Below are 57,671 nucleotides of genomic sequence, written 5' to 3'. Positions count from 1 at the left end.
ACTTCGACGGCATCCAGCGCGAGTTCCCCAACTTCAAGTGGCACCTCGCGCTGTCCGAGCCAAGCCGGAGGACAACTGGACCGGCTACAAGGGCTTCATCCACCAGGTGCTGCTCGAGAACTACCTCAAGATGCACCCGGCTCCGGAAGACTGCGAGTACTACATCTGCGGCCCGCCGATGATGAACGCCGCCGTCATCAAGATGCTCACCGACCTCGGCGTCGAGCCCGAGAACATCATGATGGACGACTTCGGCGGCTGAGCCTCGCTCGCGCCTCACCCACGCAGGGCCACCCCTCGTGACGGATCCGCAAACTGGTTTGCACGGCCCTCCGGGCCTGAAACAAAAGTACGGGAGCAGGGCACAGGTCCTGCTCCCGCTCTGTCTTTTGACCTTCGTGGCTTTGAGCGCCTGGCGCCTCTGGCCTTCGGGACAGGTCACTCCCCCGCCCGCGGGTGCGCCCGCGGGTGCGCCCGCCGCCGCGCCCGCGAGCGGCCCGGTGCACGTGCTCTCGGGCCCGACGATGGGCACCACCTGGCGCGTCACCGTCGTCCACGAGGGCCGCGACGTGGCGCCGATCCTGCCGATGATCGAGGCCGAGCTCGCGCAGATCGATCGAGAGATGTCGACCTGGCGCGACGACTCGGCGATAAGCGAGTTCAACCGCCGCGCCGACACCTCCGCCTTCCCCGCCCCGGCCGCGCTCGTCGAGGTCGTCGCGCAAGCGAACGAGGTCAGCGAGCGCAGCGGCGGCGCGTTCGACGTCACGGTCTCCCCGCTCGTCGACGCCTGGGGCTTCGGCCGCGACAAGACCGCCAGCCCGCCGACCGACGAGCAGTTCGCCGCCCTGCGCGCGCAGGTCGGCTGGCAGTCGCTGCACGCCGACCGCAGCGCAAACACGCTGCGCAAGGACAAGCCCGGCCTCACGATCACCCTGTCCGCGATCGCCCCGGGCTACGCGGCCGACGTCCTCTCCGATCGCCTCGTCGAGCTCGGCTTTGGCCGCCACCTCGTCGACGTCGGCGGCGAGTTCCGGGCCCGCGGCGACGGCCCCGAGGGCCCGTGGCGCCTCGGCATCGAGCGCCCCGACGGCGCCGTCGACGAGCGCGTCGTGCAGGAGGTCGTCCCCTTGCGCGACGCCGCGCTCGCGACCTCGGGCGACTACCGCAACTACCGCGAGGAGGCGGGTCGACGGATCTCGCACACCATCGACCCGCGGAGCGGCCGTCCGATCGATCACAAGCTGGCCTCGGTCACGGTCATCCACCGCACGGCCGCGCTCGCCGACGCCTACGCCACCGCGCTCAACGTCCTCGGCCCCGAAGACGGCTTCGCCCTCGCCGAGCGCGAGAGCTGCCGGCCCTGTTCCTCGTGCGCGACGGCGCCGGCTTCGCCCCGCGCGCCACGGCGGCCTTCGCGGCCTTGCGCGCGGGGTCTCCGTCCGCCAACCTCAATCCCTGACATGCCCACGATCCTGCTCACCATCGCCGTCCTCGGGGCCGTCATGCTCGGCATGGCCGTCGGCGCCATCTTCGCCGGCAAGGCCCTCAAGGGCTCGTGCGGCGGCCTGGCCAACGGCAACTGCGGCTGCACCGACGCCCAGCGCCGCGACTGCTCGACCAAGCAGGCGGCCTGAGCCGCGCCCGTTCGCGCGAGGTGCTGGCCGGTCTTAGGGGCATGTCCTCTGCGACATGTCCTTCTTCACCTGCCTCATCCGACAGGTCGCAGCGGACATCCAGGCTCTGAACATCGTCTCCTCGGCCTGGCGCGGCCCCAGCGAATGAGCGACGCTGGTGGCGGGTGTCGATGGCGGAGTTCGACGCGGCGTACCTCGACGAGCAGCTCAGGGGCCTGGGGCACTCGCCGGTCCCGGTCTGGGTGCTGGACCCGGACCACATGCGGATCCGCTGGGTCAACGCTCCCGGGCTGGTGATGTGGCGGGCCGACAGCCGCGAGGAGCTGTTCGCCCGCGACTTCAACGTCGGCCTCGACACCATGCGCACCCGCCTCTTCGCCGCCGTCGAGACGGTCCGCGAGGGCCGCACGCTGTGGGACGAGTGGACCCTCTATCCGCGCGGCGTGCCGACGCAGCTCAAGCTCCACTTCGCCCCGATCGCGCTCGGCGACGGCCGGATCGGCGTCCTGCACCACGTCTTCCCGCGCGACGAGGGCCCCGACCCGAACCAGCTGCGCGGGATCCAGGCGCTGACGGTGACCGCGGTGATCGTCGCGCTGGTCGAGTTCGGCGGCCGGATCGTCATGAAGAACCCGGCCGCGATCGCGGCCTTCGGGCGCCTCGCCGACGACTGGCCGGCGTGGTTCGTCGCCCGCGGCGAGGCCGAGGCCATGCTCGCCGCCGCGGCCGCCGGCGAGACCGTGCGCCGCGAGCACCTCGTCGCCACCGCCAGCGGCCAGCGGCTCCACGGCGTGGAGGTGCGACCGCTCCGCGACGCAGTCACCGGCGAGATGATGGCCCTCGTCCACCAGACCGACGAGACAGCGCGTCACGGCGCCGAGGTCGAGGCGGCCCGGCATCAACGCCTCGCCGAGGAGCTCGACCGCACGCTGACCCTCGTCGATCGCCAGCGGCGCGAGATCCTCGGCCTGTCCGCGCCGCTCCTCGACATCGACGCGCACACCCTCGCGGTCCCGCTGATCGGCGCCTTCGACGGCGAGCGCGCCGCCGAGCTCGAGGCGCGGGTCCTCGACGCCATCGGCGAACGCCGCGTCACCGTCGTCTTGCTCGATCTCACCGGCACCGTCGCCGGCGACCGCGACAGCGCCGAGCGGCTCTTGCGGCTGGTGCGGGCGATCCGTCTGCTCGGCGCCCGGGCGATCCTCACCGGCATAGGTCCCGCGCTCGCCACCGCGCTCGCCGGCATCGGCTTCGACGCCCACGACACACCGTTCGCGCGCTCGCTCGCCGCCGGCCTCGAGCTGGCCCGGGCCCGTTGAACCGCGCCGGCCGAGGCCGCCGCCGCTATCCTGGGGAGGAATGCGACGCGAGCTCGCGGCGTGCGGATTGCTCCTCGGCTGCGGCGCGGACGACGTCCAGGACGTCGGCAGCGACGGCCGCACCAGCAGCACGGCTTCGAGCGAGGTCGGCATCACCGTCATTCCGACCGAGGCCATGCGCTTCGACCTCGGCATGCTCGACGTCGGCGACGTCGACTGCGGCCTGCACAACGGCGACCTCGGCCTCTCGTACATCTGGATCGCCAACAGCACTCAGGGCACGGTCTCGAAGATCGACACGGTCTCGCTCAAAGAGCGCGGCCGCTACGTCGTGCGTCCCGACGCCGCGGGCAACCCCTCGCGCACCTCCGTCAACCTGTCGGGCGACGTCGCCGTCGCCAACCGCAACGGCGGCATCACCAAGATCCACGCCTTGCCCGAGCGCTGCGCCGAGAGCAACGGGATGCCCGGGATCCAGACCGCCGACGGCCCCGATTTTCTGCCGTGGGGCGTCGAGGAGTGCATCGCCTGGTACACGCCGATGACCTACGTCAGCCAGCGCCCGGTCGCCTGGACGCAGGGCGTGTTCGACCCGGACACCTGCAGCTTCCGCGAGCAGAAGCTGTGGACCGCCGGCATGAACACCCCGGGCGTGATCGACATCCTCCGCCTCGACGGCGACACCGGCGCCGTCGAAGCCAAGGTCACCATCGACGACGCCTACGTCGACAGCTACGGCATCTACGGCGGGGCCGTCGACGCGCACGGCAACTTTTGGGGCTCGCAGGTCGGCCAGGCCAAGCTGCACTTCGTCGACTACGACACCCTCGAGCACAAGAGCTGGGACCTCGAGGTCGGCGCCTACGGCATCACCGTCGACTCGCAGGGCTACGTGTGGACCTGCTCCGGCAACGCCTCGCGCTTCGATCCCGCGACCGAGACCTGGCAGCGCGTCCTCGCCGGCGAGTACGGCGGCTGCATGGAGGACGGCCACGGCACCCTCTACAAGGCCACCCCGGGCGGCATCGTCGCCATCGACACCACGACCCTGGCGATCGAGCACACCTACGCCCTGCCGCAGCACATCCACGGCATCAGCGTCGACTTCTACGGCTACGTCTGGGGCGTGTCGCAGGGCTCGGAGGCCTACCGCCTCGATCCGGCCGACGGCAGCTTCGAGACGATCGGCGGCCTCGTCGGCGCCTACACCTACAGCGACATGACCGGCTTCGCCCTCAGCTCGGTCGGCGTGCCGTGACATGGCCTTCAAGGCATGTCGATTAGGACATGCCCTAATAACCATGTCCGAGACATCATGCTCTTTAAAACATGTCTCAAAAGACAGACCGCCGCCTCGGCGGCGCTCTCCTCGCCGACCTCGTCGTCGACCCGTCGCTCCTCACGTCTTCGCGCGGCTCGTGCTCGCGCCGCCGCGAACCTTCGCTAGCGCGGCTCGCCCTGCCCGGCCTGCAGCAGCTCGACCAGCTGCCCGCTGAGCATCCGGTACAGCGCCGACGCTGCCCCTTCGAGGGCCGCCTCGTGCCGCGCCAGCGCCCCCAGGTCCCCGCGGGCCGCCGGTCCCGACACTCCGCGGGGAACCCCGAGCGCCAGCAGGTTCTCGAGCGCCGAGCGGAGCAGCTCCCCGATCGCCTCGCTGGCGATCGCCCCGGGCAGCCCCAGCGAGCGCATCGTCTCCGTCGCGCGCTCGCCCAGCACCGCCAGGTGATTGCCCGCCAGCGCGCACGCGGCGTGGTAGCGCGTGCGTTGCTCCGCGTCGAGCCCTTGCAGGTCGAGGTGGCGCTGCGTCCCGAGCCAGCGCAGCGCCACCGCGCGCGCCTCCGGGTCGCCTTCCAGGCCGAACACGCACGACCCCAGGCGGCTCTGCGGCCGCTCCCGCCGCAGGCTGCAGATCGGGTGCAGCGTCCCGACCGGATGGCCCGCCGCCGCCGCCGCCGCCAGCCCCACGCGCGCCACCACGGCCCCGGCAGCGTGCAGCACCGGCACCCGCGGCGCCCCGCGGGCCACCAGCGCCGCCGCCATCGCGCTCAGCCGGCCATCCTGTCCCAGCAGCCAGATCGCGTCGGGTGTCCCTTCGGGCAGCTCACATGTCCCTTCGACCAGCCCGCGCGCCGACCCGATCGCCGTCGACCACCCGCGCTCGCGCAGCCACGGCTCGGCGTGAGCCGACACGTTGCCGCGCCCCAGCAGCCACACGTGGCCGACCCGGCCGGCGCGGAGCCGGCGCAGCACGGCAGCCGGGACCGCCATCGTCAGGGCCTCCTGCGCCGCGGAATCGTCGCCGGCCGCCAGCCACGCGCGCACCGCGGTGCTGCTGATCTCCGGCAGCGCGCAGTCCTCCGCGTCGGCGAACCCGACCCGCGGCACCACGATCGGCGAGAACTCCGCCGCGATCTCGGCCGCCCGGTGCCAGCGCTGCAGCTCTCCGCGCACGACGATGTCCGAGCCGACCACCAGCCGCACCGCGAAGCCGGGTGCTCCTCCGCCACCGCGCGCAGCAGGTCGTAGCTGTAGCTCGGCCCCTCGCCGCCGCGGCGGGCCGCCAGCCTCGCCTCGACGTCGCTCACCTCCACCGTCTCGGCCTGGGCCGCCATCGCCAGCCGCGTCAGCGCCAGGCGATCGGCGAACGGCATCATCTGCTTGGCGAACGGGTGCGACCAGCACGGCGCCACCAGCACGCGATCGGCGAGCCCGCGCGCCAGCAAGTAAGTCGGGATCAGCGCGTGCCCGAGGTGCGGCGGATCGAAGCTGCCGCCGAGGACGGCGAGGACGGGGCGCTCCATGTGCCTGCGATCGTCCCAGCCTTCGCGGGTCGCGGCAAGTCGCCGCCCGCGCCGCGCACCCGCGAGCGCGCCTCGTCGCGGTGTATCACCCCCGCCGCATCACGCGCGTCCTTCCGCATCGGCCATCACGCCGCCTCGGGCCGACGACCTCCGCGCCACGACCTCCGCTGGCGCGGCACACCGCCTCTCGACCACTCTGCCTTGCGCGAGCCCTCACGGCGCGCCGGCTCACTCCGGGTACAGCAGGAACTTGCGGCGTCGGGCCACGAACGCCGCGCGCTCCGGCTCCTGGCTCGCCGTCATCTCGGCCAGCGACGTCTGCGCCTCGATCGCCTCGCGCAGCCACGGCCCGCCGGCCAGCAGATCGATGGCCGGGCGGTCGGCGACGAACTCGTACGGCTCGGTGCGCCAGCGCATCGCTCCCTGTCCCAAGCGCCAGGTCGCGCGCAGCACCGCCCAGCTCGTGCGCAGCGAGCGGACCGCCCCCGGCTCGCGGACGTGCAACTGCACCCGCCGCAGCGGCGCCCCGCGAACTTCTGAAACATCGGCTTGAACCCGACTGGCCGCACCTGCAGCCCCGGCAGCGCCGCGTCGTCGGCCAGCAGCGCCGCCGCGAGCGCCTGTCCTTCGAGCCAGGGCGCGCCGAACAGCTCGAACGGGCGCGTCGTCCCGCGGCCCTCGCTGAGGTTCGTCCCCTCGAGCAGGCACTGCCCCGGGTACACCAGCGCCGCGCCCATCGTCGGCATGTTCGGCGACGGCAGGACCCACGGCAGACCTGTCTCGAAGAACAGCATCGAGCGCTGCCAGCCCGCGCACTGCAGCACCTCGAGCAGCTCGGCTTCGACGCGGCCGCGCTCGAGGATCGCCATGCGGGCCAGCTCGCCCAGCGTCATCCCGTGGCGGACCGCCACGTCGTGCAGCCCGACGAAGCTCTCCTCGTTGGTCGCGATCCCGCCGCCCTCGATCTGGTCCGGCGTCCCGCCGATGGGGTTCGGGCGGTCGAGGATCAGCACCCGCACTCCCGCCTGCAGCGCCACCTCGGCGGCCAGCACCGCCGTCCACACGTACGTGTAGTAGCGGCTGCCGATGTCCTGCAGGTCGATCACCAGCCAGGCCGCCCCGTGGAACATCTCCGGCGTCGGGCTCAGGCTGGCGAACGTCTCGCCGTACAGGCTGTAGGCCGGGATCGTCGCGCGCGGCGCCTCTCCGCCCACCACTTCCATGTCTTGCGCCGCCGCGTCGAGCCCGTGCTCGGGGCCCAGCAGACTGACCACCCGCGCCCCGATCCGGCTCATCACCACCGTCGCGTGCTCGAGCTCGGCCGTCACCGACGCCGGATGACACAGCAGCGCCACCGGCACGTCGCGCAGCCGCGGGCCCTCGCCGGCGGCCAGGCGGTCGAGCCCCGTCTTCACCGCGGGCGCGCCGGCACCTGCTCCTTCAGACACATCATGAGCGAGCACGCCCTCGCTATAACGGTCCGCGGCGCCGCCCCCAATTCTCGGGCGAGCGGCGCGGCCCGAGCGGGCGCGCCCCTCTGCGGGATCTCCCGCCTTGATTCGCCGCTTTTTTGGGCCGCTCGCCGGGGCTTGGCATCCTACCTGTATGCGCGATCCTCTGGCGCCCATCCCTTCGCCCACTGTCAGCCCCAACTTCTGGGACACCGCGCTGCTGCCTCGCGGCACGCGCGTCGGCGGCGACGAGCCGGTCGAGGAGTTCTCGCCGCTGCGGCTGCTGCAGCGCGACCAGGGCGACACCCACGGCCTCGATCGCCGCAGTCGTCGCCGCGGCGGCGGTCAGACCCAGGACGCCCAGGACCACGGCAGCGCGCGCCTGATCTCCTCCGTCCACACCGTCCGGCGGGCCCTGCTCGGCCTCTCGACCGCGCACGGCTGGGCCCTCGTCCACACGCTGAGCGTCGCGCCGACCGGCCTGCTCGTCCACCTCCTCGACCTCTTGAAGCCCGGCCTCAACCCCGAGCTGCGCGATCGGGGACGCAACCTGCTGGCCCGGATCGCCCCGCAGCTCGGCGCCCCGCTGCGGCCGCGCGCCATCCACCGGCCCGGTTCGCCGCTGGCCACCATCGGCGGCTGTCTCCTCGCCCCGCGGGTGGTCGCCGATCTGTCGAGCTGGGCCTCGCAGCCGAGCGCGCGTCGAGGCGCCACGCGGGCGGGTCACGGCGCCTTCGCCGTCACCTTGCTGGCGCCGGCGGTCGACCCGCGAGACGGCGTCATCCGCATCGAGGGCAAGCTGGTGCCGATGACGGACCCGCAACCGCAGGTCCTCGCGGTCGCCCTCTCGCCTCGGGCGCTCACTGAGTTGGGGCGCACCTTGCAGTGGCCCGAGGGCGGGCCCACGCGCGCCGAGGTGCAATGATCGCCGTGTGAACTGCGGCGAGATCCGCTCACGTGTGCCCACGTTTTTGCCCGCGATTGTCGTCAGCGGGCTCGCGCGCGCAGGAAAAGTTCGGTAAAACGCGGTCCCGTGCCCCCAGAGGAGCATTGACGCTGCTTTGCCTTGTCTCTATCCTCGCGGGCAACATCTCTGGCGTATCACTTCGGCACGCCAGCGATATGGCCTCCGGGCCTGCTGCTCTCCACGGCCCTCCGGGCCTGCTGCTCTTCACGGCCCTCCGGGCCAAGCTGCTCTTCACGGCCCTCCGGGCCAAGCTGCTCTTCTGGCCCTTCGGGCCTGGAACTCACGGCCTCCGGGCCTGCACTTTCGGCCCTTTCCGGGCCACGGCCCACCGGCCTGCTTCTGCTCTTCCCGGCCCATCGGGCCTGTAGCGTGACTACCAAGGGGATCCGGCCTTGAACGCACCCAAGAAACCAGGAACCGACCTCAGCGCCCTCAAGGCGCGCCTCGCCAAGAAGACGGACGCGGCCGCACCGCCTCCCGCCGAGCCGGCAGCACCGGCGGCCGTCGCTCCGCCGGCAGCCGCTCCCGCAGCGAAGGCGGCTCCGCCGGCTCGCCCGCCGTTCAAGAAGGCGCCGTCGCCGGCCGATCTGCCGCCGCCGGGGAATCCGCGCCGATCGACATTCCCCCGCCCGGTGAAGTCGCCGCGCCGATCGACATCCCCGCGCCCGGCGAGGTGGCCCTGCCGCCGCAGCCCGCCCCGGTCGCCGCGCAGCCCGTCGCGGCCGCCGTGCCCGCGCCGCGCAAGTCCCTCGAGGACGGCACCCCGTTCGGCAGCACCGCCGGCTCCTTCGATCCCAACGCCGGCATCATCGACTCCGGCGAGGTCCAGGCGAAGGGCAACCGCGGCCTCGTGATCCTCGCCGCCGGCGCCGCGCTCGCCTTCGGCGTCGCGCTCGGCTGGATCGGCCATCAGATCACCTCGAAGGGCGAGGTCAAGGCCGTCGCCCAGAAGAAGGGCGGCGACATGTTCAACGAGGCCACCAAGGTCTCGGACATGCGCAAGGGCATCTCGCTCAAGATCGACGAGCTGCAGAAGTTGGTCTCCACCGATCCGGCGAAGGGCGCCGAGGAGTTGGCCAACCTCATGAAGACCAACTTCGAGAAGAGCCCGAAGATCGACGACCTGTTCGGCTGGCAGCTCGCGGGCATCGGGCCCGAGGGCATCCGCCGCACCTTCGACCTCTACGAGGAGGCCAACGGCCTGCGCCTCGACCTCGGCTACCTCGTCAACTTCGTCGCCGGCAACGCCAAGGCGCTGACCGAGACCGGCGGCCCGCGGCTGTTCGCCGTCAAGTTCAAGAAGGACGGCGCCGTGCTGGTCGAGCGCGGCGAGCCGATGTGCGGCGAGGCTCCCTGTCCCGAGGGCAAGGAGGGCGAGGCCACCGGCTACAAGGTGCGCGAGGCGGTCAACCAGGAGTTCGCCGTCGCCGCCAGGGGCTCCGACGACGGCCAGGTCCTGCCGCTGTCCGCGGACACGCAGATCTACGGCTACATCGTCGGCCTGAACCCGGAGAACAACGCCAAGCTGGTCGCCGGCTCGCTGTTCGCCAAGGTCAAGGCGCGCCTCGAAGAGATGGCCAAGGCCGAGGGTCGCGCCCTCAAGGCGCTCAAGAGCTACTCGGACGATCCGAACATCGACGGCGGCGGGCCCGCCGATCCTGGCGCCGACTGAGTGCAGTCGGGAGCACAGCCGCCTACCCCACCTGCCGGCCCCGTCGCCGGCGACACTGCCCTTCGCGACCCGGATCCGCAGGGGCAGCGCCTCCGGGTCCTCCGCCGCCGCCGGCATCGCCGCGGCGCTCGGGGCCCGCAGGTTCGTCGCCGCTCGTCGTCGGCTCGCGGTTGTGGGTCGTCAATCCGGCCCGCGCCGGCCTGTTCGGCTGGCTCGTGCGCTACTACGTGTTCGCGGCCGCGTGCATCACCGTGGCTTTGGGCTACGTCGGCGTGCGGGTCTATCGCGCCTATGACGCCGCCCTGCCCGACATCGCCGACGTCGAGCAGTACGACGCGCTCGCGCCCGGCGTCACGCGGATCTACGCCGTCGACGGCAGCGTCCTCGCCGAGCTCGCGCGCGAGCACCGGGCCTACGCCCCGATCGACGAGATCCCCGACCGCCTGATCCAGGCCTTCCTCTCGGTCGAGGATCGCCGCTTCTTCACCCACGCCGGCCTCGACTGGCGCGGCCTGGCGCGCGCCACTCTGGCCAACCTGCGCTCGGGCACCGTCATCCAGGGCGGCAGCACGATCACCCAGCAGGTCGCCAAGGGCTTCCTGAGCGACGAGCGCACCCTCGACCGCAAGCTGCGGGAGGCGCTGCTCTCGCTGCGGATCGAGGGTCGCCTCGGCAAGTGGCGGATCCTCGAGATCTACCTCAACAAGATCTTCCTCGGCCACGGCGCCTACGGCGTCGCCGCCGCCGCGAGCCGTTACTTCGGCAAGGAGCTGCACGAGCTGACCCTCGCCGAGGCGGCGCTGATCGCCGGGCTCGCGCGCGCCCCGTCGCGCTACAGCCCGCTCGCCAGCCCCGAGCGCGCGCTCAAGCGGCGCTCGGTCGTGCTGCAGGACATGGTCGAGGCCGGCGCCATCACCCCGGCCGAGCGCGACGCCGCCGACGACGAGCCGCTCAAGCTGGCCGCGCAGCCGCCCGACGTGTTCCGCCTGCGCGCCCCCTACTACGCCGAGCACGTGCGCCGCGAGGCCGGCATTCGCTTCGGCGAGGCCGCGGTGCTGCAGGACGGCCTGCAGATCGAGACCGCCGCCAACATCGAGATGGGCGCCCAGGCCCACGCGGCGATCGACTCGGCCCTGCGCCGCATCGATCGCCGCCAGGGCTGGCGCGGCCCCGTCGCGCACCTGTCCGACGAGACAGCCCGCGTCACCCTGCTCGAGCGCACCGGCGCCGAGTACGGCGACGACGCCATGACCGCCGATCCGCAGCGCTGGCGGCTCGCGCTCGTCACCGAGGTCAACGCCAAGCAGGCCAGGGTCCGCGCCGGCAAGGTCGAGGCCCTGCTGCCGCTGAAGAAGATGGCCTGGGCCTCGCGCTACGACCGCAACACCGGCGTCAACGACGTCAAGCTCACCCGCGTCGACGAGGCGATCGAGGCCGGCGACGTCGTGTGGGTGCGGCCGGCGCAGAAGCGGCGCAGCGTCATCGCCGAGATCGACGACGAGGCGGCCGCCGCCGAGAGCGCCGCGAATGAATCCGGGGACATGTCCGGAGGGACAGTCGCGCTCGAGCCGGCCGACGAGGCCACCGGCCTGCCGCAGGTCGAGCTCGGCCAGCTGCCGCGGGTCGAGGCTTCCATCTACACCATGGCGCACGACACCGGCGAGGTCGAGGCGATGGAGGGCGGCCTCGACTACGACCGCTCGCAGTTCAACCGCACCACCCAGGCCTGCCGCCAGCCGGGCAGCGTCTTTAAAGCCATCTACTACGCGCTCGCGCTCGACGGCGGCCAGTACACCATGGGCTCGGTGCTCGAGGACAAGCCCTACGTGCCCGAGCCGGGCGAGCTGTGGAACCCGCAGAACATCGGCCAGACCCTCGACGGCAAGGTCCTGCTGCGCACCGCCCTGATCAAGTCGCTCAACCTGCCGTCGATCCGCCTGTTCGTCAGCCTCGGCGCCGACAAGGTGGTCGCGTGGGCGCGCCGGCTCGGCTTCACCACCGAGCTCATCGCCGACCGCGCCCTCTCGCTCGGCGCCTCGTGCGTGCACACCGACGAGCTCTCGCGCGCCTTCTCGATCTTCGTCCGCGGCGGCTCGTGGGTCGACCCGATCTACATCCGCCGCGTGATCGACAAGCGCGGCCAGACCCTGCTCGACCAGCGCCACCCGCTCGACGCCGGCCTCGACGTCGCCGGCCGCCTCGATCGCATGGCCGCCCTCGGCGTCCACGGCCCGCGCCAGGTGGTCGACGACCGCACCGCGTTCCTCATCACCCGCCTCATGCGCGAGGTCGTGACCGCCGGCATCGGCGGCCGCGCCTCGCAGATCGGCGTGCCCGCGGGCGGCAAGTCGGGCACCGCGTCGAAGAACGCCTACACCACCGACACCTGGTTCGTCGGCTTCACCTCGCGCCACATGACCGCGGCGTGGATGGGCGACGACACCTACGAGCGCTCGCTCGGCGACGAGGACGCCAGCTACACCACGGCGACGCCGATGTGGACGCAGTTCATGGCCGGGGTGGTCGCCGGCATCCCGCACGAGAACCTGCCGCTCCACCGGCCCCCGGGCATCTCCAGCCGCAACGTCGACGCCCGCAACGGCGAAGAGCCGAGCGCCGGCATGCCCTCGGCGACCCTGTACTTCAAGGACTGACCGCACGGACATGTCCGCCAGGGCATGTCCGGCAGGCCATGTTCTCGCGGGCATGTTGCAAGGGCATGTCCGGAGAGACAGCTCTCACGGCTCGACGGCCGCGGGCCGCCGGCCTCGCCGCGCTCGCCAGGACATGTCCGCGGAGACAGCCGTCAGCGGGCCGCCCGCCCGCGGCCGCCAGGGCCCCGCCGAGACCCTGCTGCGCCGCCTCCTCCGCGACCCCAGGTGAGCCTCGCCCGAGCGGACCGGGCCTCGGGGACATGTCCTCTCGCACAGGCGCCATCGGACATGCTCTTCAAGGCATGTCCGAAGAGCCACGAGAGCGAGCGCGTCCGGCTCGCCGGCGCGCCCTCGCCGTCAGAACCAGGTCGAGATCCCGAGCGTCCCGGCGAGCGTGAACGCCTGGGCGGTGCGGCCCCACACCGGCGCCGGCATCGGCGGCACGCCGGGCCCGCCGACGCGGCCCCCGATGCCGTGGACCCACCGGTAGTCGAACGTCATGCCGAAGTCGATCGAGAAGTACTGGGTCACGAACGCGTGCGCGCCGAAGCCCACGCCGAGCAGCGGCGCCATCGCGCCGCTGCGGGTCCAGTTGGGCCCGTCGTTGGTCGTCAGCGACGCGCCGGTGAAGCCGGTGCGGACGAGGATATACGGCAGCACCGGCCCCTCGGGGATCGGCAGGATCTCGAGGTACGGCGTGAACGTGCCGACGAACGCGGTCTGCGAGTCGTCGTTGGCGCCGTCGTTGGGGTTGTTGTTGCGATTGAACGAGTGGCTCAGGTTCATGCCGAAGCGCGCCCCGAGGATCAGGTGGCGATGGATGCCGTAGCCGACGCCGAGCGCGATCACGGACGCGCCGCCGACCGGGTTGCCGTCGATCGTGACCGGGCGACCGGCGCCGAAGCCGATGACGTTCCAGCGCGGGTTGGCCGGGTCGGGGGCCTCGCCGGGCTCGTAGTACGGGCGGCCGTGCGTCCACGACAGCACCTCGGTGTCGAGGTGGACGCGGACCTTGCCCTTCGGCGCGACCCTGGCTGCCTCTGCGGTGGTTGCGATGGACCCCAGGGCGCAGACGAGCGAGACGGTGAGTGCGAGTCGATGGAGGTTCATGGCTCCGCCAGGGTAGGCCACGCGCGCCGGCGAGCCAAGCGCCGCGGCGCTTGTGAAGATGGCGGCCTCGGGGCTACGCTCGCGGGCGAGAGGCCGCCATGTGGGCCGAGGCCAGAGCACTTCGCCCGCTGGATAGGGCGTTTGATTTGAGATCAAAAGGTCGCGGGTTCGAATCCCGCAATGTTCACCACCGCCGCGGTCGGGCGGCCTCTCGCTGATTTTCTGCCCTCGCGCTCGCTCGCCTGCTCCGCCCGCGGCGAGCGAGCGCGCATGCGAATCGCGGCGGCGCGGCGCGTCGCCTCGCGGGCCTGCGACTCGGAGTGCTCGGAGCACGCCGGTTCACCGCGGACCGCAGATCGCGGACGGATCCGACTTCGCGCCGCTCCGTCGCTCATGCTCGCGACGAGGGAATCACCTCGCGACGCGCGGCCGGTCATCCTCGCTAGACGCGGCGATCCGGACGACTCGCATCACCCCGACACTCTGGCGCTCCACCACCGCCGAGCCCTTCGTGCACGCGACAGCGACCTCGACCGCAACCCCGTCATCGCCGCTCGTCCGGCCCCCGGGACCTCGCTCGCCGCCAGCGGCCTCGAGCACGTACGAGGCCCGCTGCGGCCGCTCGAGCAGCGCGTGCGATTGACCGCCCCCTCCACCTCCCGTACCGTCTCCGGCGGGCTGCACCGCCAGCTGTCGCTCGGCCCGCCTCTCCCTCACCGACGAAGATCCGCATGACCGCCGCCACTCGAGCCGAACCGCGCGCCGCTGCCCCCGAGCGGATCCTCTCCCTCGATCGTCTCGCCGCCCTCTCGAGCGACGCCCTGCGCGGCCTCTACGCCCGCGGCTCGGTCCCCGACGATCTCACCGCGCTCGACGGTCGCCCCAAGGGCCGCATGCTCACCGTCCGCGGCCTCGAGCACGGCCCGGCCGGCCGCTTCCTGCGCGCCCTCGCCCGCCACCCGCGCTTCCCCTGGGACGGCAAGAGCTTCTTCCCCGCCGACGCCGACGAGGGCCGCGGGATCAACCGCGTCGACCTGCTCGTCCGCCGCTTCGAGTGGTTCCCCTTCGCCACGCGCATCGAGCCCTCGGTGGTCGACGGCGAGCCGTGCGTCTACCTCGACTACGAGCAGCCGGGCAACCCGTGGTTCATCGCCCGGATCCGCGACGAGATCCGCGAGGTCGCCCCGGGCCTGTACCTCGGGCCAGCCATGTGGAAGCGCGACGACGGCCGGGCCGCCCACGTGCTGTGGTTCGCCGTCGACTTCAGCACCCCCTCGAACTTCTGAGGTCGCGCGGGAGGTCCCCGCAGCCTGAGCTCGGGGACATGTCCTCGGTGACATGCCCGTTCCAGCAGGAACGCGAGGACATGTCCCGACGGCCTCCTCATCGCTGCCGCGTCCGCCGGCGTCGCCCAGCCCGAGCGCCGGCGCACCCCCCGAGTCCAGCCGAGAGCGCCGCCCGCCGCCGAGACGCGCGCAATCGGACGCCCACGCGTGCGCCTGCCCCGGACCGCGCCCGGACGCGGGCCGCCGGCTCGCCCGCGTGGCATACTCGTGGACCCCCCGTGCTGCGCCGCTTCGCCCTGCTCGGCGACATCCACGCCGAAGATCGCCGCCTCGCCCTCGCGCTCACATGGCTCCAAGGACAGGCCCTCGACGCCGTCCTCGCCGTCGGCGATCTCGCCGACGGCCGCGGCGATCTCGACCGCTGCTGCGCCTTGCTGGCCGCGCACCGGGTCCTCGCGGTGCGCGGCAACCATGACCGCTGGCTGCTCGGCGACGAGCTCCGCGGCCTCACCCACGCCCACCAGGCCGTCGACCTCGCCCCGAGCACGCTCCGTTACCTGTCGGCCTTGCCCGCCACGCGCCGCTTGGCGACGGTGCGCGGCGATCTCCTGCTCGGCCACGGCGTCGGCGACGACGACATGGTGCGCCTGCGCCCGCACCACACCGGCTACGACCTCGAGGCCAACTTCGCCCTCGGCGACCTGCTCGCCGATCCGTCGCTGCCGCTGGCCGCCGGCGGCCACACCCACCAGCGCATGGTCCGCGCCTTCGCCCGCCCGCTCGGTCCCCCGCTCGTGTTCATCAACCCTGGCACGCTGCACCCCGACCACGACAGCGGCTTCGCCGTCGTCGACCTCGAGCGCGGCCAGGTCGCCTACCACGACCTGGTCGAGCAGGCCGGCGGCTCGCTCGCGGTGCAGGCCGCCGAGATCGAGCCGCTGCCCTGAACGTCGAAGGGTGCTTCGGCCAACCCGTCCCCGCCGCCTGGGTCGGCGCGCCTCGCTGCGGACGCGACCGGCCGACCCGGCCTCGGCGACCCGGAGCACGCGGCGACGAGCTCGGCGCCGCCGGCCGTCGAGTTTAGACATGTCTTATGGACCATGTCTGTAACGGTCGGGTAGAGAGGGCCGCGAGGTTCACCGAGTCTTGCCGAGCGCTCTGGTCGCTCGGATAGGTCTCCTCGCGGTCCTCCCCCCACGGATCCGGACGTGCAGATTTCCCGCATCCGGCTCTTCTTGTCAGAGGTTCGCTGAGCGGTACACGGAGTGCACGACGCGTGGCAGTGGGAGTGGGAACCTGGCCAGGATGGTCTTGGAGAAGCGCGCCGCGGAGAGTCTCCGTTGCGAGCGTCGCCTCAGACTCTTCCACCAGGCGAGCTCGACCCAGTATCGCAGCCTGCGAAGAGCACGGAAGTTGCCCGTGATCCCGTAGTACTGGTCGTGTCCGCGGAGCTTCGCCGCGAGTATCTTCGCCTGATAGGCCACGGGTGCGTGGAGATGCTGGCGACACCAGTCGGTGATCGCTCGCACCGCCCGCGTGAAGCGCGACCGCATCGTACTGCGCAGCACGGCCCACCCGCCTCTTAGCGTCTTCGCCCACGTGTGGGTGAAGCCCAAGAAGTCGAACGAGCGCGACTGACCCGGTCCGCTTCTCGGCGCTTCGTCGCCGCGAGGGCGCTCGAATCGCAGCAAGCGAGTCTTCTCCGGATGCAGGCGCAGGTTGTACTGCTCGAATCGCTTCGGCAGCACGGCCTGCACTCTCCTCGCGTCGTCCTCGTGCTCGAAGCAGATGACGAAGTCATCGGCGTAGCGGATGAGGAACGCCTCGCCACGCATGCGCGGCAGCACGTCTTCGACCCACCATCGGTCGAGCACTTCATGCAGGTAGATGTTCGCCAGCAGCGGCGAGATCACGCCCCCTTGCGGCGTGCCCGCCTCGGACCGTCTCACGACGCCGCCCTCGAGCACACCCGCGTTCAGCCACTTGCCGACGAGGCGTACGATCACCCCGTCGCTCACCCTCTTGCTCAGCAAGTCCCGGCAGACCTGATGATCGAGCGTGTCGAAGAAGCTCTGGACGTCGACGTCCAGCACCCAACCGATCCGCTTGTTCATCAGGCCCCGCCACAACGCCTCCAACGCTTGATGCGCGGAGCGCCCGGACGGAAGCCGTACGAGAAGTCGTAGAACTCCGTCTCGTAGAGCGGCTCCAGCACCATCGCCACCGCGCGCTGCAGGACCTTGTCCTCGTGCGTCGGGATCCCGAGCGGCCGCGTCTTGCCGTCGCCCTTCGGGATCTCCACGCGCCGCACCGGCGGGGCCCTGTACAGCCCCGTCTTCGCGGACCCGAGCAGGCGCTCGAGGTTTCCCTCGAGGTCGCGCTCGTACGCCTCCGCGGTCACGCCGTCGACCCCGGGTGCCGCATCCTTGCGCGTCATCCGATGGGCCTCCGTCAGCCACTCGATGTCGATGTGGTGCGCCAGCGTCCTCAGCGCCGTCCCGGGCATCTGCTGCGCAAGCTTCGCTATCCGATCTTGTTTCGTTGAGATGTTGGTGGGTTTCGGTGTTCCCGACATCTTTCCCTCCTCGGTTCTCTGACAAGGCGCCCCCTTCCCTCCGCCGGGTCCTCGCGGGTCGAGTTCCCCGGCCTCCTCGGTACTACGAGGCGCTCCGACTCCCTGCTGCCCTTCCACGCGCGCTTCGGTTCGCCCTCGCGTCGCATGTACCACCTGTCCGTGGAGACAGCAGGGCCTCCCAAGTTCCTGGGTGACCCCCTTGCACACGTGCCGTGTTCCACGACCCCGGAGGAGTCCTCGGGAACGACCGAGCCTTCAGCCCGAGGATGTTGCCTTCCGCCGCATGTAGAGCGTCGGCCTCCTCGACTTTCAGAACCTTTCGAGGCTGATTCCACGGCCCACGTGCTCCCTGTGTACGCTTCGCGTTTCCGTCTCCGGATCCCGCGCAACACTCGGTTCCGGCCGGGACTCGGCCTTGCCGGACGAGGGCAGGTCCCCTCGCACAGGGTCACTCTCAAGGTTTCTGCTTCCTTGCTTCCTCCTTCGCCAGGCTTCCTTGGCGCACACATGCCCATTCGAACATTTCACCGAGGACATGTCCTTCACGACATGTACTTTCGAACGCTCTCGCTCGCCGGCCCGCTGCGACGCGGCGTGTGCTGGGGCGCACCTCCCCTCGACCCTGCTCTCTCGAACCACCTCGATGCACGCGGCGATCGCCCATCTCCCCGCTCGCTCGAGCGCGCCGTCTGCGGGCCCGCCCTCGAGGGGCAGTCCTGCGCTCGGGGAGCGCCCGCGTTGACGGCCTGCGCGCGGCCATGCAACCTGCGCGCGCACATGCCTTATCTGCAGCGGACTCCTCTCGCCCTCACTGCGCTCTTGCACCTGGCCGCCTGCGGCGGTGATCCGCCCGCGACGAGCGGCACCGACGCGACCTCGACCGCGGACACCTCCGAAGCGACGAGCGGCGACCTCACCACCACGGACGCACCGGCGACCGCCAGCGAGACGGGCGTCGGCCCCACCGGCGATCCCACCACCGACGCGCCGACCACCGCCGGCACGGACGCCGACGCGGTCTGCGGCGACGACTCCGTCGGCGACGGCGAGGACTGCGACGACGGCAACACCGACGACGGCGACGGCTGCAGCGCCGCGTGCGTGCGCGAGCCGGGCTGGCAGTGCGACGGCTCCCCGAGCGTGTGCAGCGACATCGACGAGTGCGCCGACGCGCTCGACGACTGCGGCGACGACGCGACCTGCACCAACACCCCGGGCGGCTGGGAGTGCGCGTGCGACCCCGGCTTCGAGGGCGACGGCAAGCGCTGCCAGCCCGCGGGCGCGACCCAGGTCGTCACCGGCGACAGCCACACCTGCGCCCTCCTCGACGGCCGGGTCAAGTGCTGGGGCAGCAGCTTCTACGGCCAGCTCGGCCTCGGCGACGACGAGAACCGCGGCGACGCGCCCGGCGAGATGGGCGACGCCCTGCCCTACGTCGACCTCGGCGCCGACGCGGTCGTCGTCGCGCTGGCGGCCCAGGGGTACCACACCTGCGCCGCGCTCGAGTCCGGCGCCGTCAAGTGCTGGGGTCGCAACATCGGCGGCGAGCTCGGACTCGGCGACAGCGAGGACCGCGGCGACGACCCCGACGAGACGGGCGACGCCCTGCCCGTGGTCGACCTCGGTGCCGGTGCCCACGCCGTCGCGGTCACCGCCGGCTCCCTTCACAGCTGCGCGCTCCTGCAAGACGGCCGCGTCAAGTGCTGGGGCCAGGCCGTGTTCGGCCAGCTCGGCCAGGGCAACATCAACCCGCTCGGCGACGGGCCGAACGAGCTCGGCGACCTCCTGCCGTTCGTCGATCTCGGCGGACCGGTCGCGGCGCTCTCCGCCGGCCATTGGCATACCTGCGCCCGCCTCGAGACCGGCGCCCTCAAGTGCTGGGGCCAGGGTTCGGAGGGCCAGGCCGGCTACGGCACCAGCCAGAACTACGGCTCCGCGCCGAACCAGATGGGCGCCATGCTGCCCGCGGTCGACCTCGGCGACTTCGAGCTGGTCGCCGTCGTCGGCGGAGGAATCGCCACCTGCGCCACGCTCGCAGGCGGCGCCCTCAAGTGCTGGGGCGCCAACGAGGACGGCCAGCTCGGCCTCGGCGACACCGTGGCCCGCGGCGACGGACCCGGCGAGATGGGCGACGCCCTCCCCGTCGTCGAGCTCGGGGCCGAGGTCGTGAGCGTGGCGGCCAACGAGCGCCACGCCTGCGCCGTGCTCGCGGGCGGCGCGGTCAAGTGCTGGGGCGCCAACGACCGCGGCCAGCTCGGCCTCGGTGACACCCAGGCCCGGGGCGACATGCCCGGCGAGATGGGCGACGCGTTGCCCGCGGTCGACCTCGGCGACCCGGCCGTCTCCGTGTCGGTCGGTGCGGAGCACGCCTGCGCCGTGCTGCAGAGCGGCGCCGTCAAGTGCTGGGGCCGCAACCAATCCGGCCAGCTCGGCCTCGGCGACGACGAGAGCCGCGGCGACGACCCCGGCGAGCTCGGCGCGGCGCTCTCGGCCGTCGAGCTGTGAGGCTCATGTCCGAAGGGGCATGTCCGTCACGACCTTCCCCTTCGGACATGTCTGTAGGGGCATGTCCTTCACGACATGTCCCTTCGCGCCGCCGGTCCCCCGCCCGCGCTCGGCGCCCGCCCGGCGTGGCCTTCGCTCGCGCCGCACCTCGACGCCGCCGCTCACAGGCACTCGTTGCGCGGGTCGCCCGGCTCGTGGCACTTGAGGCACACGCGGTGGTTGCGGGCCGCCAGCGCCGAGCAGCGCATCGACGCCGCGAACCCGGGCCCGTGCGGGCTGACGTTGAGCCCGGGCATCGCCGCGCTCGTGGTCGCGTGGCAGGCCAGGCAGCTGTCCTCGGTGTGGCAGCTGGCGCAGGTGGCGATGTTGCGCTGGGCCGCGAACGCGTGGCTCTGCGGCGAGTCGGGCGGGCCCTCCCAGCCGATCGGGTGGAACCGCAGCGACGAGCCCACGCCAAACTTCGCGTCCGGCCCGTCGCCCATGCCGAGCCGCTGGTGGCAGGCCAGGCAGTCGGTCTGCATGCGGTGGCACGACTGGCAGTCCTGCGTGTTCGCGCGGGCGTCGAGCGCGTGCGTCGTCATGTAGTCGGCCGCGTGGATCCGCATCGGCCGGACCGCGCCGGCGTGGCAGTCGGTGCAGAACGTCTCGTTGTGGCACTGCGCGCACAGGCTCGGGTTGGCCTTGGCGATCCCGCGGTGGTCCTCGACGAACGCGAGGTCGTGCGCCGCGCCCCACGAGCTCTTGCCGCGAGGCACCAGCGCCGGCATCACGCGGTCGCTGAAGCTGCGCGTCGCCAGCTTGCCGTTGGTGTCGGCAGGGTGGCAGGTCGCGCAGCGGCTGCTCGCCTTGCGCCCGTCGTGGCAGGTCAGGCACGACGCCTCGCTCGGCAGCTGCAGCACCGTCGCCATGCGCACCTTCGACATGTCGCCGTGGCACGACTGACAGTTGGCCCCGGCCGCCAGGTGGTTCTTGTGCGAGAACTGCAGGTTGGCCTTGGGCGCGCGCAGGGTCGCGGTCACCCGGCCCTCGGACAGGCGCGTGTGGCATTGCCCGCAGCGGGCCGGCTCGGTCGCCGGCCGCGGGTGCTGCGGCCCGTGGCAGCTGTCGCACACCGCCCCGGTCGGGAAGTTGAAGTCGGCGACCTTGTCGCTCTCGCCGATCTTGGTGTGGCAGCGCGCGCACGCCAGCCCGAGCCCGAGGTGCTGCCCGTGGTTGAAGCGCAGCGGGATGTCCTGCTCCGGGTACACCGGGCTGCCGCCGCGCATCGGCCCGTGCGTCACCGGGGCGGTCGCCGGGATCTCGCCGACCGTCAGGCCGCCGCCCGCCTGCACGTAAAGACCTGTCCCGAAGGCCAGCCCAAGCATCACCCCCGCGACCGCCGCCGACCGCCCCTGGCCTCGCCCTTCCTGCCGCGTCGTAATCGTGTGCCGCGTCATGCTCACCTCCGCACCCGGAACGACCAGTCGGCCGTCAGCGCGCCGAACAGCCGGAAGGCCTGCGAGTAAAAGGTCGTGAACATCTCCTCGCCGAGCACCGCGAGGTGGATGCCGCGCCACAGCTGGGCGTTGAAGCCGAGCTGCAGCGCCACGCTGTAGCCGCGCCGCGCCTCGGTCACCTCGTCGCGGTAGTACACGCCGTAGATGCGGGCGTCGAGGGCCAGGCGGTCCCACCACACCATCGTCCGCGTGTCGAGGCTGCCGCCGGCGCGCGTCCCGCCCTCGCCGCCGAGGCCGTAGCCGTCGAGCCTGCCGGAGAAGCGGCGCCCGCGGTACGCCGCCGAGGCCCCGCCGCCGGCCCCGAGCTGCAGCGACTTCACCGGCGACGTGCCGAGCGCCGCCGTCGTCTCGCTGCGGAAGAACCGCATCTGCCCGCGCGCCTGCAGCGAGATCCGCGGCATCGGCCGCGCCTCGAACACCAGCCGCGCGTCCTCGAACGGCGTCAGCGCGAACACGTTGAAGATCGAGTCGAGGTCGAAGATCGGCAGCGTGCGGATGTACAGCGCGCGCAGCAGGTGCTGCTGCGTGAACGCCAGCTGCAGGCCCGCGGTCACGTCGTCGAGGCGACCTGTCCCGAGGTTCATGCGCAGCGCGCCGTACGGGCTGACCCGCCCGCCGGCGAAGTTGCCGGCGAAGCTGGCGCTGACCACCTCCTGGTCGACCCCCGACGGCAGGCCGAGGCTGCCGTCGTCGTCGACCAGCTTGCGGTTGACGCTCGCGGGCGAGAACGTGCGCCGGTAGGCCACGCGCGCGTCGATCCACTTGAGCCCCCACAGCGACACCCCGGCGCCGAACATCGGCGAGAACGCGCGGTCGGCCGCGGTCCCCTGGGTGCCGTCGAGCTCGAACGTCGGCAGGCCGAACACCGCCGTGCCGTCGACCTGCAGCCCGCCGAACGCCTCGAGCGCGAGGTGGGCCGGGATCCGCACCCGCGCCCACCCGCCGTCGAACGCGTACCAGTCGAGCCCGCTGAACTCGAACTGGCGCCCGAGCTTGAAGTCGACCCGGTTGCCGAGGTTCTCGCCCTCGAGGTACGCGAACATCACGTCGATCTGGCGCCCGTCGATCGCGTTGACCAGGCGGGCCGCCCGGTCGTCGCCCGGGCGCACGTAGCTGCCGAAGTCGTGGCGCAGCCGCATCGACGTCACGATCCGCAGCTGCCCGTCCTCCCGCGCGCCGCCTCTCGTCGGCCGCGCGCGGCGGCAGCAGCTCGTAGACCCCGAGGTTGACGTACTGGACCAGCCGGCGCCGCGACAGCAGCTGTCCTTCGGGACCTGGCACTTGGACCATGTACCCTTCACCGAGAGTGCGGGCGACCGCGCGCACCTCGGTCGCGGCGGCCTCGTCGGGGGTCGCGGCGATCACCGCGGCCAGCGCGAGCGGCAGAGCCCGGACGCGCCGCCCCGCGCGGCCCGGCGCACCGGCGACCCCGTGCGCGATCGATCCCCCTGCCCGCAGCAATCGCTCGTATGCTAAGCCATTCCCCGGCCCTCGGTCTCGGCCGATCGCCGTCACCACCACTCGCCCCAGGGGCCACCCTTTGCCGCGCTCCCGTCTCGCACGACCCAGGTCCGCCGCGCCTTCCTCTCGCTCCGCCGCTGCGCTGCGACCCGGCGCCGCGCGCACGGACCCCTCCGCCGTCGGACCTGCTGCCGCCGGAGCCTCTGCATCGATCCCGGCGACCATGACCGCGACTTCATCTTCGCGCGACTCCGGCTCCGCCCGCGAGCCCGCGCCCGGGTCCTGGTTCACCGCGACTTCCGCCGCGCGCGCCCCAGCGCCGTCCTCCCCCTGCGCCGCTCCGCTCGCGGCTCCCGGCCGCACCCCCTTCGGGGCCGCGCCGGGCTCCGCCGCTCCGCTCGGACGTCCAGACGCCGCGGCCTCGTCGACACGATCGACCGCGCCCGCGCGACGGCGCCGGGCCCGCCTCGGCGCTCTCGGTCTCGGCCTCGCCTTGCTCGCCTGTCGCCCGCAGTCGACCACCGCGCCGAGCGACACCGGACCGGTCGCGTGGATCGACGTCGACCCGCTCAAGCCGGCCGAGATCCCGGCCGCGGGCGCCTCCTCGCGCGCCGCCGTCGCGCGCCTCGATCGCCTGCTCGACCTCCTCGACGCCGCGCGCTTCACCGGCGACGAGGGCGCGCGCGAGGCCTTGTGGACCGCCCTCGGTGGCGCTGCCATGGGGCGCGGCGCCGAGGCCACCCGCGAGGCCGAGACGCGGCTGCTCACCGAGGCCCTGGCCCTCGATCTCAAGCCCGACCTCGACGACGACGCGCGCGGCTTCCTGGCCGGCGCGATCACCCTGCTGTCCGCCGATCTCGGGCTCGTCGCCGGCAGCGAGGACCTCTCGGTGCGGGTCGCGGCCTACCGCAACATCGCCGAGGACGGCCACCCGCGCGCCGCCGACAACGCCCGCTGGCGGCTCTACGACCACGTGCGCGGCTGTCTGGCCGGCGCCGCCGCGGCCGTGCCCGACCGCCGGCTCGAGGTCGCGGTCCACGGCCTTTATGTCCGCGAGGACAGCCTCGCCGCCTGGCTCGACGATCGGGCCGTGCACGCCCAGGCCCCGTGGCCGCCGCCGTCCGAGCTGTGGGGCCTCCTCGCCGCCGAGCGCGACGCTCTGGCCGCCCTGCCGCGCTGGCGCGGCGCGCTGGCCCGCCGCGACCGCGACGATGCTGTCCTTCAGGACACCTTCCTCGCCGCGCTCCCGGCCGCCCGCGACCCTGCGTGGGACCTCCAGCGCGTGCCCGCCGGGACTGGCCGAAGGACAGCCTCGCCCCCGTCGTCGGCATCGCCGGCGAGGACGTCACGGTCGACCTCGGCCGCCCCGGCGCGCGCCGCAGCACCCGCGGCGCGCCCGAGCTGGTGCGCGCCGTCGAGGCCGCCCTGGCCCGCGACGGCCGCGGCGCGGTGCTCCTGGTCGCCCCGCCGCTCCTGCCCTCGCCCGCCCTCAACTCGATCCTCCGCACCTTGCTCGACGCCCGCGTCGCCCGCATCGAGTCGGCGGTGCGCGAGCCCCGGCTGCCCGAAGGGACAGGTGACATCGTCGCCACCCTCCCGCTCGAGGTCGTGCGCCCGAGCGACCAGGGCCCGGCCGCGCAGGTGCTCTCGCGCGCCCGCGTGCGCGTCCACCTCGGCGGCCGCGGCCCGCGGCTGGCCGTCGACGGCGGCTGGCTCGACCTCTTGCCCGGCCCGTCCGACCTCGAGGCCCAGCTCGCCCGCCTCGACCGCGCCTACCCGCGCGAGCGCATGGTCACCCTCACCCTCGGCGACGACGTGCTCTACCAGCAGCTGCAGGACCTGCTGCGCGCGCTGGTCGGCGGCCCGCAGCGGCGCTTCGACGTCGTCGCCTGGACCCCGGCCGCCGCTCCGCCGCCCGCCGAGCTGCCCGACAAGTCGCTGGCCGAGGCCCGGCGCAGGCTCGAGGTCCGCGCGAACCTGTTCCCGCGGACCGCCAGCGCCGGCCTGGTCCTGCCCGCCCCGCCGCCCGGCGCCCCGGCCGAGCCGCTCCTGCCCGAGGGCGACCAGAAGCGCGCCGAGGCGCTCGCCCTCGGCTTCGTCCGCTGCCTGCCCGAGCTCGAGACCCCCCTGCGCGCCGGCGAGGCCGTCGACGTCGAGCTCCGCTTCGAAGAGGGCCGCCTCGCCGGCGTCGAGCCCAAGCCGCCCCGGACCCGCGTCCCCGCGCCCCGCCTGGCCGCCTTCAAGACCTGCGTCGAGGACGAGGCCCGCGGCTTCCGCCTGCGCGAGCAGCAGGCCAGCGTCCGCTTCACCGTCCGCGTCCGCCCGAGCTGAACGGCATGCCCACCCGCCGCCGACGAGCCTGCCCCGATGACCATGTCCACCAGGACATGCTCTTTGCGACCTGCGCGTTCGCACCTGCCCCTCGCGCCATGTCCCTCACGACCTGCCCCAACGAGCAGGCACCGAAGGCAGTCTCCGCACCGCCCCGCACGCTCAGCCTCCAGCGCCCTCTCGCACCTGCCCCTCGCGCCATGTCCCTCACGACCTGCCCCTCCGAGCATGTCCTCTCGGCCACTCTCGCGCGCCCCCGACCCGCGCCGCCGCGCGTCCGCGAGGCCTCGTGACCCGCGCCGCCCGCTCGCTCGTCCCCGCCCGCGCGGCCGCCCTCCTCGCCGGCGCCCTCGCGGCCGCGGCCGCCCTCGCGCCCGGCTGCGAGCCTGCCTTCGACTGCCAGGCCCCCGTCGACGGCGAGGCCCTCGAGCTCTCGGGCGAGGGCGCGGGCGCCACGATGGACTCGTTCTGCAGCGCCTACACGCTCGGCGTCGAGGTCGACGCGCTGATCGTCCACGGCACGCGGATCCAGCACCTCCAGCTGCCGTGCCTGTGCGGCGTGACGCAGTCGATCGAGATCACCGACAACCCCGATCTCGTCGACCTGAGCGGCCTCGGGCGCGTGCGGGCGATCGGCGGCGGCCTCGTCGTCGCCCGCAACCCCAGGCTCGAGACCCTCACCGGCCTGCCGGTCGACGCCGCGCTCGGCGTCGCGGTCGACGAGTCCAGCATCGTCATCGAGAACAACGACGCGCTGATCGACCTCGCCGGCCTGCCCGACGGCGGCGGCGAGCTCAAGGGCGACCTCCAGATCGTCGGCAACGCGCGCCTCGCCAGCCTGTCCGCCCTGCCGCCCAAGCTCACCCGCGTCCGCGGCCTGCGGGTCGCCGCCAACCCCGCCCTCGACTCGCTCGCGGGCCTGCCCGAGGGCCTGACCGCCATCGGCGACGGCGGCCTCGTCGTCGCCGACAACCACGGCCTGCGCGACCTCGTCGGCCTCCCGCCGGGCCTCGCCCGCATCGACGGCCCGCTCGAGATCCGCGCCAACACGGCCCTCGAGCGGCTCCACGGCCTCCCCGAGGCTCTCCTCATCGTCGGCGGCCGCCTCGAGATCAGCAGCAACCCGGCCCTGCGCGACCTGTCCGGCCTGCCCGCCGGCTTGCAGGTCGCCGGCCTGCTCGAGATTCGCGACGACGATGGCCTCGTCGATCTGTCCGGCCTGCCCGCCGGCCTCCAGCTCGGCATCGACTCCGAGACCGGCGACAGCTTGCGCGTACTCGACAACGACGGCCTCCTCGACCTCGCCGGCCTGCCCGCCGACATCACCGCCCTGGCCGGCAGCGCGCGCATCGTCGGCAACCCCGCCTTGACCGATCTATCCGGGCTCTTCGGCCACCTGCGGAAGATCGGCGGCAGCCTCGAGATCGGCCGGAACCACGGCCTCGTCGACCTCGCCGGCCTGCCCGACGACCTCCAGCTCGGCATCGATCGCCTCGGCCTCAGCCTCGTCGTCGCCGACAACCAGGGCTTAGGGCGCCTCACCGGCTACCCGGCCAGCCTCGCGGCGCTCCCCGGCGGCCTCGCCCTCGTGCAGAACCACGCGCTGCACGACCTGACCGGCCTCGAGCAGCTGCGCCACGTCGTCGGCGACCTCGTCCTCGGTCGCCGGCGAGCCAGCGACCTCGACCTCCCCTGCACCGACCCCGAAGCGCCCGGCGGCAACGACGGCCTCACCTCCCTCACCGGCCTGTCCGCGCTCGAGCGCGTCGACGGCACCCTCGCCGTCGCCTGCAACCAAGCCCTCGTCGCCCTCGACACCTTCGCCGCCCTGCACACCGTCGAGGGCAGCCTGATCTTGCGAGAGAACCCCGCCCTCGCCGACATCACCGGCCTGGGCGGCCCAGACGGCGTCCTGACGCGGGTCGGCGGCGTCTTCGAGATCGACTGCAGCCCCTTGCTCGATCTCGAGGCCGTCGTCGCGGTGCTCGATCACGTCGACGCTCCGGTCCCCGCGCTGCTCGACCTCGCCTGCCCGTGACAGTCGCCACGCCCGACGATAGGCTGCGACGATGAGCGGGCCTGTATACGAAACACTGTACCAATTCAGCCGCACCTTGACCGACGATCACATCGACGAGGATCTGTCGGAGGTCGAGACAGCGAACGACCGCACGGTCCAGTGCCAGGTCGTCCACGCCCGCGGCAAGCTCGACGGCCGACCCGTCGTCGTCTCGTACCACTCGCACTATTTCCTCGGCGCCCGCGGCTACCGCTACATCCCCAACGTCCTCGAAGTGTTCGTCACCGGCAACCACCTCAAGTTCGAGGGTGAGTGCCGCGCCCGCGGCTTCGCCGACAAGCTCGCCCGGTGGTTCGGCGGCGGCGGCCGGCGCGGCCCGGACCCTATCTTCGACGCCTGCCGGATCGACGCCCCGCGCGACGCCGACCTCGCCGACTTCTCGCGCCCCGACTTCACCGCCCGACTCGCCGCCCTCAGCGGCCACGTGCATTGCCTCCAGGTCCAGGTCCAGGCCGGCACCGGCATCAACGCCCTCTTCCACGGCACCCACTACCGCAGCTCGCTGCCCCGCCTCCAGGCCATCGTCCACGACGTCGCCGCCCTCGCCGCCGCCTGATCCGAGAGAAATCCGCGAGCGACATGTCCCCGGAGACATCTCGCTCCCGAAACGCCTCGACCCGCGAGCCCGAGCGCTGGCAGATCCTCGCCGACCGCGACCGACATGTCCCCAGAGACATGTCGCTCCCCACTGCTCGGCCTACGAGCGAACCGCCCTCACAGCCACGCCCACGCGTCGGCCCAGGCGCGCACCTCGATCGTCACTGCCCAAGACGTCTGGTCCGGTCCCCACGCCGTCAGCAGCACCCGTCGCCTGTACCGCGACACGCACACGTGCGGCCCCTCGCGCCGCCCGCTCATCCACGTCAGCGGCGACTCCGCCTCGCCCCACGGCTGCTCGCCCAGTACCGCCAGACGCACCAGCTGACACCACGGCAGCGGCACCACCAGCTGCGCCCCCGACGGCAGCTGCGGCGATTCGATCACCAGCGCCGGGTCCTCGATCCCGCCGCCGCAGTCGATCGTCACCGCTCGCAGCCGCAGCGCCTCGTTCCACCTCGCTCGCTCGTGATGCCACACGTTCCGCCCACCCGGGTCGTGACCCGGACGCGCGATCGGCCGCTCCACCCGGTAGCGCAGCCGGGCCAGCCGGCCCGCGGTCGCTTGCAGCGGCGTCGCATCGACCTCCTGCTCATGCACCACCGACTCGTGCAGCGCATACCAGTGCGGCCCGCTGCAGTCGCGGTGGCCGAGCCCGATCTCGAGGCCGCACGCGCACACCAGGTTGGGCAGGCCCGACCCGCTGCTGGCCAGCCCGCAGCAGCCCGCAGTGCGCCGCGAGTCAGGATGGACCTGCACCCACCACCTCGTCAGCGGCGCGAACAACCACGGATAGCTCGCGGGATGGCCCCCCAGGTACGAATCGCGGAGCCCCGGGTGATCCCAGCGCACGAACCACCGCGCCGGCAGCAGCCACGTCTGACTCTCGAACGGGTTCAGCGCCTCCGCCAGCTCGAGCTCGCGCGACCACGGCGTCAGCACCTCGCCGCAGCGAGGACAGCGGAACCGCGATCGCATCGGCGGCACCCCTCCATCCTACCGCAACGCCCTCCCGCCGCGAGTCCGCGCATCACGCCTGCGAGCAGCACCGCCTCCGACACCCGCGAAGAATCGCCGCCCCCCAGGCTTGCCGCGCTCGCACGGATACGCCGAAAAATCGCCCGTTCGCCGGCCTTCACCGTCAGCGAACGCCGCCGCATCAAGTCGCTACCCGCAGGACCATCGACGCGAGAGCATGCCACACCGTGATGCACCCGAGAGCGCGTTCGGTCGGCGAACTCCGGTTCCAGGTGTTGTTCCCTGCGAGAACACGCCCCGCCCTCGTCGACGCGAGAGCGCACCCGTCCCCGCCAGCGCCCCCTGATGCCGGTGATGCTCGCCGCGAGCAAGCACCGCCGTCGTTCGCCGCGAAGGCGTCTCTCTCCCCGGTGCCGTTGATGCTCGCCGCGAGAGCAACCACCGCCGTCGTTCGCCGCGAGGGCGTCTCTCTCCGCCAGCGCAAGTCCGGTGCCGGTGATGCTCGCCGCGAGCAAGCGCCGCCGTCGTTCGCCGCGAGGGCGTCTCTCTCCGCCAGCGCACGTCCGATGCCGTTGATGCTCGCCGCGAGAGCAAGCACCGCCGTCGTTCGCCGCGAGGGCGTCTCTCCCCCGCCAGCGCACGTCCGGTGCCGGTGATGCTCGCCGCGAGGAGAGGCCACGCCGTTATTGACGCGAGATGGCGTCTGTTCGGCGGCCAGCCCTGGCCGTCGAACAGGCGCCCCGCGACCTGCCCCCAAGGACCCCCCTCATCGAAGCCCGCGACGGCGAGGCGGCTTCTCACGGCTGCAGCCGTGCCAGGGGTTCGGGGACGCGGCGGCCGCGATTAGAGGTGGGATGGGTGCGAGGAACGAGTGCCCATCCCGCCGGTAACTCGCGGCCGCCGCGTCCCCGGACCCCCCGCGAGGCGCAGTCGGCAATATGCGAAGCGCCTCACCGCACGCGTCGAGTTCCCGCTCGTCGAGCACCGACGCACATGTCCCTTTCACCCTAACCAAAAGGACATGCCCCCAAAGACATGCCCCCAAAGACATGCCCGGAAAGACACACCCTCCGACCCGCCGTCCTCGGCGCTCGAGCACAGCCCTTCAGAACGGCTGCAAGAACGTCAAGTTCACCCCGACCCGCGGCAGCTGAGCTCCCCGGATCGACCCCCTGATAGTCCGCCAGATAGTCCGGCAGCACCTCGTCGAGGCAAGTCGTACGGCGGCGGACCAGCGGCACCGCCACGTCGAACCGCACGAACTGCGGCGTCACCCCCAGCAGCTGCAGGAAAGCCGTCACCCCGTAGCCGACCTGCCCGTACCAGCTCTCCTTCCCGAACCACCCGCGCAGCGTGTCGCACGGAGACACCGACGCCACCCCTGTGAACAGCGTCCCCCCGATCCCGCGCAGCCAGAACAGGTGCACCAGGTTCACATTGAAGTTCGACCAGAACATGTGGCGGTACTCGAGCTGGGCCAGCGCCACCCCGCGGCCGAACAGCTCGTTCCCCCCGTATGCGCCCAGCCCGTCGACCCCGCCCGCGCGGACCAGGCTGCGGAACTCCGGGCGGCCGACGATCGGCACCATCATCGTCAGCTCGAGTCGGCTCGCCAGAGTGTGCTGGTGCGCCAGCGGCCAGATGTGCACCCACGACGCCGACGCGGTCAGGCTGTGGCGATGGTCGGGCGCCGGCACCCCCGTGCGCAGCGTCTCCTGCGCGTACAGCCCGAACGCCAGCCGGTGCCCGCGATCCGGCCACAGGCTGAACTTGCGCGTGTCGTCGATGATCGACAGCGACTGGGCGAAGCGCACCCCGCCGACCCCGTCGAGCCCGCGGGCCGTCAGCGAGTGGACCTCGCCGAACAGGCGCACGCGTCCGCGGCGGCGCCGGCGGTTGATCTTCTCGCCGAACCACATCGTCGCCCCGCCGCCGATCGCCGCCGCCGACTCGCGGTCGCGGTGCAGCTGCAGGTGCCCGATCGACCCCAGGTCGCGGCGCCGGCTCATCTCGAACAGCACCCGCCCCGACAGCGCCTGCAGCCGGGCCGCCGGCGTGTTCCCGGCCAGGAACTCCGACGCCGACACCTCGAAGCCGAACCCCGTGTAGACGAAGCGGAAGCTCGGCGGCGAGCGGTTGTTGTACAGCGGGTCGACGTTGCGCTTTTTCCCCTGCGGCTCCTCGAGCAGGCGCGTGCGCGGGTCCACCATCACCGACCGCAGCTTGTGCTGCGTCTCGAGCGTGAACACGTGGTCGACCGTACCTGTCCCCGTGGACACCTCGATGTTCGTCCCCGCCGCCGCCGAGCCGTTCCACACCAGGTAGTGGCGCTGCCCGCCGCGCTCCGTCGCCAGCACCTGCACCGGCTCGACCGCCGCGTGCTCCCCCTCGCGCCGGATCGTGATCGTGTGGCGCCAGCGGCCGTCGCCGAGCGGCTCGCTGTCGACCTTCTGCACCGAGTAGTCGACCCCCGGATAGGCCGCCAGCCACTGATCGAAGAACCACCCGAGCGAGTGCCCGTACGCCGCCTCGGCCGCGGCCACCGGATCGGCAGTGCGCTCGCGGGCCACTTTCTCGTAGAACGCCTCGCGCTGGCTCGGCGTCAGCAGGTCGACCATCTTCTCGTGGATCCGGCGCCCCGTCGGCAGCGGGTGCGAGAAGTACAGCGGGTGCAGGCGCAGCGGCATCACGTCCTCGCTGCCGCGGAAGTAGCTCTGCGCGAACGCGGCCTGGCCGGTGTAGAGGAAGTTGTCCACCATCGGCACGAACGTGATCCGCCGCAGGATGTCGCTGGCGAACTCGTCGCCCTGGGCGCGGCGGGCCCGCCACACGTCGAGCAGCGCCGTCGCCATCGCGTCGTACAGCCACAGATCGGTCGACGGGTCGTGGCGCCCGACGTAGGCCCCGTACATGATCTCGTCGAGCATCGCCCGGGCCGCCGCCGCCTGATGGAAGCCCTGGAACCGCCGGCCCGGCGACACCTGCAGGAACTGGTCGCTGACCAGCACCGCGGATGGGTGCGCCTGGGCGATCTCGGCCCGCAGCGGCCCCTGCACCACCGTGATCCGGCTGTCCGGCGGCGGCTCCAGGCCCGCCAGCGTGGCCACGTCGATCGCCTCGCGGGCGATCCGCAGCACGTGGCCGGGCACGTCGCGGTACAGCTGCAGCTTGCGCTCGGCGGGCACCTGGTCGCCGGGCCGCCAGAACATGTGCAGCACCTCGATCTGCACCCCGCGCCAGGTCTCGCGGGCCCGCTTCCAGCGCGGGCCCCAGAACACCTCCGGGTAGGCCACCTCGGCCGTCCCGACCGCGCCGCTGGCCACCACCAGCTCGTCGCGCCCCAGCAGCTTCGCCTCTCTGTCTGTGGGGACATGTCCCGGAGACCATGTCGGCACCGCGGCGAACCGCGCGTCGACCGTCCAGCGCGCCGGCGTCACCACCCGCGCGTCCGGGTCGAGGCGCGCGCCCCCGCGGGCCTTCGCGCTCGGCAGCGGCGCCACCGCCCCGCTGAGGCTGCAGCGCCGGCGCGAGCAGCCGAACGGCCAGTAGCGGCGCGGCACCTCGACCGTGTACTCGATCTCCAGCGTATCTGTCCCTTCGGACAGGGTCACCTCGACGTCGCGGCGCGAGCCCGTCTGCCGCACCGCCTCCGCCCCGGCGTGCCCGCCGACCACCATTCGCCCGCGGCGGAACGGCCCGTCGAGATAGGTCGCCTTGGCCACCTCGTCGAGTTCGAACGGCTCGCGCCCCAGCGCCTCGGCGAAGTTCAGCAGCACCAGCTGCTCGCCGGCGCGGGCCGGGCGGCTGAGCTTGTACGTCGCGTGGCCGACGGCCGCGCCGCCCGAGTGCGGCACGCGTCTGCCGTTCGGCAGGCGCTCTCCGCCGCGCACCACCTCCAAGCGGACCTCGACCGCCGTCACCCCGAGGTCGTCGCTCGTCGGCGCGGCCGTCGGCGGCGGGTCCGAAGGCGGTCCGGTCGGCGCGTCCGAGGGCGCGTGAGCTTGCGGCGGAGACAGGTCCGACGGATGTGAAGCGTCCCCCTCGGCGCCGGGCGACGATGATAGAGACGGCGCGCGGCGGACCGCCCACGGGTGGCCCTCTGCGGCCGGGGTCGCCGTAGCGACCGCGAGTCCGACCAACCACGGCGCGAGCAGCCCACTGGACAACCGCGCTCTTCTGGGGCCAGCCACCGCCTGCCTGAAGAGTGCCCGACCTCTCCGCACCGCACCAGGGCCAGCCGCTCACCCGGCGTCCGGCGCGGGTTTGCCCCCCGTTTCCCGCCACGAGCTTGCTCCCCGCCCGGGCCGGGCTCTACAGTCGTCATGGCGGGTCCCGCCGGAGCTTACGCCATGACTTCGCTTTCTCGATGGTTCCGCGTCGCGCGCGCGGAAGGTTTGAACGGTTCGTCGGAGGCGCTCGCGTCGGCGGGCGGCACGACACAGGCCCGACCGCTGCCCGTCAGCGAGTGGCTCCGCGGCTTCGCCCTCGGCCTGCTGGTGGCCGTCGGCTGCGGTCGCAGCGATTATCTCGGCCCCTGTGCCAGCGACGCCGACTGCGGCGCCGGCTACATCTGCGGCCAGGACGGCGTGTGCATCGAGGTCGGCGGCGAGTGCGTCGTCGACGAAGACTGCCCCGACGGCGAGAAGTGCCTCAACTACGAGTGCGTCGAGCCCCAGGTGTGCGACGACAACCTCGAGTGCCCCCCGGGCACGATCTGCGTCATCCCCGAGGGCGAGGACACGGGCGTGTGCCAGGGCCCGCCGCCGACCTGCCCGCCCTGCCCGGTCGGCACCGAGTGCGACGGCAACGGCCAGTGCGTCCCGGTCGACCCGCCCGCCTGCCAGAACGACTTCGAGTGCCCCGAGGGCCAGATCTGCATCGACGGCGAGTGCGCCGCCCCCGGCGAGTGCGAGTTCGACTTCGAGTGCCCGTTCGAGCAGCAGTGCGTCGAGGGCCAGTGCGTCCCGGTCGGCTGCGACTTCTGCCAGTGCGAGAACGACTTCGACTGTCCCTTCGGCCAGGTCTGCGTCGACAACTTCTGCCAGCCGGAGTGCTTCAGCAACGACCAGTGCCCGTTCGGCGAGGTCTGCATCGACGGCGCCTGCGTCCAGGGCGAGTGCAGCATCGACGCCGACTGCCCGCCCAACCAGGTGTGCGAGAACGGCTTCTGCCAGGCCCAGTTCTGCTTCGACAGCACCGACTGCGACCCCGGCGAGCAGTGCATCGACTTCCAGTGCGTCCCCGGCGGCATGTGCCAGATCGACGCCGACTGCCCGCCCGGCAACGAGTGCGAGAACGGCCAGTGCGTCCCGATCGCCGGCTGCAACACCGACCTCGACTGCCCGCCCGGCCAGCAGTGCCAGGGCGGCGTGTGCATCCCCGGCCAGCTGTGCATGAGCGACGCCGACTGCCCGCCCGGCGAGCAGTGCGTGGGCGGCGTGTGCTTCTTCCCGCCCGAGTGCATCGAGGACGTCGACTGCCCGCCCGGTCAGCTGTGCGTCGACGGCGACTGCCAGGACCCGCCGCCTCCCATCTGCATGGCCGACGTCGACTGCCCTCCGGGACAGTTCTGCAACCAGCAGACCAAGCTGTGCGAGCTGATCCCGCCGCCCCAGTGCATCGACAACGACGACTGCCCGGTCGGCCAGATCTGCGACGCCAACCAGCAGTGCGTCCCCATCGTCCCGCAGTGCATCGACAACGATGATTGCCCGGTCGGCCAGATCTGCGACGCCAACCAGCAGTGCGTCGACGCTCCGCCCCCGCAGTGCATCGACAACGACGACTGCCCGGTCGGCCAGATCTGCGACGCCAACCAGCAGTGCGTCCCCATCGTCCCCCAGTGCATCGACAACGACGACTGCCCGGTCGGCCAGATCTGCGACGCCAACCAGCAGTGCGTCGACGCTCCGCCCCCGCAGTGCATTGACAACGACGACTGCCCCGTCGGCCAGATCTGCGACGCCAACCAGCAGTGCGTCGACGCTCCGCCCCCGCAGTGCATCGACAACGACGACTGCCCGGTCGGCCAGATCTGCGACGCCAACCAGCAGTGCGTCCCCATCGTCCCCCAGTGCATCGACAACGACGACTGCCCGGTCGGCCAGATCTGCGACGCCAACCAGCAGTGCGTCCCCATCGTCCCCCAGTGCATCGACAACGACGACTGCCCGGTCGGCCAGATCTGCGACGCCAACCAGCAGTGCGTCCCCATCGTCCCGCAGTGCATCGACAACGACGACTGCCCGGTCGGCCAGATCTGCGACGCCAACCAGCAGTGCGTCCCCATCGTCCCGCAGTGCATCGACAACGACGACTGCCCGGTCGGCCAGATCTGCGACGCCAACCAGCAGTGCGTCGATGCTCCGCCGCCGCAGTGCATCAACAATGACGACTGCCCGGTCGGCCAGATCTGCGACGCCAACCAGCAGTGCGTCGACGCTCCGCCGCCCGTGTGCGTCAGCAACGACGAATGCACCCTCGACGAGGTCTGCATCGCCGGCACCTGCACCTTCATCGGTGACTGCCAGACCGATGCCCACTGCGCGACCGGCCAGACCTGCCAGGCGGGCGTGTGCACCGGCTCGCCGCAGTGCACGACCAACGCCGAGTGCGCCGCCAACGAGTTCTGCCTGTTCGGCGAGTGCTTCGCGCCGAAGATGTGCGTCAAGAACAAGGACTGCGACACCGGCCAGATCTGCGTGTTCGGCCTGTGCTCCGCCGGAGTCGAATGCGCCGAGCATGCCGACTGCGACGTCGGTCAGGCCTGCTTCGAGGGTCACTGCAACACCCTGTGAGCGGCGCGCGCCGCTGACTCGCACGAGCCCGCAGCGCCGCCGCTGCGGGCTCGTGACGTCCGGCCAGCCGCATGTCGTGCTGCGACGGGCGTCCCCTCGGCGCGCGGGCAGAGGATAAAGACGCAGCGCTTTGGAACATCGCGCTCACTTCGCCGTCCCACGTCGTCCCTTGCTGACGCGCGCCGAGCTCGAGCGCGACCTCGGAGCGCGGCTCGTCGCGGGCGATCGCGTCGCTCGCCTCGGCGGCGCCCATCACTTCTCGCCGCAGGTCACCGACGCCCAGGATAGGCTGGCGTTCGCCCGGGTCCCGGTGCTCTCGGTCACCGCCGCTTCGAGCCCTATCAGGACGAGGGTCCGATGGCCGTGGCGCTCCAGGTGGCCGGCCAGCCGCGCTTCTTGCTGTATCAGCGCAAGCCCATGCGGTCCTCGTGGGAAGCCGCCCTGCGCCGCGGCCGCGTGATCGAGCGGATCGTCGAGGACGGGGCGCGCCCTCGCGAGTAGCGCCTCGTTCCGCATGCCATGTCTAAAAAGACATGTCCGAATCGCCATGCCTGAAAAGGCATGTCCTCGACGACATGCCCTGCGCGACCTGCCCATTCGACCAGGCCGCGCCAAGGAGTGGACCGCTCTCAAGCGGCCCCGGGTAGCCGTCGCGCGGGCGTCTGCTCAGCGCGCCGCGACCGCGCCGGCCTGCGCCTTCGGGAAGCTGCCGTACGAGAACAGCGCCGCCGGGGCCACCTCGACCACGTCGGCGATCTTCTTCAGCCCCTCGAGGTCGACGCGCTCGCGGTTGCCGACCAGGCCGACGATCGGCGGCACCGCGGCGAAGCCCGCGGCGAAGCCCTGCAGCTGCTCCTGCGTCATCGCCCCGATCGTCTGCCACACCCACGGGCGCGGGTCGGACTTCTCGCCCAGCTCGTCCCAGGCGTGGACCATCCACGCGCTCGCGCGCGGGTCGACGCGGCTGCTGCGGTACTCCTGCTCGATGGCGGCGCGCGTCGAGCCCAGGCGCACCGCGTCGAGCGGGCGGCCGAGCAGCTCGAAGAACACCTTGAGCGCCTCCGAGGTCTTGTCCGACTGCGTGCCGAGCCCGCCGCGCAGCGCCCACGCGTCGGTCGGCCGCGAGCCGGCGAACAGCACGCCCCACGCGTAGTAGACCAGCCCCCGGGCCTCGCGCATCTCCTGGAACAGCAGCGTGTTCATGCCGCCGCCGAGGTACTCGCTGAGCAGCCGCGCCGCGGGCCGCTGCTCGCGGGCCAGCGCGCGACGGCAGCGCGACCGCGATCGTCGACTTGGCGACGTCGCGGTGGGTGAAGTAGAGCGTCGGCTTCGCCACCTTGCGGTACGCCACCGGCGGGCGCAGCGGCAGCTTGCGGTGGTTCTTGCCGAGCGCGACCGCCCTGGCGGCCTCGGGTGCGGCGCGCGGGCCGAAGTAGAGCGTCTTGTGCTGGTGGTCGAGGAAGTCGCGGGCCAGCTTCGCCAGCGCCTCCGGCCTGGCCGCGGCGATCTGCGCGTTGGTCGGCGCCTGCAGGTACTCGCTGTCCTTGCCGTGGATCGCGTAGTCGGCCAGCGCGCCGGCCAGCTCGTCCGGATCCTCCATCGCGTCGCGGCGGGTGCTGATCACGTTGTCGGCGATCCCGCGCAGCACGACCGGATCGATCTTCACCTCGCGCAGCCAGCGATCGACCAGCGCCAGGCTCTGCTCCATGTTGGCGTCGACGCCCTCGACCGTGATCGCGCTCTCGTGCGCGTCGCACGAGAAGTGGACGGCGGTGCCGAGCGCGAACAGCTTCTTCTTCAGCGCCTCGGCCGACAGCTCGCCGGCGCCCGACTGCTCGACCACGTCGAGCGCGTGGCACAGCATGCGCTCGCGCTGGTGCCCGCGCTCGAACCGGTAGGTCAGCGAGAACAGGTCGTTGCGGCCGTTCTTGACCGCGACCAGCGGTCCGCCCGGCAGCTCGGCGCGGGCGTAGTGGGTGCCCTCGACCAGCCACTCCGGATCGAGCTGCTTGGCCGGCCGCTTCAGCGCCGCCTCGGCGAACGCGCTGTGCCGCTCGGGGTGCAGCTCGACCGGCGTCAGGGTCGGCTTGTCGATCTTGGCGACCTCGGGCTTGCCGGAGCGGCGGTGGACCGCGCTGTAGTTCTTGCCGAGGTACGTGTTGGCGACGCGGATGACGTCGTCGCGGGTGACCGCGCGGATCTTGCGGTCGCGGGCGACCATGTGCTTCCACGAGCGGCGCTGGATGAACGCGTCGGTCATCTTGCGCGCGCGGAAGTCGTTGCTCTCGCGGGCCCGCTTGTCGGCGATGTCCTGGTTGAGCACGATCGCCGCGACGTCCTCGGGCGTGAACTCGCCGCGCTTGAGCTTCTCGACCACCCCGAGCAGCAGCGCCTCGACCTGCTCGTGGGTCTGGCCGTCGCGCACTGGGCGCGCACCGTGAACCACCCGGCCGCCTGCAGGAACGTGCCGCCCGCCGAGGCCGACGGGACCTTCTGGCTCAGCTCGAGCTCGACGTTGAGCAGGCCGCTGGTGCTGTTGTCCATCAGCCAGTCCATCACCGTCAGCGCCGGCTCGTCGGCGTGATCGGCCGCGCTCGTCTGCCAGGCCAGCACGACCTCCTGCTCGCCCTCGGCGACCACGTCCGTCTGCACGCGCGCCTCGATCGGCTTCAGCGAGCCCGGGTCGAGCGGCTCCAGCGACTTCGTCTCGAGCTTGCCCAGCGTCTGCTCGAGCTTCGGCAGCGCGGTCTCGGCGTCGATGTCGCCGGCCAGCACCACCGCCATGTTGTTCGGCACGTACCAGCGCTCGAAGTAGTCGACCATGTCCTGATACGCCGGCACCTTCAGGTGCTCGATCTCCCCGATCGTCGTCTGCGTGCCGTACGGGTGGCGCGGGAACAGGTTGCGCGTGGTCGCGTAGTACGTCCGCACCCACGGGTTGTCGAGCGACAGGTTCTTCTCCTCGTAGACCGCCTCCATCTCGGTGAAGAACAGGCGGAACACCGGGTCGGTGAACCGCTCGGCCTCGACGTCGGCCCACACGTCGAAGCGGTTGCTCGGCACGTCGACGATGTAGACGGTCTGGTCGAAGGAGGTGAAGGCGTTGACGCCGAAGATCCCGAGCTCGGCGTAGACGCGGTCGAACTCGTTGGGGATCGCCGTGGCCGCGACCTTCTGATTCTCGGCGTCGAGCTCGGCGAACAGCTGCTTGCGCTTGTCGGCGTCGGTGGTCGCCCGCAGGTCGCGGTAGAGCTGCTCGATGCGGGCCAGGTGCGGCGCCTCGGCGGCGTGGTCGAGGGTGCCGAGCTCGTCGGTGCCCTTGAACAACATGTGCTCGAGGTAGTGCGCGAGTCCGGTCGAGTTCGCCGGGTCGGAGCGGCTACCCGCGCGCACGGCGATCCAGGCGTCGAAGCGCGGCTTCTGCCGATCGGTGCTGATGTACACGGTCAGGCCGTTCGCGAGCCGATGCACCGAGACCGCCAGCGGATCGTCGGGCAACGCGCCGTGGGTCGGCGGCAGATCGGAGGCGGCGAGGATGACCTCGCGGATCGCCTCGGGGCTGGCCTTCGCTACCTCGCCGGGCGGGGTCGTGGTGGAGGTCGTGGCGGTCTTGCAGGCGACGGCGCTGAGGACGAAGGCGCCGAACAGGCGCGAGACGAGCGTGGACATCGAGGCGATCCGAAGATCGGCATCTTACGCCGCCGCGATCGCCCGCACGCCCGCCCGGGACCGCACGAACACGGTAAGGCGGCGCGGCGCGGCGAGACGTCGATCACGCGGGCGCGGCGGGCCGCGGACCCGCGCGCGCACCGACGGGCAGGCCGGTCAGTTCGGCATCTGCCCCGAGGTGCCGCCCACCGGCCCCGAAGGCGGCCGACCGCCGCGGCGCCGCACGACCGGGCCCGCGTGGTGATGCACCATCTTCCACTCGCCGTCCTCGCGCACGAAGATGTTGGTGGCCACCAGCTCGGTGTCGCCGATCGTCTGGGCGCAGATGACGTAGCCCATGTCCTCGCCGGGGAACGCCTCGGCGGCGCCGTACTCGATCCTCGCGGCGCGGAGCCGGCGAGGATCGCCTGCCAGCTCTCCATGATCTCCTCGCGCTCGACCAGCGGGGTCCAGCCAGGATGCACGCACGTCACCGGCACCACTCGCGCCCACACGTCGTCCATCGCGCTCAGGTCGGCGCGAGAGAAGGCCTCGTAGAACCGACGGTTGGCGGCCAGCAGCGCGTCGCTCATCTGCGGCAGATATAGCAGCCGCCGCCGCCGCCGGCTCGGGCGGAACGATGCTCGACCTGGTCCGGATCGAGCGAGCGGTCAGCCGCGCGAGCCGGTGATCTCGGGGCTGCGGGTGAGGCGCGCCCGCGCCTCGAGCACGCGCGCACCCGCGCCCTCCGCGGTGGGGCCGAGGGCCGTCAGGTGGCCCATCTTGCGCCCGACGCGGGCCTCCGACTTGCCGTAGAGGTGCAGCTTGACGTCGGGCAGCGCCAGCGCGGCCGCCCAGTCGGGCGTGCCGCCCTGCCACACGTCGCCGAGCAGGTTGGCCATCGCCGCCGGGCGCAGCAGTTCGGTCGAGCCGAGCGGCAGGCCGCACACGGCCCGCAGCTGCTGCTCGAACTGACAGGTCACGCACGCGTCGATCGTGAGGTGGCCGGAGTTGTGCGGCCGCGGGGCCAGCTCGTTGATGAGCAACTTGCCGCCCGGCAAGCAGAAGAACTCGACGCATAGCACGCCGACGACCTCGAGCGACTCCAGCAGCCGGCGCGCGATCGCCTGCGCCTCGGCGGCGACCTCGGCCGCGACGCGAGCTGGCGCGAGGGACAGGTCGAGGATCCCGCGCACGTGCTGGTTCTCGATCGGCGCGTACACGGCGGTCTCGCCGGCCTGCCCGCGCACCGCCACCACCGACAGCTCACAGGCGTACGGCACCCACGCCTCGACGATCGCCTCGTCGGACTGCAGCGCCGCCCAGGCCGCGGCCGCCTGCTCCGGCGCCTCGATCTTGACCTGGCCCTTGCCGTCGTAGCCCCACCCCGCCGTCTTCAGCAGCGCCGGCCGACCGACCTCGGCCATGGCCGCCGCGACCTCGTCGGCCGAGCGGGCGGCGCGGAACGGGGTGACCGGAAAGCCATGTTCTTGGAGATATGTCTTTTCGCGCAGGCGGTGCTGCGTCGTGTGTAGCACCGAGCCGGCCGGGCGCACCGGCGCGACCGCGGCAGCGGCCTCGACCGTGGCCGCCGGCACGTTCTCGAACTCGAAGGTGACGACGTCGACCGCCGAGGCGAACGCGCGCACCGCCGCCAGGTCGTCGTAGGGCCCGCGCAGCTCGAGGTCGGCGACCTGCCCGGTCGGCGTGTCGACGTCGGGCGAGTAGGTGTGGACGCGGTAACCGAGGCGACGGGCGGCGATCGCGAACATGCGGCCGAGCTGGCCGCTGCCGAGCACGCCGATCGTCGCGCCGGGGAGGATCGGCGACTTGGGATCACGCATCGGGGAGCACCTCGCTGCGCACGTCTTCGGCGCGCTTCCGCTGGAACTCGCGCAGCGCCTCGGCGAGCGCCGGGCGGGTCAGCGCCAGCACCCGGATCGCCTGCAGCGCGGCGTTGTAGGCCCCGGCGGCGCCGATCGCCAGCGTACCGACCGGCACGCCGCGGGGCATCTGGACGATCGACAAGAGCGAGTCGAGCCCGCCGAGCGCGGCCGTCTGGATCGGCACACCGAACACCGGGAGGCGCGTCTCCGCGGCCACCATCCCCGGCAGGTGGGCGGCCCCGCCCGCGCCGGCGACGATCACCGCCAGCCCGCGGGCCTCGGCCGCGCGCGCGTACTCGGCCAGCCACTCGGGCGTGCGGTGGGCCGAGACCACCCGGCACTCGTGCGGCACGCCGAACTGCTTCAGCACCGCCGAAGCCTCGCGCATCGTCTCCCAGTCGGAGCGGCTGCCCATGATCACACCGACCAGCGGGCCGTCGACGGGGCTCGCCTGCTCGCCAATCGTGTCCGGGCCTGCGCTCATGGGCGGATTATCCAGATCTGGTGGAACACGACAACAAAAACTAGTGTTTGTCCCCTCGATGTCACAGATAGCCGCGTTCGTCGCCGCCTGCCTCGTATTCCTGCTGGCCAGCGAGGCCGGCGCGGAGCTCGAACCGAAGCGCAAGGGGCTGCAGGTCGATGTCGCGGGCGGCCTGTCCTTTGCATGCCGGGCGGCGCGGCGCGGTGCAAGCGCGTGGACGGCGTCACCGCCCCGCACGCCGGCGGCGTCGTCACCGTCGGCTACCGCTTCCGGCCGTGGCTGCTGGCCGGCCTGTCCTACGAATTCGGGCTGCTGCGGCCGTCGTACACCGACATCCTCGGCGGCCGCCCGCTCTACGGCCCGGCCCGTCACCAGGGCATCTTCGGCGTCGTGCGCACCGGCGTCGACATCGGCCGCATCGACCTCGGCCTCGAGCTCGGCCTCGGCTATTCGCAGCAGGTCGCCACCTACGTCCACGACGACTTCCGCGGTCAGCGCTACGGCACGCTCGGGTTCGCGGCCCGGGTCACCCCGCTGATCGCGGTCTACGTCACGCGCCGGGTCTACCTCGGCCTGCGCTGTGACGTGACGATGAACTTCCACCGCAGCCCGGCGTGCAGCCCCGGGCGCTGCGAGGCCCGGTGGGCGCGCCCGCGTTCGGCCACCACTCGCTGACGGGCCTGATGCTCGGCGTGACGATCTGAGCGGCGGCCGGGGCGCGATTTCGCCCGGCGCACGCCCACGTTCGGCCGTCGCCTTGCGCTTCCGGCGACTGCCTCACAAACAACCCGCATGACGACCCCTGCCCGCCTCGCGCTCTGCGCTCTCGCCGCGACCTTCACCCTCAGCGTGGCCTCCTCCGCCCGGGCGGCGGACGTGAAGCGCCGCGGCGGTCAGGCCGAGATGATGATGGGCGGGTCGCTGTGCATCCCGAGCCGCACCGGCTGCAAGTCGACCGACGAGATCGTCGGCCGCACCCTGCCCTCGTTCGGCATGGGCTTCACGCTCGGCTTCCGCCCGATCCGCGCCCTCATGATCGGCGCCGCCTACAACGTCGGCTTCTTCAACGCCGACTACCAGACCGCCACCACCGACGCCTACCGGGCCTCGTACCAGAACAGCTTCTTCGCGGTGATCCGCGGCATCCTGCCGATCTGGCGCATCGACCTCGGCCTGGAGATCGGCCCCGGCTTCTCGCGCCAGGTGTTCAACGCCCGCGGCGGCGTGCTCCCCTACGACCGCCAGTTCTCGCAGGGCTTCGCCCTCAAGACCGCGCCGTCGATCGACTTCTTCGTCACCCAGCGGTTCTTCCTCGGCGGCAAGATCGACTTCATCTGGAACTTCCACCGCGAGGTCTGCACCGCCGAGGGCGGCAATCGGGCCTGCTTCAAGCGCGACGACAACGATCAGGCCAGCGTGCACCAGATGATCGTCGGCTTCCACCTCGGCACGACCTTCTGAGCCCACGCGTCGCGTTGGGCTCGCCCGCGCGAGACCGGCCCCGGCCTTGAGTCACTTCGCGGCGGACCGCGGCGGCTCGGGCGCGCTGTTACAGTCCGCTCGTCATGTGGACCCCGCCCGACAAGATCCGCCACGCGATCCCGCCGGCGCGCTGGCCGAGCGCCGAGGAGGCGGCCGCGAGCCGGTGGTTCTCGCCGATCGACGTCGGCCCGTGTCGCCTGCACGCGCGCACCTGGGTGCCGGCGATGGTGCCTTGGCGGGCCTCGGACGACGGCCGCGTCACCCCCGACGTGATCGCCTGGTACGAGCGCTTCGCCGCCGGAGAGCCGGGCGCGCTGGTGGTCGAGGCCACGGGGATCCGCGACGTCCCGAGCGGCCCGCTGCTGCGGATCGGCGACGACCGCTTCGTGCGGGGCCTCGGCGATCTGGTCGCGGCCGTGCGCGCGGCCAGCGGGGGGCGCACCCGCCTGTTCATCCAGCTGATCGACTTCCTCGCGGTCAAGCGCCGCCCGCCGGCCGACAAGTTCTTCGCCCGCTTCTTGCGCGTCGACGCCGGCCACCGGCGCCGCCTCGCCGCCGCCCTCGCCGACGACCGCTGGCATGAAGCGCCCGAGCCCGAGCTGCGCGCGCGTCTGATGTCCGCCGAGACAGGTCTTTTGGAGCAGGTCCTCACGGACAGGGAGCGCCGCGAGCTCGACTACGGCTACCGCGAGCTCGTGACCGACCTCGACCTGCCGCACGTGCGCGACCTGCCCCGGGTCCTGCCCGAGCTGTTCGCCGCGGCGGCTGCGCGGGCCGAGGCCGCCGGCTTCGACGGCGTCGAGCTGCACTACGCGCACGCCTACACGATGGCGAGCTTCCTCTCGCGCACCAACACCCGCGCCGACGGCTACGGCGAAACCATCGCGGGTCGCGCTCGCCTGCCGCTCGAGGTGCTCGCGGCCGTGCGCGCGCGTCGGCGTCGGCCTGGCGGTCGGCTGTCGCATGCTCGGCGACGAGGTCATCGCCGGCGGCAGCGACCTCGCCGACGCCGCGCAGTTCGCTCGCGTTTTCGCGGCCGCCGGCATGGACTTCGTCAGCGTGTCGAAGGGCGGCAAGTTCGACGACGCCCAGCAGCCCAGGGTCGGCGAGGCCGTGTACCCCTACACCGGGCCGAGCGGCTACGAGTGCATGCCGACGATCCACAGCGACGCCCGCGGCCCGTTCGCGCGCAACGTGCCCCTGGCGGCCGCGATCCGGGCCGCCATCCGCGACGACGGCCGCACCACCCCGGTGGTCGCGGCCGGCGGGATCCACGGCTTCGACCAGGCCGAGGCGATCCTCGCCGCCGGCCACGCCGACATCGTCGCCGCCGCCCGCCAGAGCCTCGCCGACCCCGACTGGTTCCTCAAGGTCCGCCTCGGCCGCGGCGCCGAGGTCCGCCGCTGCAAGTTCACCAACTACTGCGAGGCGCTCGACACCCAGCACAAGCAGGTCACCTGCCAGCTGTGGGACCGCGTCGAGCTCGACGAGCCCGACCTGGCCCGCTCGCACGACGGCCGCCGCCGCCTGGTCGCCCCGCGCTGGCGCCGGTGACAGGTCGCTTCGGGCATGTCGTTTCGGACATGTCGCATCGGACATGTCGCTCCGGGCATGTCGAATCGGACATGCCCGAAAGCGCGAGCGTCACTGCCCGCGGCGAGCCAGGCGCATCTCGGTCGAGCCGGGGCCGATGGTGAACAGCTGGAGCGTCAGCTGGCAGCCGTCGGCGCTGACGGCGACCGGGCACGTCACGAAGCCTCCGACCCGCAGCGAGGTGCTGCGCGTGACCGTGTGCCAGCCGGCGTCGAGGCTGTCGCGCTCCGCGAACCACCCCCGGCGCGGCCGTCGTTGGGATCGCCCTGCCCGCCGCCCTCGCTGTCGAACGCGCCGAAGAACAGCCGCAGCCCGTCGGGCGCCAGCGCGGGACAGGCGAGGACGCCGAAGCCCGGGTCGCTCGGCGTCACCTGCATCGGCGTGACGTCGGGGAAGGTCGCGTGGATCTGCGGGTCGCGGGCAGTTGATAAAAGTTGAAGCCGAGCTGGAACTGCCCGAACGGCGGGCCGTCGTCGCGCTGGAACAGCAGCGTCGCCCCGTCGGCCGTCGGGTTCGGGTGGCTCTCGTGGTCGCTGCCGAACGCCTTCGCCCCGCCGGCGACCGTCGGCGCGCCCCACATGTCGCCGTCGCGCGGCAGCACGTAGATGTCGCCGCCCGTGCTGTCGAAGAACAGCTCCTGCGTGCCTTCGACGAACGCCGGGCGGTCGGCCTGGTAGCTCGACGACGGCCACGACGACATCCCGGGCGGGAACGCGGCCAGCGGGTCGTCGCGGGTCGAGCGGATCACGTGCCACTCGTCGCCGAGGAACGCCCGCCAGTGCAGCGTCTTCGCGTCGGGCGAGAGCATCGGCGAGCTGCCGAACGGCTCGAGCGGCACCGTGGCGACGGCCCAGTCGTCGATGCCGAGGTCCCAGCAGCCGACGGGCCCGCCGGTGCTCGTCTCGGTTGTCCCCGAGGACATGTCCGGAAGGACCGCCGTGGTCGAGGCCGTCGTCGACGTCGTCGCCTCCGAGGTGCCGGGGGCCTCGGTCGTCGCGGTCGAGCTCGTCGGCACCACCCTGTGGTCACGGTGGTGGTGCCGGTCGTCGTCGTGGTCGACGTCGACCCGCCGCTGGCCCCGTCGGTCTCGACGGAGTCGTAGGCCGGATTGGGTTTGAGACAGCCGGCGGCCAGCGCCGCCGCCGTTATCACCGTAAACCACGCGCGCCGCACTCTCCTCGGCATAGCGGATCGCCGGTCCCCCGTCGACGCCCGCGCAGGGAGGCCGGCGTAACCTGCGTTCGGCGCCCCCCCGCCGCTCACGGCGCCGCGATCTCGACCTCGATGAACGCCGGGACGACGTCGCTCTGCAGGTGCACGCGCGCGAACAACTGGTCGGGGTCGAGCCCCGTGGCCGCGAAGTCGAACACGTGGCCGACGCCGGGCGTGTACGGGACCTCGTGGGTGTCGCCGACCGGCAGGTTGTCCTTGATGAAGGTCAGCGTCAGCGGCACGCGCACATGCACGGGATCGGCCGCCGCGACCTCGGGGTCGAGCAGGCGGAAGCCGCCGATCGGCCACGTCTTCACCAGGTCGTAGGCCGGCGGCGGCCGCACCACGTCGAGCTTCGATTCGCCGCCCGCGAGCACCGCCGTCAGCTCGTGCTCCTTGGCGAAGGTCACCTCGAACGGCGCCGTCTCGAGCGCGTAGTCCTCGGTCGCCTGGCCGTCGAACGAGCGGCCGGCGATCCGCAGGCGATATGTCCCTGCGGGCATGTCCGCCGGGACCTGCCAGTCGACGTACCACTTCTGCTGGCGCTCGGCGAGGAGCTTGCCGTTGGGCTCGGGCATCGGCGCGTAGTGGGTGAGCATGTGATAGCGCGAGTTGTCGAGCGCGGCCCCGGCCCAGCCGCTCGGCGACGGCACGTCGACGAAGCCGCCGCCGTCGTCGACCTGCACCGTCACGCGCGGCTCGCCGAGCGCCGGGTCGCCGCCGTTCCAGGCGACCCGCAGCGTCTCGCCGCGCCCGAGCCCCGTCGGCGGCTCGCCCGTCAGGCCCGGCGCGTCGACGCTGGCCTCGAGCGCCCGCGGCTCGAACGACTTGCCGACCGACAGCGCCGGCGAGTCCTCCGACCACACCGGCGAGCCGTCACCGGCGATGAGCGCGTCGATGATCGTCATCTGGCCGTCGACCAGGTACTTGGCCAAGAGCGGCCCCCACAGGCTCATCTCCGACTCGTAGCCGCCCTGCAGCCAGTCGTCGGGCTGCGTCAGGTACAGCAGGTGATCCTGCGAGTAACCGAACACCATGCCGTCGACTCCGCGCTCGTCGTAGCCGGTGCGGGCGTACTCGATCACCGACGCCGTCGGCTCGCCCGGCAGCGTCAGCATGTAGAAGTCGTCGAGGCGCGCCACGGTCAAATAGGTCTGGTGGATCTCGCCGTGCGGCACCTTCTCGCCGAGCGACTCGAGCAGCCCCTGCATCGGCATGCAGTTCTTCGGCTTGCCCTCCATGCTGGTAGCAGGGTTGCCGTCGTCGACGTCGCCCTCGGCGCCCTTGCACTGCCAGCCGCCCCACAGGTACGGCCCGCCCTGCGAGTTCAGGAACTCGGGGTAGTCGTCGTAGCCGATCCCGCTGTACGTCAGGTCGATGCGGCGCGAGCGGACCCCGAGGGTCGCCTCGTCGCGCCACTCGATGGCGTCGTAGAGCTCGAGGATCTTCGGCGCCGCGGCGTGACCGACCCGCTCGATGCGGGCGGGCTCCGGGTGGCCGAGGCCGTCGCCCGCGGGGGACGCGTCGCCGCCGCCCGACTGCGCGAACATGCCGAAGATCGGCTGACCCTTGGCGGCGAAGAACGCCTCCTCGAACTTCATCTCGAGCCCGCCCGGCGCGTCCTCGGTGAACAGCTCGTTCGGCGAGTCGAACACGGTGCCGTGCATGCCGAAGTTGATGACCGTGGCCATCGGCGTGCCGTCGGGGCGGCGCACCGCCAGCAGCGTCAGGCGGGCGTCCTTGCCGTACGTCGGGTCGTTCTCGCCGCGGCGGTCGCGGTACACCGCGTCGTCGGGGTCCCAGTCGTCGTTCCAGGCCACGCCCCACTGCGCCGGCCCGAGGTCGGCCACCGCCGCCGCGATCACGTCGGCCATCGCCGTCGTCATGCGGTCGATCAGCTCCTCGTCGGGCGAGTCGGCGCCGACGAACCCGAGCGGCGCCGGCAGCCGCCAGTAGCGGGCCAGGTTGTGGTGCGAGTGCGTCGCCGCGGTGATGAGCCGCCCCGTGATGTCGATGTCGTGCAGCGCCTTGAGCTTCTCGATCGTGCCCTCGGTCAGCGAGTGCTCCGAGCTCATCGTCGGCGTCTTCATCACCACCAGGCGCTCGCCGCCGACCTCGATGACCATCGCCTTGATCGTGCCGAGGCCGTAAAAGCCGGACGCGCCGTTCAGCAGGTGGTTCCACGGCGTGCTGTTGGTGACCGTCCGCCCGCCGAACCCGGCCATCGACGCCCCGACCGGGCCGGTCAGGTAGCCGACCGCCACGCCGGCCTGGATCGGGCCCTGCGGCAGCGGATCGATCTCTCCCGTGGGGTTCGCGGTGGTCCCGCTCGTCGACGAAATCGTCCCCTCCGACGTGGTCGGCGTCACGTCCGTGGTCGAGCCCGTCGAGGTCGTCGCTGCGGACGACGCGGTGCCGTCCGTGGCCGACGTCTCCCCGGTCGGGCCGGGGCATCCCGCCAGCGCAAGGGCCGCGAGCGCCCCTCCCCACGAAAGCTGCTGCTTCATCATCATCGCCGACTATACCGCCGCGTGAGCGCAGCGGAACCGCGCCGCCAGCCCGTCCCCCCGCACGCGAGCTCACGCGCCCGGACGCACCGTCTCGCCCCCGGCTTCGCGCGCGTCGATCAAGCTGCCTCAGTCTCCTCGCGCGCCGACAAAGCGGCGCCTGCCTTTGCTAGCCTCGGATCCTCGCGCCCCGTGGTGACCCCCCTCGCCACTGTCCTCTTCATCCTCACGTGCTTCGCCGCGCGCGTCGGGCCATTCCGCGGCGTGGGACCAGGAACCTGTCCCGAAGGACAGCGAAATCCCACCGCCGACCGGCCCGCTCAAGTCGGACGCCGCGGCCGGCGGAGGGCTCAAGTCCGACGCCGCGGCCGGCGGAGGGCTCAAGTCCGACGCCGCGGCCGGCGGATCGCCCGAGCCGACTCCGGTGCCGGCCGCCGCGTTGCCGCCCGCCATGGTGCCCGACGGCGCGCGCCCCGAGGGCGGCAAGCCCCCGGTCGGACCGGCGCCGACGCTCCCGCCGCGCGAGCGGGTGCGCTGAGCTGGCTCACCCACCCGCTGTCGCCCACGCCCAGCCAGTACCAGAGCCGCAAGGGCAAGAGCCCGCACCGCGTGCTGCCGCTGCCGAGCGTGCGCTCGCAGCCCGGCGTCGGCCTCATGCTCGGCGCCAACATCTCCTACGCCTACCGCCGCCACGAGGGCGACCCGAACCGGATCTACATGATCCTCGAGTCGCGGGTGTCGCTGAAGAAGGTCCAGGACCACAGCTTCTTCATCCGCCTGCGCGATCTCCTGCGCCGCGAGGAGGTGTTCGAGCTCGGCGTGCTCGGCTACGTCGACCCCGTGTTCCCGTACTTCGGGATCGGCAACAACACCAACCTCGAGGGCATCGACCTCCAGGCCCGCTACTACCAGGCTCACCTCAACACCGTCGGCGGTTCGCTGACCTACCAGCACCCGCTGTGGCTCCTGCCTGCTCGCGGGGACAAGCCGGCCGGCCTGCTCCGCTCGTACGCCGGGCTCGCCTACTACGCCGACCGCGTCCGGGCCTACGACAACTCGCTCCTGCTGGCCGAGCACCCGGCCGCCGACCTCAACGCGCGGCGCGGCCTCATCCGCGTGGGCCTCACCTGGGACCGCCGCGACAACGAGTGGAGCCCCGGCAAGGGCAGCTTGTTCGACGTCATCGTCGACAACGCCGGCCCGTGGACCGGCTCGACCGACGCGTGGGGCCGCTTCTCCGCCAACTTCCGCACCTACTGGACCCTCGGCGTCGACAAGCTGGTGCTGGCCCACCGCCTCAGCTTCGACGCGCTGTGGGGCGACGCCCCGCTGGTCCCGCTCGGCGAGTTCGGCGGCCTCCTGACGACCGACGGCCTCGGCGGCGCCGCTGCCGGCCGCGGCTGGATGCGCCGCCGCTACATCGGCCGTCTCAAGGCCTTCGGCAGCCTCGAGCTGCGCTTCGAGCCGCTCGAGCTCAAGGTCCGCCGCCACACCCTCGGCATCGGCCTCAAGGGCTTCGTCGACCTCGGCGTGGTCGCCGAGCGCATGCAGGATCTGCCCAAGCACTGGCACGTGTCCGGAGGGACAGGTCTGCAGGTGATCTGGGACCGCTTCGCCGTCCTCCGCCTCGACGCCGGCTTCTCGCGCGAGAGCTTCGGCATCTACTTCATCAACGAGCACGCGTTCTGAGCCCGGCGCCGCGGGGGCTCGGGGGCGTGCAGAGCTCCCGCGTCGACGGTCGTCGACGCGGGCCCGTTGCGGGCCCGCGCCGGCAGCCCCGGAGCATGCCGTGACCGAACCGAGCTCGCGCCGCCTTCATGTCCGAAAGCACATGTCTTGGCGGACATCTCTCCGACGCGGCCCACCTGCGGGCCCCCCATGAAGCACATCGCCGCGTGGCGCGCGTTCGGCCGCTCCGCGCCCGCTCGCGACATGACCGCAAGACAATGTCCTCGAGGACATGTCGCTCACCCGCGCCCGGCTGCGCGCGCACGACCGCGCGACGACCGACCGCCCGCCCGGCTCTGCGCACCGCCGCCGACTTGCGCCCCGCGCGTGCGGCTGCCTACCATGAGCGTCTTATGCCTGACTTGACCCTTCGCCCCTGGCCCCGCGCCCTCTGCCTCCTCGCCGTCCTGAGCGGCTGCCCCGACAAGGACGGCGGCGACACCGACAGCGACACCGGCACGACCGCCGCGACCGAGCCCACCACCAGCGACCAGCCCACCGGCGGCACGAGCGACGCCCCCGAGGCCGGCTGCGACGCGCCCACGGGAGCCAGGGCGGACTTCTCCGTCGCGTGGGGCGTGGCCGACCCGCCGTGCGACATGGAGAGCTGCAGCACCGACCGCGACGGCACCTGCACCGTGAGCGCCGTCGGCCTCGACGCCGCCAAGCTCGCGCTGACCCTCGACTGCGAGCACGACGGGGTCGGACCGTCGACCGACGTGGTCACCCTCGATGTCGTCGACCCGGCGATCGACCTCGCCGTCGGCGACAGCGTCGACCTCACCTACCGCAAGCGCGTCGTCTTCGAGGATCAGCCCGACCTGTGGCTGCGGCTCGTCGACGCCGACGGCCTCGTGCTGGCGGTCGGCAGCGGCGGCGCGCAGGGCGATCCGGAGTTCGCCCAGGCCTTCCTCGACGAGGTCGCAAACCCGTTCAGCGCCGAGTTGGTCGCCGGCTGCGAGGCCGCCTCCGAGGACCTCACGCAGGTCGAGTTCAGCCACGCCGGCGTGACCATCGCCGTGCCCGAGACGCGCTGGTCCACCCTGGCGGCCGAGGGCCACGTGGCTGCTCGACGTCAAGCAGGCCGCCGCCGCCAGCGCCGACCCCTGGTCCGCCCAGCTCGCGTTCGCCATCGTCCGCTTCGACCCGGCCGCCGAGATGCCCTGAAGGGCATGTCCTTCGGAACATGTGCCGAAGCGCATGCCCCGAAGGACATTCCGGCGCTGCACGCGAAGGGCGCTGCGTTGACGAACCCCGCCGACGGATCGCCCTGGCTGCGGCCGCAAGGCGCGAGCCCGGCGCGCTCCGCCTCGCTCGAAGCGGACCGGTCTTTTTGCGGCAGGAAGCTCGTCCGCACCGGAGCCTGTCGCGCCACCAACGGGTTCCGCTCACGACACGCACGAAAAAGGACGCACCCCGCGGCGCGCCCTCTTTCAGGAAAACTGCCCCTGCGGACAGGTCAGTCGCCGTCGCCGGCCTCGGGCTCCGCCTTCGCGTCTTCGCCGGCGGGCGTGGGCGCCGGGCCGCGGGCCTTCATCTCGATCGGCGGGTGGCCGGCGGGCATCTCGCTCGGGTTGACGACCGGCGGGCGCTTCGGGCCGCGCGGGTCGGGGCCGAGCAGCTCCTCCATCTTGTTCTGGACCTTGTACTTGGCCAGCAGGCTGTCCTTCAGCTCGCGGCGGCCCTGGTGGAGCTTGCGCTGGCTGAGGCGCTCCTTGATCTGGTCGGCGAGCGCCTCCTTGGGCAGGTCGCCGGGCGGGTACTTGGCCAGGATCTTGATGATGTGGATGCCGAACTTGGTCTCGACGGGCTTCGAGATCTCGCCGGGCTTGAGCTTGAACGCCGCGACGCTGAACTCCTCGACCATGCGGTCCTTCGTGAAGATCCCGAGGTCACCGCCCTTGTCGGCGCTGGGGCCCACCGAGTTCTCCTTGGCCAGCTGGGCGAAGTCGGCGCCGGACGCGGTCGCCTTCTTGTGCAGCTCCTCGGCCTTGGCCAGCGCCTCCTTGCGCCACTTGTCCTTCTCCTCCTGCGACGGCTCGGGCGGCTTCTCGCCCATCGCCGTCGGCTGCTCCTGCGGGCCGATCGGGATCAGGATGTGCGCGGCGTGGATCCGCTCGCCCTCCGACTTGTAGTTGGGCTTGATCTTCTCGTACTCCTCGTCGACCTCGGCGTCGGTGACGGCCAGCTTGCCGTCCTTCTCGAGGAACTGCTGCTCGAGGATCTCGGCCACGTACATGTCGCGGAGGCTCTGCTCGGTCTCGCCGCGGCGCTGCAGGTGCTTGTCCCAGTCCTTGATGCCCTGCTTCTGCTGCGTCTCGCGCTCGGCGAGCTTGGCCGCGTCGACCTCGACGCCGCGGGCCTTGGCCTCCTGGCGGAGGATCTCGTTGTAGACCAGGCGCTCGGTGATCGACTTGCGATAGCGCCGGTCGGCCGACGGCGGGATCTCGCGGCCTCGGTCGGTGTACTTCTTCACCTTGAGGTCGTAGATGTCCTTGAACTGTGCCAGCGGGATAGCCACGTCGTTGACGGTGGCGATGACTTCCGGGAGCGCCGGCAGGCCCTCGCCCGTGGCCGCCTTCGTAGGCTGCTCCGGGGCGGCCTTCTCGTCGGTCTTCTGCGGCGTGGGCGTGCTCGGCGAGCAGCCGACCGCGAGGGCGAGACAAAGTCCGAGGGACACGCGAGGGACGAAGCGAAGCATTCTGTTCTCCTGGCCGACGCGAAGCGGGCGGTGCCCGTGCGGGCCGGTCGTCGCATTCGCGCGGCGACCGCAGGGCGTCGGCGGCGCGAGATTGTAAGCCGGAGCGAGCGTCCGATCCAAGCGGCGACGACAGCGGCCGTCGGGTCCACCCGCCCAGGTCGCGCCTGGACCCCGCGTGAGCCTCCCCCGGGGCGCCTGCGGGGATTTTGGCGTAGCATCCCGCGCCCATGACCCGCCTGGTCCAGATCCGCGGCACGAGGACGGCGCCGGAGCCGCCCGCGCCGGCGCCCGAGCTGCCCCCCGTGGCCGGACCGCGCGTCTACGTCGAGACGCTCGGCTGCCAGATGAACGAGGCCGACTCGGCGCTCATCGTCGGCCAGCTGGCGGCCCGCGGCTACGTGCGCGTGCCCGATCCGGCGGCCGCCGACGTGATCCTGCTCAACACCTGCGCGGTGCGGGAGAAAGCCGAGGAGCGGGTCTACGGGCGCACGAGCCAGCTCCTGCGGCACAAGAAGGACAACCCCGATCTCGTGTTCGGCATTACCGGATGCATGGCCGAGCACCTGCGCGACAAGGTCCAGAAGCAGGCGCCGCACATCGGCCTCGTCGCCGGCCCCGACAGCTACCGGCGGATCGGCGTCCTGGTCGACCGCGCGCGCGCCGGGGAGCGGGTCGTCGACGTCGCGCTCGACCGCGAGGAGACCTACGAGGGCCTCGACGGCGTGCCCGACGACGACGGCGTCAGCGGCCAGGTCTCGATCCAGCGCGGCTGCGACAAGTTCTGCACGTTCTGCGTGGTCCCGTACACCCGCGGGCGCGAGCGCGGCGTGGCCCCGCGCGAGGTCCTGCGGCAGGCGCGACACCTCGCCGAGCGCGGCTACAAAGAGATCGTCCTGCTCGGCCAGACCGTCAACTCGTACGTCTGGGAGGACGCGAGCTTCGCCGATCTGCTGCGCGCCGTGGCGGCGATCGACGGCGTCGAGCGGATCCGCTTCACCAGCCCCTACCCGGTCGACTTCGACGAGCGGCTGATCGCCACGATGGCCGAGCTCGACAAGGTCTGCCCGTACATCCACCTGCCGGCGCAGTCGGGCTCCGATCGCATGCTGACGGCGATGAAGCGCGGCTACTCGCGCGGCGAGTTCGTCGACCTGGTCGGCCGCCTGCGCGCCGCGCTCCCCGACCTCGCGCTGTCGACCGACCTGATGGTCGGCTTCTGCGGCGAGACCGAGGACGACCACGCCGAGACGCTGTCGCTGATGCGCGAGGTCCGGTTCGACTCGGCGTTCATGTTCCGCTACTCCGACCGCGGGATCACCTACGCCGCCCGCAAGCTGCAGGACGACGTGCCCGACGAGGTCAAGGGCCGCCGCCTGCAAGAAGTCATCGAGCTGCAGGAGCAGCACACCCGCGCGTCTCACCACGCCCGCGTCGGCAAGCGCGAGCGCGTGCTCATCAGCGGCCTGTCGCACCGCGGCGACCGCGTGCTCGGCCGCACGCCCCGCTTCCAGAGCGTCCTCCTGCCCCTCGGGACAGGTGCCCCGGGCCAGACGATCGAAGTCGAGGTCACCGCGACCACCGGCCACTCGCTGATCGCGGGCTGAGCTCCGCTCTCGCCACGTCCGTCGCGCGAACGCGGGCGCGAGGACTACCCGAGCGTCGTCAGACTCGAAAACAGTCGCCCGGGAGTGCGGCTCGTGGTGCGGTGCCCACAGACGAGAGGGCCGACATGGGCAGAGGGGGCGGCGACCCTCGATCTGCCTCGGCCCGCCCTCCACCGTCCCCCCGCGGCCGCGGTCGGATGCCATACTCACACGGTGGGGATCGATCTCGATGAGCATGGTCTCGCTCTGCTCTGGACGAGCGCACTACGACCCCCTGCGCTCGTGGTCGACTACTTCGACTCTGAAGAGCTCGCTTTTCGGAGGCCCACGTGAGCGTCGAGGTGGTCGCAATCGCGGCGCGCACCCCGGTAGGATTGAGCGCCGAGGCGAGTGCCGCGGCGGTCCGGGCACGGATATCACGCGTCGCCGAGTTCCCATTCGTGGCGAAGAACGGTGAGCCGATCCGCGCTGCCGCGGACGGCAGGCTCGATCGCCGGTCGCACGGCCGCGAGCGCATGCGTGTCCTCGCGGGCACGGTCGCCGAGGGACTCGTGCGCAAGCTCTGCGGCACCAAGCCCTACCCTGGCCCGTGCAAGCTTCATCTCGAGTTGCCCGAGCATCGTCCGGGCTTCCAGAGCGCCGACAGCGAGTGGGCCGCCGCGGCGATCGTCACCGCAGCGCGCGCGAGCTTCCCTGCCCTGCATGCCCGGGTCTCGCAGCGCGGTCGTGCCGGTGCCGGGGCAGCGATCGAGAGCGTGTTGCATGAAGCCGAAGAGAGCGACGAGACGCTCCACCTGGTGATCGGCGTCGATAGTTATCACCACCCAGCGACACTCACCTGGCTCGAACAGCGGCGAATGCTCGCGGGTCCTGATGTACGCGCGGGTCTTTTCCCCGGCGAGGCGGCTGGCGGGCTGGCGCTCATGCACCCGCGCTTGCGTTCGCGCTTGCGGCTTCCGCCGCTGGCGGTCGTACGCGGAGCGGGGAGCGCGACCGAGGAGCTCGGGCGTGACTGCGATACCGGGACTTTCGGCCACGGGATGAACACGGCGCTGGCTCGTGCCCTCCGAGGCATGCGGCTTCCCGAGCAGGCGCCCGACACGGTCTACCTCGACATCAATGGCGAGCGGTACCGGAGCGAAGAGTGGGGCTTCGTAGCCTTGCGTTCGGCCCACGCGCTGCGCTCGCTCGACTACATCGCACCCGCCGACTCATGGGGCGATGTCGGCGCGGCGAGCTTACCGCTACTGGCTACCCTCGCCGTCCAGGCGTGGGCCCGCGGCTACGCGAAAGGGCCGCGCGGACTCGTGATGTGCGGCTCTCTCGGTGGACTGCGCGGTGCGCTCGCGCTCGAAGATCCGCGCCTCGACGAACGAAGGAGACGATGACATGACCGTGAGCGTCAACCCGCCGAAGACGCCGGTGACCAAGGGAAGCAACGGTGTGGCGGCCGCGACCACACCGAATGTGTGCAAGATGCCAGGGCCGCCGGCACCGTTCGTTCCGACGCCACTGCCCAACATCGGCAAGAGCGGCGATTCACCGAAGGGTTACTCCAAGAAGGTCACCGTCGAGGGAGACAAGGTCGCCCTCCAGGGAGCCAGCTTCGGCTCGACGGGCGACATCGCCAGCAAGGGCACCGGTGGGGGTTTGCTCTCCGCGAACACCCACGGCCTCACGAAGTTCGCAGGTCCCGGTTCCATGGACGTCAAGTTCGAGGGGAAGAACGTCCAGCTCCTCGCCGATCCGATGCTCAACAACTGCGGCGCAGCGGGCAGCCCCCAACGCTGCGACGATGCTCGGCGTGGTCCAGGCTGCCGGCGTCATTGCGATCGAGGCGGGCAAATGCCCGGTTTGCGGCAAGGACCACGGCGAGCTGAAGGAGTCGAAGCCGAGTAAAGCCGACGCGGGCACGTTGGCTCAAAACTTCAAGCGCGAGACCGAGGCTACCGTCGCCCGCGGGCTCGCCATGACGCCGAAAAAGAAGGCCTACATCAGTCCCACCATGCTGGGCGTCGTGCATTGCAAGTGCGGAAACAAGTACGCCGACCAGTCGGCGATGACGACCATGGAATTCGCCCGCGCCGCCGATTCGGCCGGCATGACGCACCGTGACGCGAGCGTTTCGTATCTCGACGGTGCGAAGGTGCTGGACGAGAAGTACGCGGACAAGATCGGCGCCGTCAAAACCGGCCTCGAAGCTCGACTGGGCGCCGCCGCTGTCGAACCGGTATGGAGGATCGCGGGCGAACGCGCTGATGCGAGCCTGGCCGGAGGCCCGACCGCCTATCCTCCGGGCACCTGCGCAGCCCAGGGTGCCTTCTTGGTGATGCTGGAGAACGGACACAACATCGCCACCGCGATGACCGAGCAGTGGTATCACCCGAAGGAGCAGCCGACGAAGGGCAAGGTCGACTTCTGGGATGAACGAGACGGAGCCCGCAAGCCCGGCTCGGAGCCGTTCGCGCACAATTCGACGGTTCCTCCCTGCGGGGCCTGCGAACTGATCGTACCGCTGCTGTTCTGCAGTGAGGAGAAGACCGAGTGCCGGGGATAGAGTCCGACATCGAGCGGTTGCTGCTGCGCCTGGTGCCGGGCGCCGATCTGCACTGGCGCGGCGCTTCCGATGAAGAAGTCGCGCAGGTGGAGGCGTCTGCCGGTCACCCGTTGCCTCGCTTCTACCGCTGGTTCTTGACGCGCATGGGCCATGACATGGGCCCCCTGGCCTACCCCAGCATCGACTTTTCCGTGCAGCGCGTCCTGGATTGCAGTCGAGAGGGGCTGTTTCCGCCGAGCACGCGTCACTTCATGATCGGCTTCGTGACCGAAGAGGCGATGCCGCTGCATATCTTTTACGACTTCGCGCACCCCGCCCGCGACGACGCCCGAGTGACGCGCCGACATCCCCTCGGCGGTCCTTTCCACGATCGCTTCGAGACGCTGCACGACATGCTCGCCTGGGGCGCCCTGCTGCGCTTTCGCGTCCATGAAGCCGCGCAGACCTGCACCGGCTCGCTGCACGACGAACTGGGCGACGTCGCGGTGCGGCTCGATCCCGTGATGCGGTCGCTCGGCTTCGTGCCTCCGTACACGGCAGGTTCGCACTGCT

The 57,671-nt window shown here is 72.0% G+C and carries 44 protein-coding genes, 1 tRNA gene and 4 pseudogenes (2 of these 49 cut by a window edge); 27 read left to right on the top strand and 22 right to left on the bottom strand.

Annotated elements, in window-relative coordinates:
* From nqrF to OV079_RS10405, 4 genes and pseudogenes are all read left to right on the top strand, one after another.
* Positions 1-262, top strand: a pseudogene (gene nqrF / locus OV079_RS57600) (NADH:ubiquinone reductase (Na(+)-transporting) subunit F); it begins 966 nt to the left of the window's first position.
* A 238-nt stretch (positions 263-500) separates the two neighbouring features.
* Complete coding sequence (locus OV079_RS10415; RefSeq protein ID WP_267767922.1) at positions 501-1,637, top strand: FAD:protein FMN transferase; 1,137 nt, start codon at positions 501-503, stop codon at positions 1,635-1,637.
* Between the two features lie 170 nt (positions 1,638-1,807).
* Entirely contained in the window at positions 1,808-2,956 is a 1,149-nt protein-coding gene (locus tag OV079_RS10410; RefSeq protein WP_267767920.1) for an STAS domain-containing protein, read from the top strand.
* Between the two features lie 40 nt (positions 2,957-2,996).
* A complete protein-coding gene (locus OV079_RS10405) occupies positions 2,997-4,214 on the top strand; it encodes an NHL repeat-containing protein (protein ID WP_267767919.1) in 1,218 nt (405 codons plus the stop codon).
* Positions 4,215-4,399: 185 nt separating this feature from the next.
* Here OV079_RS10405 and OV079_RS55720 read toward each other — a convergent pair whose 3' ends face one another.
* From OV079_RS55720 to OV079_RS10390, 3 genes and pseudogenes are all read right to left on the bottom strand, one after another.
* Positions 4,400-5,344 (bottom strand): DUF2520 domain-containing protein, encoded by a 945-nt coding sequence (locus tag OV079_RS55720; protein ID WP_267767917.1) that lies wholly within the window; start codon positions 5,342-5,344, stop codon positions 4,400-4,402.
* Positions 5,227-5,757 (bottom strand): nicotinate-nicotinamide nucleotide adenylyltransferase, encoded by a 531-nt coding sequence (locus tag OV079_RS10395; protein WP_267767916.1) that lies wholly within the window; start codon positions 5,755-5,757, stop codon positions 5,227-5,229. The genes OV079_RS55720 and OV079_RS10395 overlap by 118 nt, the downstream gene beginning before the upstream one ends.
* Before the next feature lie 228 nt (positions 5,758-5,985).
* A pseudogene (locus tag OV079_RS10390) lies at positions 5,986-7,052 on the bottom strand (exo-beta-N-acetylmuramidase NamZ family protein).
* Positions 7,053-7,362: 310 nt separating this feature from the next.
* Here OV079_RS10390 and OV079_RS10385 point away from each other — a divergent pair.
* The 3 genes from OV079_RS10385 (at position 7,363) to OV079_RS10375 (ending at position 12,501) form a co-directional block, all read left to right on the top strand.
* Entirely contained in the window at positions 7,363-8,133 is a 771-nt protein-coding gene (locus OV079_RS10385; protein ID WP_267767914.1) for a hypothetical protein, read from the top strand.
* 715 nt (positions 8,134-8,848) lie between these two features.
* Complete coding sequence (locus OV079_RS10380) at positions 8,849-9,847, top strand: hypothetical protein (protein WP_267767912.1); 999 nt, start codon at positions 8,849-8,851, stop codon at positions 9,845-9,847.
* Between the two features lie 170 nt (positions 9,848-10,017).
* Positions 10,018-12,501, top strand: coding sequence for a penicillin-binding protein 1A (locus OV079_RS10375; RefSeq protein WP_267767911.1), 2,484 nt, complete (start codon positions 10,018-10,020; stop codon positions 12,499-12,501).
* A gap of 357 nt (positions 12,502-12,858) precedes the next feature.
* Here OV079_RS10375 and OV079_RS10370 read toward each other — a convergent pair whose 3' ends face one another.
* Positions 12,859-13,611 carry a hypothetical protein gene (locus OV079_RS10370; RefSeq protein ID WP_267767909.1) on the bottom strand — a complete coding sequence of 251 codons (753 nt, stop codon included), beginning with the start codon at positions 13,609-13,611 and terminating at the stop codon, positions 12,859-12,861.
* A 114-nt stretch (positions 13,612-13,725) separates the two neighbouring features.
* On the opposite strand from OV079_RS10370, the gene OV079_RS10365 reads away from it, so the two are divergent.
* The 3 genes from OV079_RS10365 to OV079_RS10355 all read left to right on the top strand — a co-directional run bounded on the left by OV079_RS10365 (position 13,726) and on the right by OV079_RS10355 (position 15,844).
* Positions 13,726-13,801 (top strand) — tRNA-Ser (locus tag OV079_RS10365).
* A 541-nt stretch (positions 13,802-14,342) separates the two neighbouring features.
* Entirely contained in the window at positions 14,343-14,897 is a 555-nt protein-coding gene (locus OV079_RS10360; RefSeq protein WP_267767907.1) for a hypothetical protein, read from the top strand.
* A gap of 278 nt (positions 14,898-15,175) precedes the next feature.
* The gene (locus tag OV079_RS10355) at positions 15,176-15,844 is read left to right on the top strand and encodes a metallophosphoesterase family protein (RefSeq protein ID WP_267767905.1); all 669 of its coding nucleotides are present in this window, start codon (positions 15,176-15,178) and stop codon (positions 15,842-15,844) included.
* Positions 15,845-16,135: 291 nt separating this feature from the next.
* Here the strand turns inward: OV079_RS10355 and OV079_RS10350 are convergent, their stop codons facing one another.
* Positions 16,136-17,011 carry a reverse transcriptase domain-containing protein gene (locus tag OV079_RS10350; protein ID WP_267770215.1) on the bottom strand — a complete coding sequence of 292 codons (876 nt, stop codon included), beginning with the start codon at positions 17,009-17,011 and terminating at the stop codon, positions 16,136-16,138.
* Positions 17,011-17,403, bottom strand: a complete 393-nt coding sequence (locus tag OV079_RS55715) for a reverse transcriptase family protein (protein ID WP_267770216.1) — start codon at positions 17,401-17,403, stop codon at positions 17,011-17,013. The genes OV079_RS10350 and OV079_RS55715 overlap by 1 nt, the downstream gene beginning before the upstream one ends.
* 846 nt (positions 17,404-18,249) lie before the next feature.
* Here OV079_RS55715 and OV079_RS10345 point away from each other — a divergent pair.
* A complete protein-coding gene (locus tag OV079_RS10345; protein WP_267767904.1) occupies positions 18,250-19,977 on the top strand; it encodes an RCC1 domain-containing protein in 1,728 nt (575 codons plus the stop codon).
* Positions 19,978-20,138: 161 nt separating this feature from the next.
* Here the strand turns inward: OV079_RS10345 and OV079_RS10340 are convergent, their stop codons facing one another.
* Together OV079_RS10340 and OV079_RS10335 are read right to left on the bottom strand one after the other, a co-directional pair.
* Positions 20,139-21,341, bottom strand: coding sequence for a cytochrome c3 family protein (locus tag OV079_RS10340; protein ID WP_267767903.1), 1,203 nt, complete (start codon positions 21,339-21,341; stop codon positions 20,139-20,141).
* Positions 21,342-21,415: 74 nt separating this feature from the next.
* A complete protein-coding gene (locus OV079_RS10335; RefSeq protein ID WP_267767902.1) occupies positions 21,416-22,621 on the bottom strand; it encodes a hypothetical protein in 1,206 nt (401 codons plus the stop codon).
* Positions 22,622-24,200: 1,579 nt separating this feature from the next.
* Here OV079_RS10335 and OV079_RS10330 point away from each other — a divergent pair.
* From OV079_RS10330 to OV079_RS10320, 3 genes are all read left to right on the top strand, one after another.
* The gene (locus OV079_RS10330) at positions 24,201-25,265 is read left to right on the top strand and encodes a hypothetical protein (protein ID WP_267767900.1); all 1,065 of its coding nucleotides are present in this window, start codon (positions 24,201-24,203) and stop codon (positions 25,263-25,265) included.
* A 289-nt stretch (positions 25,266-25,554) separates the two neighbouring features.
* Positions 25,555-27,303 (top strand): NEL-type E3 ubiquitin ligase domain-containing protein, encoded by a 1,749-nt coding sequence (locus OV079_RS10325; protein WP_267767897.1) that lies wholly within the window; start codon positions 25,555-25,557, stop codon positions 27,301-27,303.
* Between the two features lie 76 nt (positions 27,304-27,379).
* A complete protein-coding gene (locus OV079_RS10320) occupies positions 27,380-27,901 on the top strand; it encodes a hypothetical protein (protein WP_267767894.1) in 522 nt (173 codons plus the stop codon).
* Between the two features lie 158 nt (positions 27,902-28,059).
* Here the strand turns inward: OV079_RS10320 and OV079_RS10315 are convergent, their stop codons facing one another.
* Positions 28,060-28,929 carry a hypothetical protein gene (locus OV079_RS10315; RefSeq protein ID WP_267767891.1) on the bottom strand — a complete coding sequence of 290 codons (870 nt, stop codon included), beginning with the start codon at positions 28,927-28,929 and terminating at the stop codon, positions 28,060-28,062.
* A 998-nt stretch (positions 28,930-29,927) separates the two neighbouring features.
* On the bottom strand, positions 29,928-32,840 hold the full coding sequence (locus tag OV079_RS10310; RefSeq protein WP_267767889.1) for a BamA/TamA family outer membrane protein: 2,913 nt from the start codon (positions 32,838-32,840) through the stop codon (positions 29,928-29,930).
* Positions 32,841-33,269: 429 nt separating this feature from the next.
* On the opposite strand from OV079_RS10310, the gene OV079_RS10305 reads away from it, so the two are divergent.
* Positions 33,270-35,717, top strand: a complete 2,448-nt coding sequence (locus OV079_RS10305; RefSeq protein WP_267767887.1) for a hypothetical protein — start codon at positions 33,270-33,272, stop codon at positions 35,715-35,717.
* A gap of 357 nt (positions 35,718-36,074) precedes the next feature.
* Positions 36,075-36,218 carry a hypothetical protein gene (locus OV079_RS10300; protein WP_267767885.1) on the top strand — a complete coding sequence of 48 codons (144 nt, stop codon included), beginning with the start codon at positions 36,075-36,077 and terminating at the stop codon, positions 36,216-36,218.
* Between the two features lie 165 nt (positions 36,219-36,383).
* On the opposite strand, the gene OV079_RS57595 is transcribed toward OV079_RS10300, so the two are convergent.
* The 6 genes and pseudogenes from OV079_RS57595 to purE all read right to left on the bottom strand — a co-directional run bounded on the left by OV079_RS57595 (position 36,384) and on the right by purE (position 41,735).
* Positions 36,384-36,920, bottom strand: coding sequence for a peptidase M16 family protein (locus OV079_RS57595; RefSeq protein ID WP_420829399.1), 537 nt, complete (start codon positions 36,918-36,920; stop codon positions 36,384-36,386).
* Positions 36,921-37,973: 1,053 nt separating this feature from the next.
* On the bottom strand, positions 37,974-39,386 hold the full coding sequence (locus OV079_RS10295) for a M16 family metallopeptidase (RefSeq protein WP_267767882.1): 1,413 nt from the start codon (positions 39,384-39,386) through the stop codon (positions 37,974-37,976).
* A gap of 156 nt (positions 39,387-39,542) precedes the next feature.
* Complete coding sequence (locus tag OV079_RS57590) at positions 39,543-39,725, bottom strand: nuclear transport factor 2 family protein (protein ID WP_276603288.1); 183 nt, start codon at positions 39,723-39,725, stop codon at positions 39,543-39,545.
* A gap of 113 nt (positions 39,726-39,838) precedes the next feature.
* Positions 39,839-39,889, bottom strand: a pseudogene (locus tag OV079_RS57585) (nuclear transport factor 2 family protein); the annotation flags it as partial.
* Between the two features lie 147 nt (positions 39,890-40,036).
* Entirely contained in the window at positions 40,037-41,209 is a 1,173-nt protein-coding gene (locus tag OV079_RS10285) for a 5-(carboxyamino)imidazole ribonucleotide synthase (RefSeq protein ID WP_267767878.1), read from the bottom strand.
* On the bottom strand, positions 41,202-41,735 hold the full coding sequence (gene purE / locus OV079_RS10280) for a 5-(carboxyamino)imidazole ribonucleotide mutase (RefSeq protein ID WP_267767876.1): 534 nt from the start codon (positions 41,733-41,735) through the stop codon (positions 41,202-41,204). The genes OV079_RS10285 and purE overlap by 8 nt, the downstream gene beginning before the upstream one ends.
* A gap of 213 nt (positions 41,736-41,948) precedes the next feature.
* Here purE and OV079_RS10275 point away from each other — a divergent pair, with 213 nt between their 5' ends.
* Together OV079_RS10275 and OV079_RS10270 are read left to right on the top strand one after the other, a co-directional pair.
* Complete coding sequence (locus tag OV079_RS10275) at positions 41,949-42,410, top strand: hypothetical protein (RefSeq protein WP_267767875.1); 462 nt, start codon at positions 41,949-41,951, stop codon at positions 42,408-42,410.
* Positions 42,411-42,527: 117 nt separating this feature from the next.
* A complete protein-coding gene (locus OV079_RS10270) occupies positions 42,528-43,196 on the top strand; it encodes a hypothetical protein (protein ID WP_267767872.1) in 669 nt (222 codons plus the stop codon).
* Positions 43,197-43,284: 88 nt separating this feature from the next.
* Here OV079_RS10270 and OV079_RS10265 read toward each other — a convergent pair whose 3' ends face one another.
* The gene (locus OV079_RS10265; protein WP_267767870.1) at positions 43,285-43,659 is read right to left on the bottom strand and encodes a hypothetical protein; all 375 of its coding nucleotides are present in this window, start codon (positions 43,657-43,659) and stop codon (positions 43,285-43,287) included.
* A gap of 172 nt (positions 43,660-43,831) precedes the next feature.
* Here OV079_RS10265 and OV079_RS57580 point away from each other — a divergent pair.
* A pseudogene (locus OV079_RS57580) lies at positions 43,832-44,092 on the top strand (oxidoreductase); the annotation flags it as partial.
* 88 nt (positions 44,093-44,180) lie between these two features.
* Positions 44,181-44,771, top strand: coding sequence for an oxidoreductase (locus tag OV079_RS10255; RefSeq protein ID WP_267767869.1), 591 nt, complete (start codon positions 44,181-44,183; stop codon positions 44,769-44,771).
* Between the two features lie 194 nt (positions 44,772-44,965).
* Here OV079_RS10255 and OV079_RS10250 read toward each other — a convergent pair whose 3' ends face one another.
* From OV079_RS10250 to OV079_RS10240, 3 genes are all read right to left on the bottom strand, one after another.
* Positions 44,966-45,187, bottom strand: a complete 222-nt coding sequence (locus OV079_RS10250) for a hypothetical protein (RefSeq protein ID WP_267767868.1) — start codon at positions 45,185-45,187, stop codon at positions 44,966-44,968.
* Positions 45,178-45,825: a hypothetical protein gene (locus tag OV079_RS10245; protein WP_267767867.1), complete on the bottom strand. Its 648-nt coding sequence runs from the start codon at positions 45,823-45,825 to the stop codon at positions 45,178-45,180. Before OV079_RS10245 ends, OV079_RS10250 begins: the two co-directional genes overlap by 10 nt.
* 244 nt (positions 45,826-46,069) lie before the next feature.
* Positions 46,070-48,391 carry a hypothetical protein gene (locus tag OV079_RS10240; RefSeq protein WP_267767864.1) on the bottom strand — a complete coding sequence of 774 codons (2,322 nt, stop codon included), beginning with the start codon at positions 48,389-48,391 and terminating at the stop codon, positions 46,070-46,072.
* A gap of 4 nt (positions 48,392-48,395) precedes the next feature.
* On the opposite strand from OV079_RS10240, the gene OV079_RS10235 reads away from it, so the two are divergent.
* Both OV079_RS10235 and OV079_RS10230 read left to right on the top strand, forming a co-directional pair.
* Positions 48,396-48,557 carry a hypothetical protein gene (locus OV079_RS10235; RefSeq protein WP_267767862.1) on the top strand — a complete coding sequence of 54 codons (162 nt, stop codon included), beginning with the start codon at positions 48,396-48,398 and terminating at the stop codon, positions 48,555-48,557.
* A 581-nt stretch (positions 48,558-49,138) separates the two neighbouring features.
* Positions 49,139-50,218, top strand: a complete 1,080-nt coding sequence (locus OV079_RS10230; RefSeq protein WP_267767855.1) for a BamA/TamA family outer membrane protein — start codon at positions 49,139-49,141, stop codon at positions 50,216-50,218.
* A 278-nt stretch (positions 50,219-50,496) separates the two neighbouring features.
* Here OV079_RS10230 and OV079_RS10225 read toward each other — a convergent pair whose 3' ends face one another.
* On the bottom strand, positions 50,497-51,258 hold the full coding sequence (locus OV079_RS10225; RefSeq protein ID WP_267767853.1) for a hypothetical protein: 762 nt from the start codon (positions 51,256-51,258) through the stop codon (positions 50,497-50,499).
* Positions 51,259-51,716: 458 nt separating this feature from the next.
* Positions 51,717-52,937 (bottom strand): peptidylprolyl isomerase, encoded by a 1,221-nt coding sequence (locus OV079_RS55705; RefSeq protein ID WP_267767852.1) that lies wholly within the window; start codon positions 52,935-52,937, stop codon positions 51,717-51,719.
* Between the two features lie 248 nt (positions 52,938-53,185).
* Between OV079_RS55705 and miaB the strand changes: the two genes are divergently transcribed.
* The 5 genes from miaB to OV079_RS10195 all read left to right on the top strand — a co-directional run.
* The gene (gene miaB / locus OV079_RS10215; RefSeq protein WP_267767850.1) at positions 53,186-54,562 is read left to right on the top strand and encodes a tRNA (N6-isopentenyl adenosine(37)-C2)-methylthiotransferase MiaB; all 1,377 of its coding nucleotides are present in this window, start codon (positions 53,186-53,188) and stop codon (positions 54,560-54,562) included.
* Positions 54,563-54,891: 329 nt separating this feature from the next.
* Positions 54,892-55,950 (top strand): hypothetical protein, encoded by a 1,059-nt coding sequence (locus OV079_RS10210; protein WP_267767849.1) that lies wholly within the window; start codon positions 54,892-54,894, stop codon positions 55,948-55,950.
* Position 55,951: 1 nt separating this feature from the next.
* Positions 55,952-56,461, top strand: coding sequence for a PAAR-like domain-containing protein (locus OV079_RS10205; protein WP_267767848.1), 510 nt, complete (start codon positions 55,952-55,954; stop codon positions 56,459-56,461).
* Positions 56,358-57,119, top strand: coding sequence for a hypothetical protein (locus tag OV079_RS10200; protein WP_267767846.1), 762 nt, complete (start codon positions 56,358-56,360; stop codon positions 57,117-57,119). Before OV079_RS10205 ends, OV079_RS10200 begins: the two co-directional genes overlap by 104 nt.
* Positions 57,107-57,671: the 5' portion of an SMI1/KNR4 family protein gene (locus OV079_RS10195; RefSeq protein ID WP_267767844.1), read on the top strand. The gene runs 185 nt beyond the window's last position; the window shows 565 of its 750 coding nt (coding positions 1-565); it begins with the start codon at positions 57,107-57,109; its stop codon lies beyond the right edge, outside the window. Before OV079_RS10200 ends, OV079_RS10195 begins: the two co-directional genes overlap by 13 nt.

The sequence above is a fragment of the Nannocystis pusilla genome, assembly GCF_026626665.1.
GTDB classification, from domain to species: Bacteria; Myxococcota_A; Polyangia; order Nannocystales; family Nannocystaceae; genus Nannocystis; species Nannocystis pusilla.
This window is presented reverse-complemented; position numbering and strand designations above follow the sequence as displayed.

What these genes read in the sequence shown, in the direction of transcription:
- OV079_RS10410 (WP_267767920.1), top strand. Translation starts at nt 1,808, where the DNA reads ATGGCGGAGTTCGACGCGGCGTACCTCGACGAGCAGCTCAGGGGCCTG.
- OV079_RS10405 (WP_267767919.1), top strand. Translation starts at nt 2,997, where the DNA reads ATGCGACGCGAGCTCGCGGCGTGCGGATTGCTCCTCGGCTGCGGCGCG.
- OV079_RS10395 (WP_267767916.1), bottom strand. Translation starts at nt 5,757, where the DNA reads ATGGAGCGCCCCGTCCTCGCCGTCCTCGGCGGCAGCTTCGATCCGCCG.
- OV079_RS10385 (WP_267767914.1), top strand. Translation starts at nt 7,363, where the DNA reads ATGCGCGATCCTCTGGCGCCCATCCCTTCGCCCACTGTCAGCCCCAAC.
- OV079_RS10370 (WP_267767909.1), bottom strand. Translation starts at nt 13,611, where the DNA reads ATGAACCTCCATCGACTCGCACTCACCGTCTCGCTCGTCTGCGCCCTG.
- OV079_RS10360 (WP_267767907.1), top strand. Translation starts at nt 14,343, where the DNA reads ATGACCGCCGCCACTCGAGCCGAACCGCGCGCCGCTGCCCCCGAGCGG.
- OV079_RS10350 (WP_267770215.1), bottom strand. Translation starts at nt 17,011, where the DNA reads ATGAACAAGCGGATCGGTTGGGTGCTGGACGTCGACGTCCAGAGCTTC.
- OV079_RS55715 (WP_267770216.1), bottom strand. Translation starts at nt 17,403, where the DNA reads ATGCCCGGGACGGCGCTGAGGACGCTGGCGCACCACATCGACATCGAG.
- OV079_RS10345 (WP_267767904.1), top strand. Translation starts at nt 18,250, where the DNA reads ATGCCTTATCTGCAGCGGACTCCTCTCGCCCTCACTGCGCTCTTGCAC.
- OV079_RS10340 (WP_267767903.1), bottom strand. Translation starts at nt 21,341, where the DNA reads ATGCTTGGGCTGGCCTTCGGGACAGGTCTTTACGTGCAGGCGGGCGGC.
- OV079_RS10305 (WP_267767887.1), top strand. Translation starts at nt 33,270, where the DNA reads ATGACTTCGCTTTCTCGATGGTTCCGCGTCGCGCGCGCGGAAGGTTTG.
- OV079_RS10300 (WP_267767885.1), top strand. Translation starts at nt 36,075, where the DNA reads ATGGCCGTGGCGCTCCAGGTGGCCGGCCAGCCGCGCTTCTTGCTGTAT.
- OV079_RS57595 (WP_420829399.1), bottom strand. Translation starts at nt 36,920, where the DNA reads ATGAACACGCTGCTGTTCCAGGAGATGCGCGAGGCCCGGGGGCTGGTC.
- OV079_RS10295 (WP_267767882.1), bottom strand. Translation starts at nt 39,386, where the DNA reads ATGTCCACGCTCGTCTCGCGCCTGTTCGGCGCCTTCGTCCTCAGCGCC.
- OV079_RS57590 (WP_276603288.1), bottom strand. Translation starts at nt 39,725, where the DNA reads ATGGGCTACGTCATCTGCGCCCAGACGATCGGCGACACCGAGCTGGTG.
- OV079_RS10285 (WP_267767878.1), bottom strand. Translation starts at nt 41,209, where the DNA reads ATGCGTGATCCCAAGTCGCCGATCCTCCCCGGCGCGACGATCGGCGTG.
- purE (WP_267767876.1), bottom strand. Translation starts at nt 41,735, where the DNA reads ATGAGCGCAGGCCCGGACACGATTGGCGAGCAGGCGAGCCCCGTCGAC.
- OV079_RS10270 (WP_267767872.1), top strand. Translation starts at nt 42,528, where the DNA reads ATGACGACCCCTGCCCGCCTCGCGCTCTGCGCTCTCGCCGCGACCTTC.
- OV079_RS10255 (WP_267767869.1), top strand. Translation starts at nt 44,181, where the DNA reads ATGCTCGGCGACGAGGTCATCGCCGGCGGCAGCGACCTCGCCGACGCC.
- OV079_RS10250 (WP_267767868.1), bottom strand. Translation starts at nt 45,187, where the DNA reads ATGCAGGTGACGCCGAGCGACCCGGGCTTCGGCGTCCTCGCCTGTCCC.
- miaB (WP_267767850.1), top strand. Translation starts at nt 53,186, where the DNA reads ATGACCCGCCTGGTCCAGATCCGCGGCACGAGGACGGCGCCGGAGCCG.
- OV079_RS10205 (WP_267767848.1), top strand. Translation starts at nt 55,952, where the DNA reads ATGACCGTGAGCGTCAACCCGCCGAAGACGCCGGTGACCAAGGGAAGC.
- OV079_RS10200 (WP_267767846.1), top strand. Translation starts at nt 56,358, where the DNA reads ATGCTCGGCGTGGTCCAGGCTGCCGGCGTCATTGCGATCGAGGCGGGC.